General features: G+C 70.8%; 56 protein-coding genes and 2 pseudogenes. 31 read left to right on the forward strand and 27 right to left on the reverse strand.

Going from position 1 to position 55,458, the window contains the following annotated elements:
* Together ABD811_RS12575 and ABD811_RS12580 are read right to left on the reverse strand one after the other, a co-directional pair.
* Positions 1–456: SRPBCC family protein (locus ABD811_RS12575; protein ID WP_344945680.1), on the reverse strand; the 456-nt coding region annotated here is incomplete at its 3' end.
* 306 nt (positions 457–762) lie between these two features.
* Positions 763–1,506, reverse strand: a complete 744-nt coding sequence (locus ABD811_RS12580; protein ID WP_344945684.1) for a GbsR/MarR family transcriptional regulator — start codon at positions 1,504–1,506, stop codon at positions 763–765.
* A 409-nt stretch (positions 1,507–1,915) separates the two neighbouring features.
* Between ABD811_RS12580 and ABD811_RS12585 the strand changes: the two genes are divergently transcribed.
* Both ABD811_RS12585 and ABD811_RS12590 read left to right on the forward strand, forming a co-directional pair.
* Positions 1,916–2,968, forward strand: coding sequence for a serine hydrolase domain-containing protein (locus tag ABD811_RS12585; RefSeq protein WP_344945686.1), 1,053 nt, complete (start codon positions 1,916–1,918; stop codon positions 2,966–2,968).
* Positions 2,969–3,407: 439 nt separating this feature from the next.
* Entirely contained in the window at positions 3,408–3,797 is a 390-nt protein-coding gene (locus ABD811_RS12590; RefSeq protein WP_344945689.1) for a recombinase family protein, read from the forward strand.
* A 212-nt stretch (positions 3,798–4,009) separates the two neighbouring features.
* Here ABD811_RS12590 and ABD811_RS12595 read toward each other — a convergent pair whose 3' ends face one another.
* Entirely contained in the window at positions 4,010–4,567 is a 558-nt protein-coding gene (locus tag ABD811_RS12595) for an SRPBCC family protein (protein ID WP_344945692.1), read from the reverse strand.
* 173 nt (positions 4,568–4,740) lie between these two features.
* Here ABD811_RS12595 and ABD811_RS12600 point away from each other — a divergent pair, with 173 nt between their 5' ends.
* The gene (locus tag ABD811_RS12600; protein WP_344945695.1) at positions 4,741–5,862 is read left to right on the forward strand and encodes a DUF6461 domain-containing protein; all 1,122 of its coding nucleotides are present in this window, start codon (positions 4,741–4,743) and stop codon (positions 5,860–5,862) included.
* Between the two features lie 96 nt (positions 5,863–5,958).
* Here the strand turns inward: ABD811_RS12600 and ABD811_RS12605 are convergent, their stop codons facing one another.
* Both ABD811_RS12605 and ABD811_RS12610 read right to left on the reverse strand, forming a co-directional pair.
* Positions 5,959–6,921 (reverse strand): alpha/beta hydrolase, encoded by a 963-nt coding sequence (locus tag ABD811_RS12605; protein ID WP_344945698.1) that lies wholly within the window; start codon positions 6,919–6,921, stop codon positions 5,959–5,961.
* Between the two features lie 49 nt (positions 6,922–6,970).
* Positions 6,971–7,939, reverse strand: coding sequence for a threonine ammonia-lyase (locus ABD811_RS12610; RefSeq protein ID WP_344945701.1), 969 nt, complete (start codon positions 7,937–7,939; stop codon positions 6,971–6,973).
* A gap of 101 nt (positions 7,940–8,040) precedes the next feature.
* Between ABD811_RS12610 and ABD811_RS12615 the strand changes: the two genes are divergently transcribed.
* Together ABD811_RS12615 and ABD811_RS12620 are read left to right on the forward strand one after the other, a co-directional pair.
* Complete coding sequence (locus tag ABD811_RS12615; RefSeq protein WP_344945704.1) at positions 8,041–8,556, forward strand: Lrp/AsnC family transcriptional regulator; 516 nt, start codon at positions 8,041–8,043, stop codon at positions 8,554–8,556.
* Positions 8,557–8,914: 358 nt separating this feature from the next.
* Positions 8,915–10,111, forward strand: a complete 1,197-nt coding sequence (locus ABD811_RS12620) for an erythromycin esterase family protein (RefSeq protein ID WP_344945706.1) — start codon at positions 8,915–8,917, stop codon at positions 10,109–10,111.
* Here ABD811_RS12620 and ABD811_RS12625 read toward each other — a convergent pair.
* Entirely contained in the window at positions 10,089–10,643 is a 555-nt protein-coding gene (locus ABD811_RS12625; protein WP_344945708.1) for a CGNR zinc finger domain-containing protein, read from the reverse strand. The genes ABD811_RS12620 and ABD811_RS12625 overlap by 23 nt on opposite strands.
* 26 nt (positions 10,644–10,669) lie before the next feature.
* Here ABD811_RS12625 and ABD811_RS12630 point away from each other — a divergent pair, with 26 nt between their 5' ends.
* The gene (locus tag ABD811_RS12630; protein WP_344945711.1) at positions 10,670–11,155 is read left to right on the forward strand and encodes a GNAT family N-acetyltransferase; all 486 of its coding nucleotides are present in this window, start codon (positions 10,670–10,672) and stop codon (positions 11,153–11,155) included.
* Positions 11,156–11,335: 180 nt separating this feature from the next.
* Positions 11,336–12,577: an MFS transporter gene (locus tag ABD811_RS12635; RefSeq protein WP_344945713.1), complete on the forward strand. Its 1,242-nt coding sequence runs from the start codon at positions 11,336–11,338 to the stop codon at positions 12,575–12,577.
* Positions 12,578–12,821: 244 nt separating this feature from the next.
* Here the strand turns inward: ABD811_RS12635 and ABD811_RS12640 are convergent, their stop codons facing one another.
* A complete protein-coding gene (locus tag ABD811_RS12640; protein ID WP_344945715.1) occupies positions 12,822–13,853 on the reverse strand; it encodes a saccharopine dehydrogenase family protein in 1,032 nt (343 codons plus the stop codon).
* Between the two features lie 112 nt (positions 13,854–13,965).
* Between ABD811_RS12640 and ABD811_RS12645 the strand changes: the two genes are divergently transcribed.
* Complete coding sequence (locus tag ABD811_RS12645) at positions 13,966–14,946, forward strand: DJ-1/PfpI family protein (RefSeq protein ID WP_344945717.1); 981 nt, start codon at positions 13,966–13,968, stop codon at positions 14,944–14,946.
* 92 nt (positions 14,947–15,038) lie between these two features.
* On the opposite strand, the gene ABD811_RS12650 is transcribed toward ABD811_RS12645, so the two are convergent.
* Positions 15,039–15,881, reverse strand: coding sequence for a helix-turn-helix transcriptional regulator (locus ABD811_RS12650; protein ID WP_344945719.1), 843 nt, complete (start codon positions 15,879–15,881; stop codon positions 15,039–15,041).
* A 225-nt stretch (positions 15,882–16,106) separates the two neighbouring features.
* Here ABD811_RS12650 and ABD811_RS12655 point away from each other — a divergent pair, with 225 nt between their 5' ends.
* From ABD811_RS12655 to ABD811_RS12685, 7 genes and pseudogenes are all read left to right on the forward strand, one after another.
* Positions 16,107–17,138, forward strand: a complete 1,032-nt coding sequence (locus tag ABD811_RS12655) for an aldo/keto reductase (protein WP_344945721.1) — start codon at positions 16,107–16,109, stop codon at positions 17,136–17,138.
* A gap of 104 nt (positions 17,139–17,242) precedes the next feature.
* Positions 17,243–18,016: a hypothetical protein gene (locus tag ABD811_RS12660; RefSeq protein WP_344945723.1), complete on the forward strand. Its 774-nt coding sequence runs from the start codon at positions 17,243–17,245 to the stop codon at positions 18,014–18,016.
* 402 nt (positions 18,017–18,418) lie between these two features.
* A complete protein-coding gene (gene rox, locus ABD811_RS12665) occupies positions 18,419–19,846 on the forward strand; it encodes a rifampin monooxygenase (RefSeq protein WP_344945726.1) in 1,428 nt (475 codons plus the stop codon).
* Between the two features lie 301 nt (positions 19,847–20,147).
* Positions 20,148–20,393 (forward strand): hypothetical protein, encoded by a 246-nt coding sequence (locus tag ABD811_RS12670; RefSeq protein ID WP_344945728.1) that lies wholly within the window; start codon positions 20,148–20,150, stop codon positions 20,391–20,393.
* Between the two features lie 79 nt (positions 20,394–20,472).
* Positions 20,473–21,654, forward strand: coding sequence for a HEAT repeat domain-containing protein (locus ABD811_RS12675; protein ID WP_344945731.1), 1,182 nt, complete (start codon positions 20,473–20,475; stop codon positions 21,652–21,654).
* A 73-nt stretch (positions 21,655–21,727) separates the two neighbouring features.
* The gene (locus ABD811_RS12680; protein ID WP_344945734.1) at positions 21,728–22,387 is read left to right on the forward strand and encodes a class I SAM-dependent methyltransferase; all 660 of its coding nucleotides are present in this window, start codon (positions 21,728–21,730) and stop codon (positions 22,385–22,387) included.
* Positions 22,388–22,488: 101 nt separating this feature from the next.
* A pseudogene (locus ABD811_RS12685) lies at positions 22,489–22,635 on the forward strand (IS701 family transposase); the annotation flags it as partial.
* Between the two features lie 226 nt (positions 22,636–22,861).
* Here ABD811_RS12685 and ABD811_RS12690 read toward each other — a convergent pair.
* The 3 genes from ABD811_RS12690 to ABD811_RS12700 form a co-directional block, all read right to left on the reverse strand.
* Positions 22,862–23,278: a nitroreductase family deazaflavin-dependent oxidoreductase gene (locus tag ABD811_RS12690; RefSeq protein WP_344945736.1), complete on the reverse strand. Its 417-nt coding sequence runs from the start codon at positions 23,276–23,278 to the stop codon at positions 22,862–22,864.
* 213 nt (positions 23,279–23,491) lie between these two features.
* The gene (locus ABD811_RS12695; RefSeq protein WP_344945738.1) at positions 23,492–23,665 is read right to left on the reverse strand and encodes a hypothetical protein; all 174 of its coding nucleotides are present in this window, start codon (positions 23,663–23,665) and stop codon (positions 23,492–23,494) included.
* 229 nt (positions 23,666–23,894) lie between these two features.
* A complete protein-coding gene (locus tag ABD811_RS12700; RefSeq protein ID WP_344945741.1) occupies positions 23,895–24,596 on the reverse strand; it encodes an NAD(P)-dependent oxidoreductase in 702 nt (233 codons plus the stop codon).
* 81 nt (positions 24,597–24,677) lie between these two features.
* Between ABD811_RS12700 and ABD811_RS12705 the strand changes: the two genes are divergently transcribed.
* Positions 24,678–25,280 (forward strand): TetR/AcrR family transcriptional regulator, encoded by a 603-nt coding sequence (locus ABD811_RS12705; RefSeq protein WP_344945744.1) that lies wholly within the window; start codon positions 24,678–24,680, stop codon positions 25,278–25,280.
* A gap of 20 nt (positions 25,281–25,300) precedes the next feature.
* Positions 25,301–25,615, forward strand: coding sequence for a hypothetical protein (locus ABD811_RS12710; protein WP_344945747.1), 315 nt, complete (start codon positions 25,301–25,303; stop codon positions 25,613–25,615).
* Between the two features lie 3 nt (positions 25,616–25,618).
* On the opposite strand, the gene ABD811_RS43955 is transcribed toward ABD811_RS12710, so the two are convergent.
* Positions 25,619–26,026: a Tn3 family transposase gene (locus tag ABD811_RS43955; RefSeq protein WP_425549397.1), complete on the reverse strand. Its 408-nt coding sequence runs from the start codon at positions 26,024–26,026 to the stop codon at positions 25,619–25,621.
* A 117-nt stretch (positions 26,027–26,143) separates the two neighbouring features.
* Positions 26,144–26,614, reverse strand: coding sequence for a nuclear transport factor 2 family protein (locus tag ABD811_RS12715; protein WP_344945750.1), 471 nt, complete (start codon positions 26,612–26,614; stop codon positions 26,144–26,146).
* 187 nt (positions 26,615–26,801) lie between these two features.
* Here ABD811_RS12715 and ABD811_RS43960 point away from each other — a divergent pair.
* Positions 26,802–26,951 (forward strand): annotated as a pseudogene (locus ABD811_RS43960) (MMPL family transporter); the annotation flags it as partial.
* A 195-nt stretch (positions 26,952–27,146) separates the two neighbouring features.
* Here ABD811_RS43960 and ABD811_RS12725 read toward each other — a convergent pair.
* Entirely contained in the window at positions 27,147–27,893 is a 747-nt protein-coding gene (locus ABD811_RS12725) for a helix-turn-helix domain-containing protein (RefSeq protein ID WP_344945753.1), read from the reverse strand.
* A gap of 66 nt (positions 27,894–27,959) precedes the next feature.
* On the opposite strand from ABD811_RS12725, the gene ABD811_RS12730 reads away from it, so the two are divergent.
* The 3 genes from ABD811_RS12730 (at position 27,960) to ABD811_RS12740 (ending at position 30,586) form a co-directional block, all read left to right on the forward strand.
* The gene (locus ABD811_RS12730; RefSeq protein WP_344945755.1) at positions 27,960–28,331 is read left to right on the forward strand and encodes a DUF4345 family protein; all 372 of its coding nucleotides are present in this window, start codon (positions 27,960–27,962) and stop codon (positions 28,329–28,331) included.
* 702 nt (positions 28,332–29,033) lie between these two features.
* Complete coding sequence (gene rsgA / locus ABD811_RS12735; protein WP_344945758.1) at positions 29,034–30,083, forward strand: ribosome small subunit-dependent GTPase A; 1,050 nt, start codon at positions 29,034–29,036, stop codon at positions 30,081–30,083.
* The gene (locus ABD811_RS12740) at positions 30,080–30,586 is read left to right on the forward strand and encodes a GNAT family N-acetyltransferase (RefSeq protein ID WP_344945761.1); all 507 of its coding nucleotides are present in this window, start codon (positions 30,080–30,082) and stop codon (positions 30,584–30,586) included. Before rsgA ends, ABD811_RS12740 begins: the two co-directional genes overlap by 4 nt.
* A 37-nt stretch (positions 30,587–30,623) precedes the next feature.
* On the opposite strand, the gene ABD811_RS12745 is transcribed toward ABD811_RS12740, so the two are convergent.
* A complete protein-coding gene (locus ABD811_RS12745) occupies positions 30,624–31,646 on the reverse strand; it encodes a polyprenyl synthetase family protein (RefSeq protein WP_344945764.1) in 1,023 nt (340 codons plus the stop codon).
* 163 nt (positions 31,647–31,809) lie between these two features.
* Here ABD811_RS12745 and ABD811_RS12750 point away from each other — a divergent pair, with 163 nt between their 5' ends.
* Both ABD811_RS12750 and ABD811_RS12755 read left to right on the forward strand, forming a co-directional pair.
* A complete protein-coding gene (locus ABD811_RS12750) occupies positions 31,810–32,967 on the forward strand; it encodes an undecaprenyl diphosphate synthase family protein (RefSeq protein WP_344945768.1) in 1,158 nt (385 codons plus the stop codon).
* Positions 32,964–33,914, forward strand: coding sequence for a phytoene/squalene synthase family protein (locus tag ABD811_RS12755; protein WP_344945771.1), 951 nt, complete (start codon positions 32,964–32,966; stop codon positions 33,912–33,914). The genes ABD811_RS12750 and ABD811_RS12755 overlap by 4 nt, the downstream gene beginning before the upstream one ends.
* A 28-nt stretch (positions 33,915–33,942) precedes the next feature.
* Here the strand turns inward: ABD811_RS12755 and ABD811_RS12760 are convergent, their stop codons facing one another.
* The 3 genes from ABD811_RS12760 to ABD811_RS12770 all read right to left on the reverse strand — a co-directional run bounded on the left by ABD811_RS12760 (position 33,943) and on the right by ABD811_RS12770 (position 36,861).
* Positions 33,943–34,785 (reverse strand): ABC transporter permease, encoded by an 843-nt coding sequence (locus tag ABD811_RS12760; protein ID WP_344945774.1) that lies wholly within the window; start codon positions 34,783–34,785, stop codon positions 33,943–33,945.
* Positions 34,785–35,774, reverse strand: coding sequence for an ATP-binding cassette domain-containing protein (locus ABD811_RS12765; RefSeq protein ID WP_344945777.1), 990 nt, complete (start codon positions 35,772–35,774; stop codon positions 34,785–34,787). Before ABD811_RS12765 ends, ABD811_RS12760 begins: the two co-directional genes overlap by 1 nt.
* Before the next feature lie 121 nt (positions 35,775–35,895).
* The gene (locus tag ABD811_RS12770; protein ID WP_344945780.1) at positions 35,896–36,861 is read right to left on the reverse strand and encodes a helix-turn-helix transcriptional regulator; all 966 of its coding nucleotides are present in this window, start codon (positions 36,859–36,861) and stop codon (positions 35,896–35,898) included.
* Between the two features lie 153 nt (positions 36,862–37,014).
* Here ABD811_RS12770 and ABD811_RS12775 point away from each other — a divergent pair, with 153 nt between their 5' ends.
* Entirely contained in the window at positions 37,015–38,238 is a 1,224-nt protein-coding gene (locus tag ABD811_RS12775; RefSeq protein WP_344945783.1) for an amidase, read from the forward strand.
* Here the strand turns inward: ABD811_RS12775 and ABD811_RS12780 are convergent.
* A complete protein-coding gene (locus tag ABD811_RS12780) occupies positions 38,235–39,998 on the reverse strand; it encodes an ABC transporter ATP-binding protein (protein WP_344946430.1) in 1,764 nt (587 codons plus the stop codon). The two genes, ABD811_RS12775 and ABD811_RS12780, sit on opposite strands and share 4 nt — an antisense overlap.
* Before the next feature lie 128 nt (positions 39,999–40,126).
* Between ABD811_RS12780 and ABD811_RS12785 the strand changes: the two genes are divergently transcribed.
* Positions 40,127–40,720: a TetR/AcrR family transcriptional regulator gene (locus tag ABD811_RS12785; RefSeq protein WP_344945786.1), complete on the forward strand. Its 594-nt coding sequence runs from the start codon at positions 40,127–40,129 to the stop codon at positions 40,718–40,720.
* Positions 40,721–40,761: 41 nt separating this feature from the next.
* A complete protein-coding gene (locus ABD811_RS12790) occupies positions 40,762–41,991 on the forward strand; it encodes a GNAT family N-acetyltransferase (protein WP_344945789.1) in 1,230 nt (409 codons plus the stop codon).
* 30 nt (positions 41,992–42,021) lie between these two features.
* Here ABD811_RS12790 and ABD811_RS12795 read toward each other — a convergent pair whose 3' ends face one another.
* Entirely contained in the window at positions 42,022–42,852 is an 831-nt protein-coding gene (locus ABD811_RS12795; protein WP_344945792.1) for a methyltransferase domain-containing protein, read from the reverse strand.
* 29 nt (positions 42,853–42,881) lie between these two features.
* On the opposite strand from ABD811_RS12795, the gene pdxR reads away from it, so the two are divergent.
* Positions 42,882–44,360, forward strand: a complete 1,479-nt coding sequence (gene pdxR, locus ABD811_RS12800) for a MocR-like pyridoxine biosynthesis transcription factor PdxR (RefSeq protein ID WP_344945795.1) — start codon at positions 42,882–42,884, stop codon at positions 44,358–44,360.
* Here pdxR and ABD811_RS12805 read toward each other — a convergent pair.
* Positions 44,355–45,155, reverse strand: coding sequence for a tyrosine-type recombinase/integrase (locus ABD811_RS12805; RefSeq protein WP_344945798.1), 801 nt, complete (start codon positions 45,153–45,155; stop codon positions 44,355–44,357). The two genes, pdxR and ABD811_RS12805, sit on opposite strands and share 6 nt — an antisense overlap.
* Before the next feature lie 483 nt (positions 45,156–45,638).
* Between ABD811_RS12805 and ABD811_RS12810 the strand changes: the two genes are divergently transcribed.
* The gene (locus tag ABD811_RS12810) at positions 45,639–46,496 is read left to right on the forward strand and encodes an SAM-dependent methyltransferase (RefSeq protein WP_344945801.1); all 858 of its coding nucleotides are present in this window, start codon (positions 45,639–45,641) and stop codon (positions 46,494–46,496) included.
* Positions 46,497–47,045: 549 nt separating this feature from the next.
* On the opposite strand, the gene ABD811_RS12815 is transcribed toward ABD811_RS12810, so the two are convergent.
* The 3 genes from ABD811_RS12815 to ABD811_RS12830 form a co-directional block, all read right to left on the reverse strand.
* Complete coding sequence (locus tag ABD811_RS12815; RefSeq protein ID WP_344945804.1) at positions 47,046–47,828, reverse strand: DUF899 domain-containing protein; 783 nt, start codon at positions 47,826–47,828, stop codon at positions 47,046–47,048.
* A 986-nt stretch (positions 47,829–48,814) separates the two neighbouring features.
* Positions 48,815–49,165 carry a DUF1801 domain-containing protein gene (locus ABD811_RS12825; RefSeq protein ID WP_344945806.1) on the reverse strand — a complete coding sequence of 117 codons (351 nt, stop codon included), beginning with the start codon at positions 49,163–49,165 and terminating at the stop codon, positions 48,815–48,817.
* Between the two features lie 325 nt (positions 49,166–49,490).
* Positions 49,491–50,444 (reverse strand): ArsR/SmtB family transcription factor, encoded by a 954-nt coding sequence (locus ABD811_RS12830; protein ID WP_344945809.1) that lies wholly within the window; start codon positions 50,442–50,444, stop codon positions 49,491–49,493.
* On the opposite strand from ABD811_RS12830, the gene ABD811_RS12835 reads away from it, so the two are divergent.
* Entirely contained in the window at positions 50,436–50,684 is a 249-nt protein-coding gene (locus ABD811_RS12835) for a helix-turn-helix domain-containing protein (protein WP_425549398.1), read from the forward strand. The genes ABD811_RS12830 and ABD811_RS12835 overlap by 9 nt on opposite strands.
* An 87-nt stretch (positions 50,685–50,771) precedes the next feature.
* Here the strand turns inward: ABD811_RS12835 and ABD811_RS43965 are convergent, their stop codons facing one another.
* Positions 50,772–50,954 carry a hypothetical protein gene (locus tag ABD811_RS43965; RefSeq protein ID WP_425549399.1) on the reverse strand — a complete coding sequence of 61 codons (183 nt, stop codon included), beginning with the start codon at positions 50,952–50,954 and terminating at the stop codon, positions 50,772–50,774.
* Positions 50,955–51,000: 46 nt separating this feature from the next.
* Between ABD811_RS43965 and ABD811_RS43970 the strand changes: the two genes are divergently transcribed.
* Positions 51,001–51,471 (forward strand): cation efflux transmembrane domain-containing protein, encoded by a 471-nt coding sequence (locus ABD811_RS43970; protein WP_425549400.1) that lies wholly within the window; start codon positions 51,001–51,003, stop codon positions 51,469–51,471.
* Positions 51,468–52,259, forward strand: a complete 792-nt coding sequence (locus ABD811_RS12845) for a hypothetical protein (protein ID WP_344945812.1) — start codon at positions 51,468–51,470, stop codon at positions 52,257–52,259. Before ABD811_RS43970 ends, ABD811_RS12845 begins: the two co-directional genes overlap by 4 nt.
* A gap of 739 nt (positions 52,260–52,998) precedes the next feature.
* On the opposite strand, the gene ABD811_RS43975 is transcribed toward ABD811_RS12845, so the two are convergent.
* Both ABD811_RS43975 and ABD811_RS12855 read right to left on the reverse strand, forming a co-directional pair.
* Positions 52,999–53,724 carry an aldehyde dehydrogenase family protein gene (locus ABD811_RS43975; protein WP_425549405.1) on the reverse strand — a complete coding sequence of 242 codons (726 nt, stop codon included), beginning with the start codon at positions 53,722–53,724 and terminating at the stop codon, positions 52,999–53,001.
* Positions 53,725–54,311: 587 nt separating this feature from the next.
* A complete protein-coding gene (locus tag ABD811_RS12855; protein ID WP_344945818.1) occupies positions 54,312–55,214 on the reverse strand; it encodes a LysR family transcriptional regulator in 903 nt (300 codons plus the stop codon).
* Between the last annotated feature and the right edge of the window lie 244 nt (positions 55,215–55,458).

Below are 55,458 nucleotides of genomic sequence, written 5' to 3' on the forward strand. Positions count from 1 at the left end.
GTCGAGCAGGCGTTCCGCGACGTCGAGACACAGGTGCCAGCCCGCCGCCGCCTTCGGCGCCCAGTCGCGCTCCTTGACGGTGTGCTGCAGGACCAGACGGGCGCCCGACGATGTGGCGGTCAACTCCCAACGCAGCAGGTCCGTTCCCATGCTGTATTCCAAGAGCGTCGGCCGCTCCGCGTGGATGACCATGCTCGCCAGTTCCTCCGCACCCTCTTCGTCGATCATCGTCAGGACGATGCCACCGGGGCTGCCCAGGTCGCGATCCGCGGTGTACGGCGCCCATTGGCGCAGTTGCGCCGGATCGGTCAGTGCCCTCCACACCTTCTCCGGTGGATGGGACAGGTCGCGGACGAACACCAGCGTCCACCCGTCGTCGGTGGCGCGGCACTCGACCTTCGCAAGCGGGCTCGACTGAAAGGCGTCGTTCTCCATGACTTGGGGGTCGACCAGCATCGGAACGAAAAGTCGCGTTAGGCGAGCGTCTCAGCTGATGTTGGCGTGACTTTTCGTTCCGTGCAGTCCAGCCTCTTGTTCTGGCCCCGGCGCGGCCGAACAGGCGCGCTGCCGGGCGGGGTGCGGGATACACACCTACCCGTGACGTCGAAGAACCCCGTTTCGGCGTGTCGGTAAGAGCGCTGTTACCAGCCGCCACCTGTGCGACGGAACTCGTCCGACCGGCCGTCGCCGAGGTTGACTCTGAAGCCGGTCGGCTTGGTACGAGCATCTGCTCTGTCGCCTGACGGCGGTTCGTGGTCGGGCTCAAGGCCTTCTGGCGGCGGGGGCTGGGTCCGACTGGGAAACCGCCGAGCGGTCCCCGGTTGCTTGTCTGGCGATATAGGCCTGCTGCCACTGCTCGGCGGCTTGGAGCATGGCGTGGCCGACGTGCTCAAAGAAGTCGCCGATGTCCCGTAGCCGGACTCCGGCGGGCGAGGTTGTGCCGAGTATTTCAGCTCCTTTCCGGGCGAAGTCGGACAGCAGGGCGTTCTGGCGGGCGCTGGCCATCCAACCTCGGAACCAGGCATCGGCGTCGATGACATAGCGGTCGCGCCGTCGGCGGGGGTCGCGTTCGCGGCGGATCAACTCTTGCTGTTCGAGTTCGCCGATGGCCTTGGAGATGGAGGCGGGGCTGACCTGAAGGTGCTGGGCGAGCTCGGCCGCGGTGAGACTGCCGCTGTCGGTGAGGTAGAGGCCAGCGAGCACGCGAGCGGTCATGCGCGACAACCCGGTGCTGACCATGATCGCGGCGAATTCTTCCTCCAAATCGCTGACCGCCCGGGAGCCCCGTGCCGTAGGAGCCGGTCTGCTCCTGCGAGCGCGTTCCCGGGTATCTCGGTGCGCCTGGTCGGCTTGGTAGCCGTCGGGACCGCCGTTCCGGGCCACTTCTCGGGTGATGGTGGACAGCGGCCGGCCCAGGCGAGTGGCGATCTCGGTGTGGGTTAGGCCCTCGGCCAGTCCGTCGGCGATCTGCTGCCGCTCGTGACGGGTGAGCCTGCCTCCGGGCATGGGCGATGCCTTCCTGTTCGTGCGGGCGCGGATGGTGACAGTCTTGCGTTCGCCCTACCTCATTGCAAGTCTCACTTGCTTGCATTCATGCTCATACTCATTGCAAGTTAAGCAGATTCCCGGGTCAGCTTCCCGAACCTTACCTTCATGATCTTTGACAGAATCGCGAATGCAAGTTAGCTTTCGTCTGTCGCGAATGTTGGCGATCGCGTCGAGACCCACGGGTTCGGCGTGCGGAAACCCCGTTGCCGCCTCGCACCCGGCGGCCTGTTGCTCCACGACCCTGAAAGGAATCGACGTGATCGCATCAATGTCAGCCAAGGCGGGACTGCTCATCGCCGCAGCGATCGCAGCGACGGCTCTCCCCGCATCCGCGGCACCGGCTCCTGGGCATTCCGAGGTGCAGCGCGTGCTCGATCAGGCGGTGGCCACCAAGAGCGCCCCCGGCATCGTCACCGAGCTCCGCGACGGCCAGCGCGCCTGGTTCGGCTCTGCGGGCGTGTCCGACACCCGGACCGGCCGCAAGCGCCAGCAGCAGGAGCGATTCCGCATCGGCAGCGCCACCAAGGCCTTCACCGCCACCGTGGTCCTCAAGCTGGTGGCCGAGGGCAGGCTGAGCCTGGACGACACCCTGGACACGTGGCTGCCCGGCCTGTTCGACGGCACCGGCTACGACGCCAGCAAGATCACCATCAGGCAGTTGCTCAACCAGACCAGTGGCATCTACGCCTACACCAATGACGAGGAGTTCTTCGCCAAGGGAAAGGGCGAGGCGTGGTTCGAGCACCGTTACGAGACCTACACCCCCCAACAGCTGGTGAAGATCGCTCTGGCGCATCCGCCCACCGGCGAGCCCGGCGAGCACTTCCGCTACTCCAACACCAACTACATCCTCGCCGCGATGATCGTCGAGAAGGCCACCGGGAGGACCTTCGAGCAGGAACTCACCAGGACCGTCATCCGTCCCCTGGGCCTGACCGGCACTTCCCTGCCCGGCACCGACCCCAGGATCCCGGGCCCCCACCCCGTGCACTACTCCGTCCTGTTCTCCCAGGACCCCCAGCCCGAGATCTACGACGCCACGGAGATGAACCAGTCCGTCGCCTGGACCGCTGGCGGCATCATCTCCACCACGACCGACCTCAACCGGTTCTTCACCGCCCTGCTGGGCGGGCATATCCTGCCGGCCGCACAGCTGAGGGAGATGCTCACCACCGTCCCCACCGACGGATCGGGCTGGATCCCCGGCACCAGATACGGGCTGGGCGTCTTCGAGCAGAAGCTGCCGTGCGGCGTGAGCGTCTGGGGCAACGGCGGCGCCACCTACGGTTCCTGGACCTACGCCATGGGAAGCCGCGACGGCTGGCACCGTGTCGCCAGCCAGGTCAACGGCGACTGGACGCCGCTGAGCACCTTCACCGACGTGCTCTCCGCCGAGTTCTGCCCGGCCACGACCCAATAGCCATGACCATGACGCAGCACTTCGAGGGCGGACGAGGAAAGCCGCCCCCGAAGTGCGGAAGGCGGCGATGCCGGAAAAGTGGTTTCTAATATCAGGAGGCGGCCATGGCGCGGAGTGCTGATCGCCGCCCAGGCGCTTGCTCGCCAAGGGCAGCGGCTGGCCGAGGCCCGGCGCGTCCGGCAGGACGGTATCAACCGCCAGATCCTACGGTCATTCGACGCCGACGTCGCCGTCCTCACCATCCGCCGCACCCCAAGCTCGGAGTAACTGCTCCTCCAGGCGGTGTAACGCCTTCGAATGCTGCACCGGGGGCTGTTCCGTTAGGGGATCGTCTACCGGATCAGCAGACGGCCGGAGTGGAGTCGCAGGTCGAGGTGTTCCGTAAGGCTGTTCCGGTTCATGTGCCGGTGCTGGGGGGCTATCCGGAACACTGGAGGGCATGAGCGGGCCCCGTGTCGGCTACGCCCGCTGCTCCACTGACGAACATGACGTGATGATCCAGACCGAGCAACTGCTCGCGATCGGCGTCCCACAGGACCGGATCTACATCGACCGCGGGTTCTCCGGCACCACCCGCCGCAACCGGGCCGGACTCGAACGGGCGCTCGCCGCCGTCTGGGACGGCAGCGTGTTCACCGTCACCAAGTTCGACCGGTTCGCGCGCAACATGGCGGAGGCGAACCAGATTCTCACCGACCTGTCCGTCCGCGGCGTGCTGTTCGGCCTGGGCGGCAGTTGCCAGCGCACCTGGGAGCACAGCATCCCCAAGAGCGCCAAGGACTCCGGCCCTCGAATCAGCATCCAGTACCGCCCAAGAGGCGTCCGCTGACAGACCCCGAACGCGATATCTCTCACCAGTCACCGCCACCGGCCCGCCCCTCTGAACGGCTTGCACGCGACCAAAGGGAACGCCGCATCGGTCACCTTGCCCACCTGACGACCGCCGGACGGTCCACCGCCGACCCGCAGACCAGGTCATGCCAGGTCACCAGTCCGCTCGCGCGGCGGCGGGCCCACCGTAGAGCGGCGGCCTGGCGCGGACTAGGTGAGGTGATCGGGCAGTCCGGTGTTCGGGATGTCGAGCCTGTCGCAGTAGGCCGTGTTCAGTTCGTTCCAGCCATAGTTGACCGCGTCGGCGCCGCGAATGGGCGCGATGGGAGCCCCGTCGAGCAGGCGTTCCGCGACGTCGAGACACAGGTGCCAGCCCGCCGCCGCCTTCGGTGCCCAGTCGCGCTCCTTGACGGTGTGCTGGAGGACCAGACGGGTGCCCGACGGTGTGGCGGTCAGCTCCCAACGCAGCAGGTCCGTTCCCATGCTGTATTCCAACAGCGTCGGCCGGTCAGCGCGGATGACCGTGGCCGCCACTTCCCCCGCACCCCCGTCGTCGATCATCGTCAGGACGACGTCACCGGGCCTGCCCAGATCGCGGTCGGCGGCGTAGGGCGCCCATTGGCGCAGTTGCGCCGGATCGGTCAACGCCCTCCACACCTTCTCCGGCGGATGGGACAGGTCGCGGACGAACACCAGCGTCCACCCGTCGTCGGTGGCGCGGCACTCGACCTTCGCGAGCGGGCTCGACTGAAAGGCGTCGTTCTCCATGGCTCCTCCCGGATGCGACTGACGACACAGCGAGCGGCGCCGTCGAGACGAGACGAATATTCCTCTTAAGGAATATTCCAGTCAAGTTATTTAAGGCGGACTGTGACTCCCGGCGGGCGCGGCGGCGTCCACGGCCTCATTTCAGTGTCGGTGGCGAGTGATAGACGTCCAGCATGGAGGGGTGGCCTGCGACAGACGCGTTCGACTGGATCGACGAGACGTCCCTCGGCGTGGCGGCGTGCGTCACCTTCATCGAGGACGACGATGTGGAGCGCGTCGCCGCCGCGTTCGGCGGCCGCATGGACCACGCCCTGCGCGTCGAGGGAGTCCGGCCGCTCGGTGAGGCGCTGGTCGCCGCCGAACGGATGTCCGGCGGCGGGCCGCACACCGGGCTGCCGGTGGCGCTGTTCGTCCGCCGAGGCGGCTGGGTCGTCGCCCTCGAGGCCAACGGCGCCCAAGGCATCCGCGCCGAAGCCCTGACCCGGGCCTCGCGTGACTCCCGGGCGGTCAGCGTGTTCTGGAACGTCAACATGCTCACCCATTTCGCATTCGCCGAGCGCGGGCGGGTGCTGGCGGACTTCTCGGACGGCGCCCTGGGATCCGTGCACGGCGCCGACCCCGGTCGCATCGACGCGGCGCTCGCAGGGATCAGCTGGGACAACAAGGTCAGCGCCATGTTCGCGCTGGCCGCCCGGCTCACCGGGCAGGTGTGCACGCCCGAGTGGCTGAACGGAGAGTTCGTCGCCGTTCCGCTGGTGCCGTGGCCGCGCCGCGACGCCGACGGGCGGCTCCTGCTTCCCGAACTGGACGGGGCGCTGGGCGACGCGCTCCGCACAGCCGGCGAAGCGACGCTGCGACGGGCGGCTCTGGCCGCGGCCGAGCACGCCGTGACCGTCGCGGGCATCGCCGACCATCCGGTGATCGCCGAGGCTCTCTCGGCCTGGCCGCAACGGCCCGCGCTCCTGGAGCGGATGGCGCGATCGGTGGGTTCACAGCCGGCTCGCCTCAGCCCCAAGCCCATGCCGGCACGCGGTGCGGGCCACGGAACGGCGCACAGAGCGCGGCCCGTCGATGCCGAGGCGATGCGTAGCCTGCGCGGATATCCGGATGGCGTGTCCTATTCGGAACCGGGGCATGCCATGGCGGTCCAGGCGCTCGTCCAGGCGACGGAACCGGTCGCTCCCGCGATCGCGGCGTACCGGGCGATCAGGTACGCCGACGAGGCGCGGCGGGACTTGGGACAGGGCGTCACGGAGCTACGCGAAGTCGTGCTGCGGGCATTCACGGACTCCTAGCCGTACCTGCATGCGCACAGGCGGGGGTGGCGCAAGCTGCCGGGGGATGGCTGCCGCGGGTGAGGAGCCAGGCGAGGGCGACTTGGTGTTTTCGCCTCACGCGGTGAGGGAGGCCCGCAGGAACTCGAGGATCTCCGCCTGGGCGGCCCCCGCCTGCGGTTCCACTCCTGGCAGGGTGAGGAACGCGTGCCGCGCTCCCGGATACTCGGTGAGTCGCACGGACGTCCCGGCCACCCGCAGCCGCTCGGCGTAGCGGCGGCCATGGTCGGCGACCGCGTCCTGGGTCGGCACCACGACCAGCGCGGGGGCGAGCCCACTCAGGTCGTCCGCGTACAGCGGCGAGAATGCGCGGGCGTCGGTTCCCGGGGGCACGGCGAGCCGCTGCAAGAGCCGTAGCTGCGGCAGGGCGAGGGTCGGGCTGTAGGCGTGCTCGGCCATGGAGGGGTAGTCGTACATCGTCTCGGTCACGTCGACTACGGGGTTGACCATCACCTGCGCCTTGAGCGGCATGCCGGCCTCCCGGGCCCGGATGGCCGTCAGGGCGCTGATCAGCGCGCCGAAGCTCTCGCCGAACACGGCCGTGCGCGTCGGATCGATGCCCCACTGCGAGGCGTGCCGCATCACGTGCTGGAGCACGTCCCAGCCGTCGTCGGCGGCGTTCGCGAGCGGGCTGTCCGGGGCGACGAGGCGGTGCTCGACCGAGACGACGAGCGCGGGCAGCCGGGCGGCGAGGTGGCTGTTGGTCCAGTCGCACTGCACCGCCGTGCCCACGAAACCACCTCCGTGGACATGGACCACGAGTGGCAGGCCGGTCCGGACGGCGGCCTCACCGTCGCCCGTCGACACCGGCCGGTACACCCGGACCGGGAGGTCGCGGCCCGGCAGCGCGATGTCCTGCCACTCGATCGCGGCCCCGGGATCTGGATCCCCAAGGATCGCCCGCGCCGCGCCGGACGCGCGCCAGCCGTTCTCCGCAGCGCGGTAGGCGATCAGTTCCTCGGTCGTGATCGCCGAGAAGTCCGGCTCCGGGGGCCGATTCACAGCAGTGGTCTCGCTCATGTCTTCTCCTTGTTGTTCAGAAAGTCGTGCGTCCGGCGGAACTCGACGTTCACGCGGGGCACGTGAGCCGGGCCGCCAGCTCCCTGACCTGTTCGGGACGCGGGTTGGCGCCGGTCAGCACCGTCGCCAATCGGTCGCCGGCGACCGCACCCTCGGCGATCGCCGCCAGGCCCGCCGCCCCCGCCGGTTCCAGGACGATCCCGAGCGTGCGCGCCGCCACTTCCATGGCGGCGGCGATGGCCTCGTCCGGCACCAGGACGATCTCGTCCACCAGGACGCGGGCCCGCCGCACCGACGCCTCCAGCGGACCGCGCACCGCGATCCCGTCGGCGAACGTGCGAACACGGTCGAGGCGGACCACGCGGCCCGCGCGCAGGCTCTCCAGCATCGAGGGGGCGCCTTCGGCGTTGACCCCCACGATCCGGGTGCCGGGAGCGTGCTCCTTCATCCAGCGCCCCACGCCGTTGATCAGCGCACCGTCGCCGACGGGGAGCACGACGGCGTCGAAGCCCGGCTCACCTGCGTCGCGGGTCAATTCGAGTCCGATCGTTCCGGCGCCCTCGGCGATCGCCGCCTGCAGACCGTCCTGCAGGTAGACGCGGTCAGGATGGCGTTGGGCGTGGGCGGCTGCGGCCTTGCGTGCCGACGAACCGTCCGGCCCGGCCTCGACGACCCGGGCGCCGAAGGTCTCCATCCGCTCCCGCTTGGCGGGGTTGACCGTCTCGGGAACGAACACCTCGACCGGCATCCCGCGGGCCCGTCCCGCGTAGGCGACGGCCTGCCCGAAGTTGCCCGAGCTGGCGCATACCACCGGCGTGCCGGGGGCGAGTGTGCTCAGCATCAGATCGGCGCCCCGGCCCTTGAAGCTGCGCACCGGGTTGGCCGTCTCCAGCTTCACCGTCACCGTGCGGCCGCCCAGCGCCCGGCACAACTGCTCGTCGAGGTATTGCGGGGTGTTGAGGAACACCGGGTCGATCACTCGCGTGGCCTGCTCGATCCGCGCCACGTCCAGGTCCATGCCTGTCGCCTTTCCTGAGCGGCTTGCCGACCCGGCCGACGCTATTCGAACTCCCGATCGAAGCGATTGAGAAATATCGCGCCGCGACGCAATAATCTTGCATGCCCGAAGCGCCGCCACCCCGCCTGGACGAGATCGACGCCCTGCTGCTGGACCTGCTCCAGCACGACGCCGGACGCACTCTGCACGACCTCGGGGAACAGATCGGGCTGTCACCGAGCGCCGTCCAGCGGCGGATCGCTCGCTACCGCAAGGACGGGCTCGTCACCAGGCAGGTCGCCGTCCTCGACCCGCACCGCCTCGGCCCCACCGTCCTGGCCACGGTCCTGGTGACCCTCGACCAGGAGTCCTTCGAGCACCACCGCGCCTTCTCCGAACGGATGCGCGCGGACCCGCAGGTCCAGCAGTGCTACCGGGTCGCAGGACCATGGAACTACGTGGTCGTCCTGGCCGCGCGGAGCATGCGCGAATGCGGCCGCCTCGGCGACCGCCTGTTCAAGGCCGACGACAACATCAGGCGTTACGAGACCCTGGTCGCCTTCGACACCATCAAGACCGGTCTGGCGCTCCCGCTACCCGCACCACAGTCCTCTCGACCACAAGACGGCCGGCCATAGCGGGAGACCCCGCCGGCACGATCTCGCGACGAGGCCGGGGGCTGCTGCGCCCACGGCTAACGCCTCAACCGCGACTGGCGTCGCCGCACCGAGGCGCCCGGGGGGCTGGCGAGTCGGTCGCCCAGCCGTTCAACACCGGCTCCATGCTGCGCGGCGCCGCCGCCTTCGGCGTCCATCCCTCTGGCGGCCGGCCGTGGCCGCCCCCGACCACCGCGGCGTCGGCAAGACCGCCCTGGGCAGCGGCCCCCGCCCCAGGTCTACCGGTCTGAGCCCTCCATCGCTTTGAAGGTTTTGTCGAGAGTTCCATCGAATATCGCTAGGAAGTTTCACTCGAAAGTTCAACGATAGCGTTGAATGCATGGCTACCAAGGACACCGCCCATGCCGTCGATGCCGCCGCCGTGATGAAACTGCTCCCGGCCCGGCCACGGGTGCTCGCCCTGGGCGAGCCCATTCATGGCGAGGACACTCTGCTGGGCCTGCGCAATGAGCTGTTCCGGCAGCTTGTCGAGCGGGAGGGGTACCGGTGGATCGCGATCGAGAGCGACTGCCTGATGGGCCTGGTCGTGGACGACTACGTCACCTCGGGAACGGGCAGCCTCGATGAGGTCATGGAGCGTGGATTCAGCCACGGGTGGGGCGCGTTCGCGGCCAACCGGGAACTCGTGCGCTGGATGCGTTCCTACAACGACGGCCGGCCCGCGTCCGAACGGCTGCGCTTCGCCGGGTTCGACGGCCCGCTGGAGATCACCGCCGCCGCAAGCCCCCGACAGGCCCTCACGACACTCCACGGCTACCTCGCAACCTTGGTGGACGCCGACCTGCTGCCCTGCACCACGGAAACCCTCGACCGCCTGCTCGGCGCCGACGACCGGTGGACCAATCCCGCCGCGATGATGGACCCGTCCCAATCCGTGGGGCAGTCGGCCGAGGCCAAGCAACTGCGGCTGCTCGCCGACGACCTGGTGGCCCTGCTCGACGCGCAAACCCCGCACCTGATCGAGGCGACCTCCCGGGACGACTGGGACCGGGCGCGCCTGTACGGGCGCACCGCCATCGGCCTGCTGCGCTACCACTACTGGATGGCCGACCCCTCACCAAGCCGCATGACGCGGCTGGTGAGCGCGCGGGACCAGATGATGGCCGCCAACCTCCTCGCCATCGCCGAACAGGGCCCGACGCTGGCCCACGCCCACAACGGCCATCTCCAGCGGCACAGGTCCACGATGCGGATGGGCGACGTGCTGGCGGAGTGGTGGGGCGCCGGCGCGATCGTCAGCGCACACCTGGGCCCGGAGTACGCCTTCCTGGCCACAGCCCTCGGCACGATCCACCACCACGGCGTGGCCACCCCGCCGTCCCACACCGTCGAAGGGCTCCTCTACACGTTCCCGGAGGACCACTACCTTGTCGACACCCGTCGGCTGGCCGCCGCCTTCGGCGACGCGCGGCCCGCCCCCCGCGTGTCCTCCTACTACGGCTACTCCCCGCTGGACCCGGTGCACCTGGCCGGAAGCGACGGGATCGTGTTCGTCAAGGACGTTCCGCAGAGCTAGGCTCCCTCGCCGGCAGGCCGGCTCGCGCGCGGTGCCGGCGGACCGCGTCGCGGTTGGCGCACTGCTGGGTGCAGTAACGCCGCCGTCCTGTGCGGGACGTGTCGGCGAAGATCGTGGTGCATTCGGTCACGGCGCACCGCTGGAGCCGGTGCATGCCCCGTCCCACCAGATGCAGCGCGGTACCGACCGAGATCAGCGAGAACAGTACGGAGCCGAGCGGCTGCCCGTCGTCGCGGTAGTGCAGATGCCAGCCCTCGCCGGCGTGGTCGGTCAGCCTCGGATGGGAGGCGGACTCCGCCAGCATCCGGTTGAGCAGCTCGGCGCGCTCGTGCTCGTCGGTGGCGTCGACGACCCTTTCCCACGCCGCCACCACGGTGCGGGCACGGTCCAGGTCCTGCGGCGTGACCGGGCACTCCAGCACAAGCCCGGCCGCGCGGCAGCGGTCCGCGAGCTCCTCGGCGCTCGCCGGGGGCCGGTTGGCCAGGTCCGCGGCCAGGTTCACGACCGCCTCGCCGTAAGGGTTGAGGTGCACAAGCCCATTACATCAGGCTGGTCGGCATGGGCACCGATCACCACACCGATGTACGGCAGGCCGTCGACGACGACGTCGCGGAGCTGGTACGCCTGCGGGCACTGCTGTTCGAGACCCTCGGCGGCGACTTCTTCAACCCGCCCTCGGCGGGCGACGACTGGCGCGACGCCCTCGCCCGTGTCCTGAAGGAGAAACTGACCGAGGACGACACGCGGATCCTGGTCGTGGACGGCGACAACGGTCTGGCCGCCTGCGGCATCGGCACCGTCGAGCAGTGGTTTCCCGGCCCGCACTCGCACAACGGACGCGTCGGACACGTGATCGGCATGGTCACCGATCCGGCGTACCGCCGACGCGGCCACGGCCGAGCGATCATGCACGGCCTGCTCGACTGGTTCCGGCAGCGTGACGTCGCCCGCGTGGACCTGTACGCCTCCACCGACGGCGCTCCGCTCTACCGCGACCTCGGCTTCGTCGACCACCCCGACCCGTCGCTGTACTGGCGTCCGTAACAGACCGCTGGACCACTCCCAAAGCCCTGGCAGAACGCTCGCAGCTGTTTCTCCCCGACGAATGCAGCGCTGCCCGATAGGGCCCCTCCCCCCTCCCCCGGACTCGGAGCGTGACATGCCCAAGGCACCCGCATCACCCTCGGCCGGCCCGGTGACATCACAGCCGAAGCAAGGAGCCGAATGAGCGTCGGCGGCCCGCGATACCGCTGGATCATCCTCGGCATCGCCACCTTCGCCCAGGCCGCCTCCGCCTTCTTCGTTCAGGGCATCGGGGCGATGGGCATCCACCTTCAACGTGACCTGAACCTGAGCACCAGCCAGCTGGGGCTGCTGCTGTCGGCGGCCCAGCTGGTCCCGTTGATCGGGTTGCTCGTGGCCGGGGAGCTGCTGGACCGTTACAACGAGCGCTGGGTCGTCGGGGTCGGCGCCTGCGTGGTGGCCGCGGGCCTGAGCATGGGGAGCATGGCGCCGGGATATCTGTCGCTGCTGCTCGTCCTGCTGATCGTCGGCGCCGGGTACAGCACCGTTCAGCCCGGCGGAAGCAAGTCGGTGGCGTCCTGGTTCGGCGCGTCCCAGCGAGGGTTCGCGATGGGCGTCCGCCAGGCGGGCCTGCCGCTGGGCGGCGCGCTGTCAGCGGCCCTGCTGCCCTTCCTCGCCGAGACGTTCGGGTGGCGGGTGACGCTGGTGGCCGGTGGCCTGGTCGCGCTGCTGGGAGCCGGTGTCTTCATGGGCTTGTACCGTCAGCCGCCCACCCCGCCCGTCCTCCACGACAGGCCGCCGCACGCCTCGCTCACATCGCGGCTCGGCGCCCGGCTGCGGATGCTCCGCCAACCGTCCATGGTGAAGATCATGTTGTCCGGGACGACCTTGATCTCGGTGCAGAGCGGCGTGCTCGTCCTGACCGTGCTGTATCTCCACGACACGACGTCTGTCGGAGCCGGTTCCGCAGCCCTCATCCTCGTGGCCGCCCAGGTGGCGGGCGTTGCCGGTCGCATCTGCCTGGCGGCCTGGAGCGACCGCGGGGCCGACCGCCACCCCACCGTCATGGCCTGCATGGCCGCCGTGATCGCGGGGATGACGGCGCTGATGACGCCCGCCGGGCAATCACCGCTGGTGGCGTGCCTCCTGTTCACCTGGCTCGGCTTCTTCGGCTTCGGCTGGTACGGCCCATGGGTCGCCTACGTGGCCGAATCGGCTCCACCCGCCAAGACGGGATTCGCTCTCGGCCTGGCCATGGCCGTCAACCAGATCGCCGTCATCCTCGCGCCGCCCGCGCTCGGCCTGCTCACCGATCTCACCGGCAGCTTCACACCAGCCTGGGGCCTCCTGTCCGCCATGACCGCAGTGGCCCTGACAGCCACTGCCCGCGCAGAACGCCTGAGCACCGGTCGAAAACGCCGCCACGAAACCGCTTCTCTCTAACGTGCCACAACACCTCTATCAACGGACGAGCGCAGGGTTGCCGTCTACGCGCCCAGGAGCGAGGCGCCTGGAAGGCCCGGGCGAACGAGCCCAGACCCGCGACGCCCCGCCGATCCGGATCGGCGGGGCGATCACCGCGACCGCCCGCGCCGCCGGGACGGGCGCTGGAACCGCGGCTTGGTTGCGGTGACGAAGACATGCCGCAACCACAGCCGCCCGGCGCGCAACGCGGGTGGTGGAGCCGCTACGAGCGCAGTTCCACGGAGATGTGCGGGGACAGCGCGCGGAGGAAGTCGGCGGCGTCGAAGATCTCGCCAGCGGAGGCGACGCCGACGGTCCTGGTCCGTCCGGTGAGGATGCGGTCGACCGCTTCCACCACCAGCGGGGCGGTGATGGCGTAGATGTCCTGGCCGCTTGCCACCGCGCGCCGTTCAGCGCCGCCGGAGCGCACGATGACGTCGACGAGGAAGGTCTGCGCGGATCGCCCCTGCTCGTCGGCCGGGGCTGGCGTCGGTGTGTCCGGGGCCGATACGTCCCTGGCCGCCTCGACCGTCATGTAGGTGCGCACTTCGGGGACTGACAGGTGGCTGGGGACGGTGACGACATCAGCCATCGTGAACTCGCCGATGACGGCCCGCGGCCCCATCGGGTCCGGGAAGGACCACTCCAGGGTGGGCGAGTCGTCATCGCGGTACTCCAGCCCCCCGTTCGTGTAGCGAACGCGTCGGCCGCCCCGCCGCTCCCGGGAGACCACGCCCGAGGCGCGCGTCCCGGCGGTGGGGTGCCAACCGCTCAGCCCGTACGCGATGTGCACCTCGTCGGCCGAAGTCCAGTCGCCCATCGCGGCGGTGGCCAGCAGGTCGCCGAGACCGCCGTAGAAGGCCATCGCGGGGACGATCACCGCTCCGGCGGCGCGGGCGCGGTCGGTGAAGTGCGCGAAGGTGTCGACGTTGGCCTCGATCTCGGCCGCCACGTCCACATAAGGGACCCCGGCGCGCAGTGCCGCCTCGATCACGGGGGCGGCCGTCGCGGCGAAGGGTCCGGCGCAGTTGATCACGGCCGCCGCACCGGCCAGTGCGCGGTCGAGCGAGTCCGGGTCGTCGACCGACGCCGGGCGCGCCTCCAGTCCGGATTCGGACTCCGCCAGCAGCTTCAGCTTGTCGGCGTCGCGGCCGGACAGGATCGGGACGAACCCGCGATCCCGCAGCTGCGCCACCACGAACCGGCCGGTGTGCCCGTATGCGCCGAACACCACCACCGTGGGCCCTGATCCCATGGGTTTCTCCCCCGTGCTCATATGACCTGCTGCGATCTGTCGTGAACATCCTGGCGAGGGCGGGCATCCCGCTGCGAGTGTCTGGAACGCCATGATCCATACAATTTCGGACGTGGACACTGTCGCACTGGCCGTCACCGACGGAATGCTGCACTTCGAGCTGTCGTTGGCGTACGAGGTCTTCGCCGCCGCCCCGGCCGACGTAACGGTCCCCTGGTACGACGTCACCGTCTGCGGGCCGGTCGCCGTACGGGTCGGCCGGTTCCGGCTGGAACCCGATCACGGCCTCGATGAACTCTCGCGCGCCGACACCGTGATCGTTCCGGGCTGGGCCGACGTCGATGTGGATCCACCCGCCGACCTGGTGGAGGCCGTGCGTGCGGCTCACGAGGCAGGTGCCCGCATAGCCTCCCTCTGCACGGGCGCGTTCGTGCTGGCCGCCGCCGGGCTGCTGGACGGGCGGCGCGCGACCACGCACTGGGCGCACACCCGGGACCTGGCCGCCCGCTACCCCCGGGTGGAAGTGGACCCGGACGTCCTGTACGTGGACAACGGCAGCGTGCTCACCTCCGCCGGCAAAGCCGCGGCCATGGACCTGTGCCTGCACCTCGTCCGTCTCGACCACGGCTCGTCGATCGCCAACACGGTCGCCCGCCGCCTGGTCGTGCCGCCGCACCGGGACGGCGGCCAGGCCCAGTTCGTCACCGCCCCGGTGCCCGCGCCGGACAACCACCCGCTCGCCGAACTGCTCCCCTGGGTGATCGAACGGCTGGACCAGCCGCTGACCGTGGAGGACCTGGCCCGCCAGGCGCGGATGAGCTCGCGCAACCTGGGCCGCCACTTCAGGTCGGTGACCGGTACCACCCCGCTGCAATGGCTGCTGACTCAGCGGATCCGCCACGCCCAGGAACTGCTGGAGACCACCGACGACAGCATCGACACCATCGCGGCGGCCACAGGCATGGGCACCGCCACGACCCTGCGCCGCCACTTCAACCGCACGGTCGGCGTGCCTCCGGACACCTACCGCCGCACCTTCCGCTCCCGGACCCGCCCCGGCCCGCACGACAGCAGGCAACGCCCCACAGTGTGATGGCCTTGACCCACTACGAACCGGCCGGGTGACCGCCCGTCAAGCCGGAGCCGTATCGCCGCTGCGGGCGCCGGCGGACCGGGCGTAGCGGCTCAGCCTCGGGTCAGGTCCTGGAGGCCGACCACGCGCAGCAACGACAGCCGCTCATAGGACGAGCTGCCCGGGCGGGCGGTGTAGACGATCAGCCGCTGGTCGTGCTCTGGGCTCAGCAGTACCTCGCAGTCCAACTCCAGCAGGCCGACGACCGGATGCAGGAAGCGCTTGACGTCGGCGCGGCGCACGGCGACGTCGTGGGTGTCCCACAGCGCCGAGAACTCCTGGCTGCGGGCGCGGAGCCGGCGTACGAGCCCCGCCAGCCGCGCGTCGTCCGGACGGCGGGCGAGTGTGGCGCGCAGATCCGCCACCGCCGCGCGGGCGGCGCGGTCACGCTCCTCGGCCGGGAAGAGCTCCCGCGCGGACGGGTCCGTGAAGTAGTGCCAGACGACGTTGCGTTCCGCCTCGGGGCGGGCGGACACGTCACCGTGAAGTGCCTTGGCCATCGCATTCTGCGCGAGGACGTCGCCGCCGTCGCTCACCACCTGGGCGGGGGTGTCGGTCAGCCGGTCCAGGACGAGCAGCAGGCCGGGGCGGACATGCTGCGTGGCCTGCCGGTCCCGCGGCGGCTCCTCACCGGCCAGATGGAAGAGGTGGTCCCGTTCGTCGCCGGTCAGCCGCAGCGCGCGGGCGACGGCGGCGAGCATCTGACGGGACGGGCGCGAGCCCCTGGCCTGCTCCAGCCGCGTGTAGTGGTCGGTGGACATGCCCGCCAACTGCGCCACCTCCTCCCGGCGCAGTCCCGGGGTGCGCCGCCGCGCGCCCTGCGACAGCCCCACGTCGGCAGGGGTGAGCCGGGCACGACAGTGGCGCAGGAAGTCGGCCAGTTCGGTTCTGTCCACACCACCACCATGGCCCGGGACGCCGGACGCAGCCAGGGACTGCCCGTCCCCGGATAAGGGCGTCTCTCCCGCCGGCGCCGGCACCGCAGCACGCTGGGAGCCGGATCGGCGGACCGACGGCGCCCTCGCAGGGGCAACGAGACGAGCCACTGCAGCACAGCTCGACGCGCGTCACCTGGGTCTGCCGACGCTACGGATTCCCCGGATCTCTTGACGAAGGAAGGCATGATTCGCATGCAGTACCGCACGCTCGGCCGGACCGGTATCAAGGTCAGCCCCTACGCACTCGGCGCACTGATGTTCGCCACGTCCATCGGCAACCCCGATCCCGACGACTCGGCCCGCATCATCCACAAAGCGCTGGACGCGGGAATCAACCTCATCGACACCGCCGATGCCTACGGCGACTCCGAAAAGGTCGTCGGCAGGGCGCTCAAGGGGCGACGGGACAATGTCGTCCTCGCGACCAAGGTGAGCCGCCCGATGGGTGACGATCCCAATCAGCAGGGCGCATCCCGGCGCTGGATCATGACCGCGGTCGAGAACTCGCTGCGCCGCCTGCAGACCGACCACATCGACCTCTACCAGATCCAGCGGCCGGACCCCACCACGGACATCGAGGAGACACTCTCCGCGCTGTCCGACCTGATTCACAGCGGGAAGGTCCGTGCCATCGGAACGTCCACGATGCCGGCGTCCGACATCGTCGAAGCCCAGTGGGCCGCCGAGCGGCGCGGCCTGGAACGGTTCCACACCGAGCAGCCGCCGTACTCGCTGCTCAACCGCGCCATCGAACGCGAGGTGCTGCCGGTCGCGCAGCGCTACGGGGTGGGCACCTTGGTGTGGGGACCGCTCGGGCAGGGACTGCTCACCGGGCGCGTCCGCAAGGGCCGGGAGAACGAACTGCGCCGCGCCGGCTTCTTCAAGCACCTCAACGACGAGCGCCGTCTCGACGCCGTCGAGCAGTTCGTCGCGCTCGCCGAGGAGGCGGGCCTGCCGCTGACCCACCTCGCCATGGCGTTCGCGATCACCCATCCCGGCGTGACCAGCGCGATCGTCGGGCCGCGCACGATGAGCCACCTCGACGACCTGCTCGCCGGCATGGACGTCGCGCTCACCGACGACATCCTCGACCGGATCGACGAGATCGTCCCGCCCGGCACCGACGTCGGCACGCTCGACCAGGCCTACGTGCCGCCGGCTCTCCAGCAGACCAGTCTGCGCCGCCGCCCCGCCGGCGAACGCACCGCCGCCTGACACCCCGCCCCCGCCGGCCGGGCCGCCGACGCCTTCTACGGCCGCTGCCTCGCCGTACCGAACAACGGCCGGACCAGCCGGCCGCTCCCGAGAAAGGCAGAATCATGCGCGAACTCGAACTCTCGTGCTCGATCGACGGTCGGCACTATTGGCCTGAGCACCTCGCACGGGTGCAGCACGACCGCCATCTGCACGTCCTTCACGAGATGAAGCGCCTCGGCGCGGCAATCGGATATGCGGGAAAGCTCCTCTCGCACGACGACATCAACCGCCTGAGCGCCGAAGACGCACGCGAGGCGTGCATTGCGGCGCGACAGTCGTACGACGTGGACGGCATCAAGACCCTCTACAAGGAGCAACTGCGGACCTCCGACCAGATGTGGAAGGACGCCAACGACGCACCTGACGGAGCTCCGATGCGGGCCGCCTTCGCCGATCTCACCGTGACTGGAATCACCATCGACGAATTCCGCGAAAACGCGACGGACGGCGACGCCTTCCACTCGAATTACGCACGGATCAACCCTGACCACTATTTCCTGTACGGGCACGAGGCAGGCATGCGCGCCATGGAGACCTTCGGCATGTACGGCGGCCCGTCGGAGGTGGACGTCATCACCGATCCGGATATCAAGGTGCCCGTCGAGCGGGAAACCGGCTATCGGCTGCTCACCGCCGGGTACACGACGCTGGCCGGCGACGGCACCGACATCAACGTCCTCGCGTACCACCAGTTCAAACCATTGACCAGCGGCCTGGCCGTCAAACTCGGCGCGTTCTTCCCGCCGAAGACGCCGAAGGATCTGGTCGACGGACACGCGGTGCACATGGCCATCGAGTTCTGGGAGACGTCGAAACTGCTCGCCGCGGCAGACTGATCTCGCCGCGGCCGGACGGAGAGCGCGTCGGGCGGCGACCGGCAAGCCGCACCCCGAGACGAGCCGACGTCGAGCTTCACTCTGAGCTGTCCGAGATAGCCGCGGAACGAAACGGTCGCGGACGTGGAGCTGGAAGCGCGCGGCACGGCGTCCCCAGCCCCGCGTCCGCACACGCCGACACGTCCACAGCGCACGAAAAAAGGCAAGGAACCTACTCCTTGCCACTCTCAATGTATAGCGCACTGGGGGGCTTGCGGCAAGACCCGGGTCATGCCGCAAAATCTCCGGCGAAGCCAGACCTGCGGAAATCGGGGATTCGCGAAGTACGTGTGCTCGCGGGTGTGCGCCGCCGAACCGTGCGGAGCAGCTGGCCGAAACGCACCCTCAGTGATTGGGCGATTCATGTTCGACGTGATCATTGCCGGCGGCGGACCGACCGGCTTGATGCTGGCCGGCGAGTTGCGGCTGCACGGTGTGCACGTGCTCGTGCTGGAGAAGGACGCGGAGCCGACCAGACATGTCCGCGCCCTCGGCCTGCACGTGCGCAGCATCGAGGTGATGGACCAGCGCGGTCTGCTGGAGCGGTTCCTCGCGCACGGCCGGCAGTACACGCTCGGCGGTTTCTTCGCCGGCATCGACAAGCCCTCGCCCGACCGGCTGGACACCGCGCATGCCTACGTCCTCGGTATCCCGCAGCCCATCACCGAACGCCTGCTGGCCGAGCGCGCCACCGAACTCGGCGCCGAGATCCGGCGCGGCTGCGAGCTGGTCGGGCTGGACCAGGACGACCACGGGGTGACCGCCGAGCTGGCCGACGGCACGCGGCTGCGCTCGCGCTACCTCGTCGGTTGCGACGGCGGCCGCAGCACGGTGCGCAAGCTGCTCGGCGTCGGTTTCCCTGGCGAGCCCACCAAGGTCGAGACGCTACTCGGCGAGATGGAGGTGACCGAGGATCCGGCGACGGTCGCCGCCGTCGTCGCGGAAGTCCGCAAGACCCAACTGCGGTTCGGTGCCATGCCTCTCGGGGACGGGGTGTACCGCGTGGGCGTGCCCGCCGAGGGAGTGGCCGAAGACCGCACGGTCCCGCCGACTCTCGAGGAGTTCAAGCAGCAGTTGCGGGTGTTCGCCGGCACGGACTTCGGCGTGCGCTCACCACGCTGGCTGTCCCGGTTCGGCGACGCCACCCGGCAGGCCGAGCGCTACCGGGTCGGCCGGGTGCTGCTGGCCGGCGACGCGGCGCACGTCCACCCGCCGACCGGCGGGCAGGGGCTCAACCTTGGCATCCAGGACGCGTTCAACCTCGGCTGGAAACTGGCCGCCGAGGTCAACGGCTGGGCACCGGACGGCCTGCTGGACAGCTACCACACCGAACGGCACCCGGTGGCCGCCGACGTGCTGAACAACACCCGCGCGCAGATGGAACTGATCTCCACCGAGCCGGGGCCCCGGTCGGTGCGCCGGTTGCTGTCGGAACTGATGGACTTCGAGGACGTGAACCGGTACCTGATCGAGAAGATCACGGCGATCGGGGTCCGCTACGACTTCGGCGGGGGCCACGAACTGCTCGGTCGGCGGATGCGGGACGTGGCGCTCAAGCGAGGGCGCCTCTACGCGCTGATGCACGGCGGCCGCGGGCTGCTCCTCGACCAGACCGGCCGGCTCTCGGTCGCGGGATGGGCAGACCGGGTCGACCACGTCGTCGACGTCAGCGAGGAACTGGACGTACCCGCGGCGCTGCTGCGACCGGACGGCCACGTGGCCTGGGTCGGCGAAGATCAGAACGACCTGCTCGGCTGGTTGCCCAAGTGGTTCGGCGCCGCCGTCGACTGAACGCGCAGTCGTGGTGCGAAAGGGGTCTGTCACCAGCCGAGTCCGACGCCGTCGCCGCGTGTCCGAGCCAACCGACCGTCGCAGACGTCGACGTCGTCATCGACTGGCCCGCCCAGCAGCCCATGCCCGTGCTGCTGACCACCCGCACCGACCAGGCCAAGCCCCTGACATGGATTCAGATCCGCTTCATCGCCGGCCCGGATCATCCCCCTGCCTCGTTCCTGCGGCGCGCGGCGAACCGCGACATCAGATCTGCGCCTCCACTGGCCCCGGTGCAGGGAATTTCCACAGCAAGGAGGAGTTGCTGCTGTTCGCGGCGCGGCACCTGCGCGTGATCCGATCAGGGCGCGTGCGGCCCCCGCGCTGCGCGCCGCCCCGAAGGCACGGTCTCGTCTCGGCCCTGGTGTCGACTGAATCGCCGAAGCCGCGGACAAGCCACGGCCACACTTACCTGGGCGGCCTCGGCTTCTACGTCCGCCTCGGCGAGGAGACCGACGCCCGCATCACGGCGGAACACGACCCGGCGCCACGCCACCGTCGCCGCTGACCGGGCCTGTGACTCGGGCTTGGCTTGGCCGCCCTCCCCATAGGCCACGACCTCGTAGATCGCTTCTATGATCACTGAGATGGATCTCGACCGACTGATCAGGGACTTGTCGGCGCCGGATGAGGAGACCTGGAGACCCGCCTGGAACGCCTTCAAGGAACTCGGTGGCGCCGGGGTGGACGCGTTGGTGGCGGAACTGGTCGATGAGAAGTCGCCTCTGGACTGGGCCCGAGCGGGCACGCTGCTGAGACAGCTGGGCGATCCGGCGTTCTGCGCGGTCCGTGACGCCGTCGCCGCCGACCTGCCGGAAGAGCCGGCCCGCCGGGCACGCTGGACGTTCGGTGGTTTCTTCGGCGAGCACTGGGACCGCCTCATGGAGTCGCTCGAGCATCCCTCGCCCGACGTCCGGGCGGGTGCGGCCCTCTGCCTGCAGAGGATGGGCGAGGAGGCACTGCCCGCCTCCGACGCCCTGATCCGGCTGCTCGGTGACCCCGACGCGAACGTGCGACAGCGCGCCGCGTGGGCGTTGCAGGAGATCGGGCCCGGAGTGCTGGACGCGCTGCGGAAGGTGCGCCGCTCAGGTCCGGCCGCGTATCGCCCCGCCGCCTTCCGCACGATGGTGAACATCGGCGGACCTGACGTCCTCTCCCCCGAGGACCAGGAACTGTGGCGGCGTTACCTCGGGGCCAAGGCCGCCGCCGACCGCCCGCAGTCGATCTGGGAGAACAGCTGCTTCGCCGTTCCCGGTGGTGAGCAGGAGGACATCCTGAAGACCCTGGAGTTCTCCGATCCCGGCCCGATGTACTTCGATCTGGGACTGGCCGTCGCCAGTGGATCGTGGTGGACGGCGCCACCGGTCGAGCATCCGGATCGGGCGGAGGCGTTCATCACTCCCGAACTCGACGGCTGGACGCTCATCGTCAGCGGCTGGTGCTATCCCGCATGGGACGAGAAGTGGTACGCCCGCACACGCGACGCACTGCGACGGCTGAGCACCCGGTTCGGCGTCGCCTGGGGATTCGCCGGCCGCGGCTATGGCGGAACGGCGGCGTGGGCCTGCGCCAAGAACGGTGACATCATCTGGGAACGCGAGGTCACCGATGACGACGAATGGGGCGAGGACGACCCCACCGAGGGCATCGACACGGACGAACCACTCGGCATCGATCCCACCGAACTGACCGAGGACACTCCCATGCACGGCACGGGCCTGCGCGCGCTGACCCCCTACGGGCGCGACGCTCCACGCAGTGATGAATAACCCAGAGTTCCCTGACCGTTCTCAGGCAGAAAACCACTCGGCTGACAGCCCGGACGGCGCCTAGCCTGCCGCCATGGACACCGGCAGTGGAAGTGACCTGGTCCGAGCTGGCTACAACGCCCTGTCCCACCACTACCGCGGCGACGACGACGATCCAACGGAGCAGTACGACGCCTGGCTGGCCGACCTGCGAACTCGTCTCCCCGGACACGCAGAAGTCCTCGACGTCGGATGCGGATGCGGCATCCCAGTCGCCCGATGCCTCAGCACAGCCGGGCACCGTGTGACCGGCGTGGACGTCAGCGATGTTCAAATTGAGCGCGCCCGTCGCCTCGTCCCGGACGCCACTTTCATCCGAGCGGACGCCACACAGATACGTTTCCCGAACGGCTCTTTCGACGCGGTGGTCTGTCTCTACGCCCTCATCCACATGCCGCTCGACCAACAACCCGGCCTTCTCCGGCGCATCGCCCAATGGCTACGCCCGGGCGGATGGCTTCTGACGACCGTCGGCCAAGACGCCTGGACCGGCGCCGAGGACAACTGGCTCGGCGGCCCCGCCACCATGTGGTGGAGCCAGGCCGACGCGGCCACCTACCGGTCATGGATCCAGCAGGCCGGCCTACAGGTCACCGTCCAGGACTTCATCGCCGAAGGTGACAGCGGCCACGCGCTCTTCTGGGCGCGCCGACCCTCCGATTCCACCGACCCCAAGGGCCAGAACCGCCCATAGAGCCTGAGAGTCCATGGGTTCATCGTGAGAACCCTTCAGTTCACTCGAACTCCGGGCCGAAGATCAACGAAACGACCCACGAAGGTTCCAGCGGGCCGACGAACGAAGCCGATCTGGACCACTACCAGGTCCGCAGCCGGCGGGCCTGGTACGCCCACATCACCTTGTCGATGCTCGCGCACGCCTGGCTCGCGGTCTCCCGTTCCCTGGTCATAAAGGGAGAACCGGCTCCGGCGAACCCAGCATGATCGCTTACAGCTACCGGAAATCCGCCGCTTGTTGATCGAGCTGGTCATCCACGGCGTTCACACCGCCGGACACGTCTGGTCGTGGCCGACCTGGCGTCGCAAACGCCAGCACCAAGCGCGCCTCAGCCACTACCGGTGACGCGGCTACCCACTCACATAAATGCCGTTGCAGTTGTAGCTGATGACCGCGTCACCTGTCTGACATCCACTGAGGAGCTGACCCGGCTCAGGCGCGGGTCAGTTCCACCACCGGGATGGTGCGAATGCCGGCGGTCTTCTTCTCGTAGTCGCGGAAGACGGGGTAGCGCTGCACCACGGTGGCCCAGACTCGGTCGCGTTCCTCGCCTTTCAGCTCGCGCACCGTCACCGGATAGGTTTCGGTGCCGCTTTCGATCTCGGCCTTACCAGCGGTGGTGATGTTGTAGTACCACCCGGCGTTCTCGGGTGCACCCCAATTCGAGGCCATCACGAATACGACGTTCTCGTCGTCCGATGGCAGGTACACCATCGGGGTGACCCGCTCGATGCCGCTCTTGCGTCCTCGGTGGTGTAGCAGTAGCACCGGCATACCGGCCAGTTGGCCGCCGACCCGCCCCGCGTTCGCCCGGAACTCCTCGACGATCTGGTCGTCTATGTCGCTCATCGCCCCGCCTCTGGCCGCACTCCGAGGTCAGCCTTTTACTATTCGTACGGTAGGGCCTCGGAGCAGCCTCCGAATGTAGCCTCGAATATCCACTTTGATCTTACATGATGGCCCCTTGCCAGGCGGCCGCGGCCAGTGCGCGCGGCAGCGTGCCGCGGGTGATCTCACGGTCCACGCCGGAGCCTTCGCCGTAGCCGCCCCCGGGCGTCAGGATCACGACCGCGGTGCCGGGCGACCAGGGCGCGGATGGTCGAGCGGAGCAGCGGGGTCGGCCAGCGCCGTGTCGATGGCCTCGATGACCTCATCGACGGCGGCGTGCTCGGCTTCCATCGCCTCCAGCAGCGCCGGATCGTCGGGCCGGCCAGCGTCTGGCGCAGTGCGGGCCACAGCGCGTCGTCCTCGGCGGTGTGGTGGACGTGCAGGAGCTTGGTGAACAGCTCCCAGCCCACGGCGGTGCACAGCACGGCTCGGGGGTCGTCGTCGAGGCGGGCGGCGCCCTTGGCCAAGGGCTCCAGTTCGCTGCTGGTGCCGACGGATTCCTGACGGCGTTGAGGCGAGTGAACTGGTTGACCACCGAGACCGGGCACCGGTCCTGACGTCATCGTGTCCGCGATGCTTACTTGCCGAGGCGCAGCGCCTCCTTGAGGAACACGCGGGCGTAGCTGGGGGTGCCCTGAGTGGTGATCACTTCAATGCAGGTGCGCACGTGCAGGTCGTCCACGGCCTCGCGGACCAGGACGTCGGCGAGGTCGGTGCGGGAGGTGAACATCCCGGGCAGCCGCTGCGGCTCGACGGCGATCCGGTAGTCGCTGACGGTGTCGGTGTCGAACAGCCCCGACGGGCGGACGATGGTCCAGTCGAGATCGGTGGCCCGCACGATGTCCTCCATGCGGCGTGCGTCCTCGTACAGCGGGCGGCCCATCGACAGCAGCAGCGGTCCGACCACCTTGCGGAAGATCAGCTTCTCCTCAGGCGCGAGTTCGGGATGGACGCCGATCGAGGTCACGCACACCAGCCGCCGCAGGCCATGGCGGTCCATCGCAGCGGCGATGTTGCGGGCGCCCTGGGAGAAGATGGTGACCGGTTCCCTGGTGTAGGGGACGCCGAGTGTGGAGATCACGCGGTCGTGCCCGGCCACGACCTCGTCGACCTGCGCCGCCTCCAGGGCGTCGGCGGCGGCCACGCGTAGCCGCGGGTCGCGGATCGGGAAGGCGTCGGGGTTGCGGGTCACGGCGGTGACGGCATGGCCTTCATCGAGCGCCTGCCGGGTGACCAGCCGTCCGGTGGGGCCGTTGGCTCCGAACACGACGAGCTTCATCCGTACTCCTCCAGTCGCCAAGTTAGACTTGGAACGTTGATTTGATACTTGGAACGTTGTTCCAATCAACCAGGAGGGTACATGACCGACCTGCCTGGGATCGTCCGGCTGCGGGACCGGCGCGAGGCGCTGACCCTGCACACGATCCTCAGCGCGGCCCGCCGGCTGTTCGCCGCCAACGGCTACGCCCGCACACCGATCAGGACGATCGCCAAGGAGGCCGGCGTCTCGCCGCAGACCATTTACGCCCACTTCGGCTCCAAGGCCGGCGTGCTGGCCGGGCTGGTCGATCTGATGGATGAGGAGGCCGGCTTCCCGGATCTGATGGCCGAGGCGGCCGAGCTGACCGATCCGGTCGAGCTGCTCGGACTGCTGGCCAGAGCGAGCCGCCAGGTGCGAGAACGCTGCGGCGACATCGTCGCGATGCTGGCCTCGGGCGCCGCGGTCGATCCTCAGATCGCCGCCACCCAAGCCGAAGGAGCCCGCCGGAACCGGCTCGGCGTCCAGATGGTCATCGACCGGGTCCACAGGGCGGGCCATCCCGTCGACCCGCGGGCCACCGACATCGCCGTCGCGCTGATGAGCGCCGGAGTCCACGACAGCCTCGTCACCGACTCCGGCTGGTCCTACGACGACTACCAGGCATGGCTCACCCGCACCCTGGTCGCCACGCTCCTGCGCTAGGCCCGTCGGCAGAGGAAGCCGTGGAAGCGGTCGCACAAGCCATCGAGATTGGGTTGACCAGCTGTGCGAACGGTGGGACACAGAATCTGCATTACCTGTCACGCTGGCCCGCGTTGGCTCGTATCCGCTCACACGGCGAGGGGTGGACACTGCACCAACTGCGCCACTCGACGCTGCAGCACCTGGCCGCCGCCGGCCGCACCGCCGCCGAACTCCAAGCCAAGAGCCGCCACGCCCACCTGGCCGGCCTGGGTGCCTACGTCCACCTCGGCGAACACACTTCTGCCCGCATCACCGCCGACGCCGACTCAGCCGCCCGCCGACGCACACGCTGACGGTTACGTTGGCTCTACTGCCAACGGTCCGATCCTCCTTGAAGGCCGACCTTCGCCAGCGGTGCCACCAGCCACCGCCGCGCCGCCGCGGACGTCACTCCGGAAAACTTCGACGCCGCTCCCCCGGGGCGGTGACCGACCTGCCGCGGGTAGGAAACCGCCACCCGCCCGGACGGCGGCCGAGCTGCCGCGGGTGAGGAAACCGCTGCCCGTCCGAGGAGACGGTGTCCGAGCGGAACACCGCCGCGCCACCGGCAGCTCGTGGTGGCGGCCGATCAGCGCCGGGTTCGCCGGCCGCAGCGTCTCCTTGCGCAAGTACACCTTGGCGGTCCAGGCCAGCACTTCATAGGAGACGCCGCGGGCATCGGCCATCCGGGTCAGCCCAAGGTTCGTGGAGTAGGCGATCAGCACCGGCGATCTGGTGCCGGTTCACCTTTGGGGCGCGGTGTGGTTGGCGCGCTTCACTTGCCAGGCCAGAGGGTCCCTCCGAGTTGCGGGAGCTCCGCTAACGACGGTCTCCGTTGCGGTTCACTCCGAGAGCCCCGGTGCGGTGGTGCCCGTGGCGGCTTGGGCGGCGTCCGGGTGGAAGGGGGTGATCTCGGGCAAGGGGGCCTCCCACAGGGGTACGCCTTCCACTCGGGAGATCCGCCATCCTCGCGGGGTGCGGGCGGCGGTCAGGTGGTAGCGCTCGCCGAAGAATCGCCCTCCTCCTTCTGGCTGGCCGACGAAGACGGCGAGCAGATTGGCGGTGATCGTGGCTGTGTCACCGTCCACGTCGATGAGGGGGTTGGTGATGAAGCTCTGGGTGAACACGCCGGCGGGGCGGACCCTGCGAGCCTTCTCCACGAGGGCATCGATTCCCTGTACTGCACCGCTCGCAGTGCTGACCGACGCGTCGTCGGTGAAGACGGTCCGCACTTCCCGGAAGCGCTTCTCGTCCAAGCAGCGCCCGAGGCGGGCCACGAGGTCGGTGAGCTCATGACGGTCGACGTGATCCATGACTCCCCCATATTGTTGGCAATTCCAACGTTGGCATCGCCAATCATAAGCATTTGTGGGTCACACCAACAACTTGGGGGCTGGCGTCCATGAGGATGGGCGCCCAGGCACTGCCCATGCGTCTCGTACGCACTGAGCCGGCTGGTCAACCGGGTCGGCGAGCTCCACCACCCCCACGCTCGCGCTGATGCTCGGCCTGGCCGTGGCTATCGACTACGCCCTGTTCATCGTGTCCCGCTCCCGGCACGAGCTGCGGGAGGGACGGGACGGCGAGGAGGCCGCGGGCCGCGCCGTGGGCACCGCGGGCTCGGCGGTGGTGTTCGCCGGGCTGACGGTCATCATCGCGCTCGTCGGGCCGGCCGTCGTGAACATCCCGATCCTCACTGAGAAGGGGGTCGGCGCGCACAGCCAACGAATGGCCGGTGACAGAACGGTTCGCCGCTGCCCACGCCTGCGGCGGACGTCGGCAGCGAGTGACGACGGGGGGCGCCTGAGAGCAACTGGAGTCTGGTGGGCTCGGGCGGGCTCGGTGTCAGATGGTCGTGCCGTCCACGATGGTGAGGCCGGTGGCCAGCAGTCGGCTGGGCTGGAGTCCGAACATGCGGTGGAAAGCGTCGCTGAAGTGCGCGGAACTCGCGAACCCCGCGTCGGTTGCGGCCCTGGTGAGGTCGCCGCCTGCGCCGATCGCCCGGCCGGCGGCCAGCATCCGCGCCCACAGCCGGTAACGCCGGAAACTCGTCCCAGTGTGCGCCTTGAACAGGTGCAGGAACCGTGACGCGGACAGCCCGCAGGCGGCGGCGCCCTCCTCGGCGGTGACGGTGCGGTGGGTCTGCGCGAGCAGCAGTGCGGTGACAGCGCGAATACGCGGATCCGGGTAGTGCGGCCCGGCCAGGTCGTCAGGAGCCGCCAGGTCCAGCCAGCCGCGCGCCGGGCCGCCCGGGCGCAGGTCCGCGGCCAGGGCCAGCAGGGCACTTTCGTCCCGGTGGCCGGTCCGGACGGGTGCGCCGCCGCCGGTCATGCGCCGCTCGCAGGCGACCGACCGGGGAGAGCCCGGGTCGAGATAGCAGAACAGCATCCGGTCGCCCTCCGCGGTCAGCCGGTGCCGCACGCGGGGCGCGATCAGCGCGCTGCGGGCCCGCACTGAGGCCGTCTCGTCCGCCGCCCGCACCTGAAACGGGGCGTCGAGCCCTACGGCCAGGCAGGCGACCGAGCCCGCATGCGTGCCGAGCCCGAGCGCCGGCCCGGCGTAGATCGCCTGACCGGGCCACAGCCACAGCACCGGGCCGTCATCGTCGCGGCACGTTCGTGAAAGCGGGGACGGGCGCACGGGCACCATCCTGACGGCATGACGACATCGATCGCGATCTGTGCGGCAGTGTTCTTCTTCGGGATGGGCCTGTATGGCCTGGTGGCGCCGGCCGCGTTGGCCAGACCGTTCGGCATCACGCTCGGCTCGGCCGATGCCCGGACCGAGGTCCGCGCTGTGTACGGCGGGTTCGGCGTCGCCGTCGGTGGCCTGCTGATCTGGGCGGCGACCGCGTCCGGCGCGGCCCGCCAAGGGGTTCTGGCGGCCGTCGGCGTCGCCCTGCTGGGCATGGCCGCAGGACGGCTGACCGCACGGGCCGTCGAACGGCCGGCGGCGTTCTACCCCTCGTGGCTGTACTTCTGGGTCGAGGCCGCCGGTGGCGGTCTCCTGCTGGCGGCGGCGGCCGGATGATCCCCCGCGCGGCACAGTCCCACCGTCCAGACGATCAATGGCGACAGGACTCGACGAACGCGTTCACCACGGTCGCGATCGCCGCGGCGAGCTTTCGACATGGCGGCGGTCAACGGGCCGGACGAGCGTCACCGCGCGAGTGGGGGCCGGTGAAGAACATGACAACGCGGCGATTGCTGGACGACGACTACACCGTGGTGAAGGGGACGGTGCGCAGGTAGTCGCGCCATTCCTTCACCACCGGCTCCCTGGCGCGCGCGTCGAGGTGCCGGTCGAAACGCACGCGCCGCCTTTCGGCTCCTGGCGGAAGCGGTGGGCGGCGCGGCGGCTGAACCGGCTCGTCCGGGTGATGCGCGCCCACGGCCGGAGGCGATACGTCACCACGGCGAGCGCGTCTGTCGTGGGGCGGTGAGACGGTGACGGTGGCCCGGGGCGGCCGGGATGGATGGTGGTAGGAGTCGTCCACCGGTTCGTGCCCTGGTGTCGGACGGGCCGCCGAAGAGGTCGCGGTGTTTGCCGAAATGGGAGGCGCGGTGCGGGCAAGAGGGCTACAGTAGGGCGTTGGAACCGAAGGGAGGTGTGGTTTATGGCCGTCGCTGTGGTTGTCGCTGCGCGCGACTTCGAGGCCGACCACATTTCCCGGGTCGCCGGCTGACGCTCTACCGCGCGCCGGGCGGCCCCTTCACACAAGGGTTCCATCCATTGTTCGACTCTTCTGACGTCCTTGCCGTCTACGGCTGGGACGAGTACTTCGATGACGCCTTCGCGGCGTACCGTGCCGAAGGGCTGGTACCCGCCCGTGTCGTCCGCGTCGATCGCGGGCGTTGTGACGTCGTCACCGAGCACGGGCCCGCGCGCGCCGACACCTTGCGGGTGGACGGGCCGTGCACGGGTGACTGGGCTGTGCTGCGGCCCGGTGACCAGCCGGTGGTCACGCACCTGCTGCCGCGTCGTACGGCGATCGTGCGGTCGTCGGCGTCCGGCCGCTCGCAGGGCCAGGTGCTGGCCGCCAACGTCGACACGGTCGCGGTGACCGTGTCGCTGGCCGTCCCGGTGGACCTGGGACGCATGGAGCGGATGCTCGCGCTGGCCTGGGAGAGCGGCGCCCGTCCCGTCGTCGTGCTCACCAAGGCCGACCAGGTCGACGACACGTCCGAGATCGAGGCGGAGGTCGCGGCGGCCGCGCCCGGCGTGGACGTGGTGGCCGTCAGCGCCGCCACCGGGTTCGGCGTGGAGGCGGCCGCCGCGCTGCTCACCGGCACGGTGGTGCTGATCGGGCCGTCCGGCGCGGGCAAGTCCACGCTCGGCAACGCCCTGCTCGGCGAGGAGCGGCTCGCCACCGGTGCCGTGCGCGCATCGGACGGCAAGGGACGGCACACCACCGTGCACCGCGAGCTGCTGCCGCTGCCCACAGGCGGCGTGCTCATCGACACGCCGGGGCTGCGCGGCGTCGGCCTGTGGGACGCGGCGGACGGGCTGGAGCAGACGTTCGCCGACATCGAGGAACTGGCCGCGGACTGCCGTTTCGCCGACTGCGAGCATCGCGCCGAGCCGGGATGCGCCGTGCTGGCGGCCATCGAGGACGGTGTGCTGACGCGTCGCCGTCTCGACAGCTACCACAAGCTGGTCCGCGAGAACGAGTGGATCGCCTCGCGCAGCGACGCGCGTCTGCGCGCCGAACGCGAGAACCGGTACAAGGCGATCAGCAAGTCGCTGCGGCAGAAGTACAAGCACGACGGGAGGAAGCGATGAACGGCTGGAAGACGCGGACCGAGACCTCCCAGGACGCCGCCGGGGTGCGGCGGGTGCTGCAGGCCGCCTTCCCCACCGCCGAGGAGGCCGATCTGGTCGAGGCGTTGCGGCGGGACGCGGCGTGGCTGCCCGGCCTGGCGTGGGTGGCCGAAGGCCCGGGCGGCGAGGTGGCCGGGTACGCGCTGCTGACGCGGTGCCACGTGGGTGACGTGCCCGCGCTGGCGTTGGGGCCGGTCGCCGTGCTGCCCGCGTTCCAGAGAAAGGGCGTGGGCGAGGCGGTCACGACCGCCGCGTTGCGCGCCGCCAAGCAGCAGGGCGAACGACTGGTGATCGTGCTTGGGCATCCGGAGTACTACCCGAGGTTCGGGTTCACGCGGGCGTCCGGGTTCGGCATCGGGGTGTCGTTCGAGGTGCCGGACGAGGCGCTGATGGCGCTCGTCCTCGATGAGGGAGCCGACGTGCCGCGAGGCGTCGTCCGGTATCCGGCGCCGTTCGGGGTGTGAGTGAGACGGCCCGGCCGGCACCGGCCGGGCCGTCGCCCTACGGGGCGGGCAGGGGCATGGCGGCCAGTTCGGTGCGCGCGCGGCTTTGCGGCAGGCGGTTCAGGGCCTGGCGGGCTCGGCCCCAGTACTGGTCGGCCATGTGGTGGGCGCGGGCCAGGGCGCCCGTCTCGTGCAGGATCTGATGCACCTGTTGCAGGGACGGGGCGCGGCGGGTGAGCGCGCGTCGTAGTGTGCGGCGCTGCTGGCCGGTGCCGCGCTGGTAGGCCAGCAGGAGCGGGAGGGTGGGGCGCCGGTTGCGCAGGTCGCTGTCGGCGGGCTTGCCGTTCTTGGAGGTGGCGTCGCCGGTGCGGTAGGCGAGCATGTCGTCGCGGATCTGGAAGGCCATGCCGTACTGCTCGCCGTAGGCGGCCAGGGCGTCGACCTGCTCGGGGCCGGCGCCGCCGAGCACGGCCCCGGACTGGCACGCCGCGCGGGTGAACACGGCGGTCTTGCCGTGCGCCATAGCCAGGTACGTGTCGACCGGGCAGTCGAGCCGGCCGGCCAGCGCGAGTTCGTCATAGGCGCCGCGGCAGGCGGCGGCGCCGGCGTCGGCGGCGATCCGCATCGCCTCCAGCACGGCCTGGAGCGGCACGCCTCGGTCGGCGACGCGGACGAGCGAGCCGAGTATCTCGATGAGCAGCGAGTTGCCCGCGATGATGGCCGGTTCGACGCCGAAGGCGATGTGGACCGCGGGACGGGAGCGGCGGATGTCGTCGCCGTCGATGATGTCGTCGTGCATCAGGCTGGCGGTGTGCGCGGCCTCGCTGCCCACCGCCACGGGCAGCACGTGGTCCAGGCGGCCGCCGACCGCCAGGGCCGACCAGACCGTCAGCAGCGGACGCACCAGCTTTCCGGGCGGGATCAGCGCATAGCGCTGGACGCGGCCGAGGCCGTGGAGCGTGGCGGGCCAGCGTTCGGCGAACTCGGCCCGCAGCGCCGCGTAGACCTCCTCTGGAGTCCACTCGTGAGGCTGCTCTTCGCGGCCCGCTGACCTGGCCGATCGCACGACATGGTTGATCACGATGGTCTCCAAGGAAGACGGGGGGTACAGCGGGCGGTGAGCTGTCGGGGGGGGGCATCGTGGCTGGCGATACCCGCCCGGTTCACTCGTCAGCCCTTCCGTTCGCTGAGTCGTGTCACTGTCGGCGCGTCGACGCCGATACCGCCGTGGGGATACATGGCGGGTGCCGCAGCGGCCCCTAAGCTGCGTTACGCAATCAGATCACTACGGTTCGCGGCACTCTGGAGAGCGCATGACGGAGCCGCCCGCGGGGCATGTCGCCTGCATCATGGACGGCGGTCCCCCTTGGCCCCGGGACCTTGAAATCGACCGCCTCCACGTCCAGCCCGCTGTGGAAACGGGATTCGCCGCGGCGGTGGACGCCGCGATCGAGGCGGGAGTGCGATGGCTGACGTTGCTTCCCGCCCCCGGTTCGGGTGGTACGGAGGAAACGGCGCAGAAGGTGCTGGAACCGGTACTGGACGCGAACGCCGAGCATTTGCACGGCCACGGTGTACGAGTCGGGTTGCTGGGTGGCGAGGAATCCTCGCTCCCGGACGATGTGGCGCATCGGCTCCGCCGCGTCCGGGAACTCACCGCCGGTAACACCGGCCTGCGTCTGACCTTGGCCCTGACCCACGACGGCGGCGAGGCGCTCCCGGCCGCCGTCCGTGCCCTGATCGCCGGTAACGGGTCAGGTTCCCAGAGGGCCGGCGATGCCGCGACCGGCGGGATCAGCGTCGGCGCCCTGGCCGAGCGGCTACGGCAGGACACCGGGCTGCCCCAGGTGGACATGCTGATTCGCACCGGTGGCCGCCATCGCCTGTCGGGCGCGCTGCCCTGGCACTGCGCCGACGCCGAGCTGGTCTTCCTGGACGTGCCGTGGGCCGATTTCACCGCCGAGCACTTCCGCCAGGCGCTGGAGCTCTACCGGCTGCGCCGCGCTCTGGACGAGCCACAGCCCTCGGACGAGGCGATCACCCCTACGGTCGACTCCGCTCCGGCCCGTTCGTCGGCGGCCTCTCTGCTGGGGGCGGCGGTCAAGGCCACCGGCCTGTTGAGGTCGGCCGTCGCGGTCCCGGCGCGCGTGCCCGGGCTGGGCAGGCTGCCCGCCGGTGCCGGGGACCTGGTGACACTGCCCGCTGAGGTCGCCGGGCGCCTGATGGGCGACCTGTGTGACACCGCCCGCTTCGCCACGTCCCGCCTCACCGGGATTCTTCTCGACCACGTGGCCGACACGGCCGCCGAGCGGGCCGCCGTCCTCGCCGACGCATCCGAATCCGAGAGGTGGAACGAAACGGCGAACGTGCCCGGGTCGGCCTTCGACCGAGGTGAATCGTGAGCCTCGCGCCTGGCTGGGAACACTCGCTGACCGCCGCGCGCATCGTCGGTGACCGGTTGCGCGCCGACTACACCAGCGCGGCCGACATGGTGCGGCGCAGGTATCCCGATATCTTCCTGCTGATGCGTCTGGGGGTTCCGGCGGAGATCCAGCCGCATCTGGTGGCGTTCGCTTCCTTCTGCGTCCAGGGTGACGCACTGGTGGACCTGCCCGTCGGCGAACGCGACCCCGCGCGTTTCCACGCCTGGGCCGACCAGGTCCGGTCGGCGCTGGCGACGGGAACGGCCGAGGAACCGTATCTGCGGGCGTTCCTGCACACGTTCGCCGTATGCCGTGTTTCCCACGGCGACGTGCTGGCTCACCTGAGGGGGCAGGCCGTCCACCTTTACGTCACTGGCTACGCCACCGAACAGGAGTACTACGACGATCTCGCGCGGGTGGTCATGACCACCGCCCGGTTCATCGCGGCCATCTGGGGCACGGAGGTCTCCGCCGCGGAGGAACGCCTGACGTGGCTGGTCATCGATGCCGCCCAACGCGTCGACGACCTGGTCGACCTCGCGGAGGATCTCCGCGACGGCCGTCTGACCATTCCCCAGACCGAGCTGCTGCGTTTCGGTGTCACCCGCGCCGACCTGGAGGCCGCCCGCGACACTCCTGCGGTCAGGGCCCTGATCGCCCACCGGGCCGCCAAGGCCCGCGTCCTGCTGCGGGAGATCAGGACCCGGCTCCACCACGCCCGTCAGCCGATGAAGCTGTGCTACCAGTGCATGGTCCTGTACTACGACCAGCATCTGGACGCCGCCGAACGTCGCGGAGCCGCGATCGACCGCGGTCTGCTGCGGTATCTGCGTCCCCGCCCTGCCGCCCTGGGCAAGGGCGTGACGGACATACTGCTCAGCCGCCTCATCGTCGGAGCGACGGCCGCCGCGAGAAACCGCGCATGAGCGTCCCCCGGCGGGAACGGCGCGTCGGTCAGCGGCCGCGGCGCTGGTAGGTGCGGACCGACAGCGGCACGAACACCGCCAGCAGCACGGCCGACCACAGCAGGACCGCCGCGACCGGGTGGGCCAGCGGCCACGGCAGGTCGTCTCCGGTGGGGGCGCCGGGGTTGCCGAACAGGTCGCGGCAGGCCGCGGTCATCGCGCTGACCGGGTTGCACTCGGCCACCACACGCAGCCAGGCGGGCATCCCGTCGGTCGGGACGAACGAGTTCGACAGCATCGAGAACGGCAGCGACAGCGGGACGAACTGGTCGGCGGTCCGCTCGTCGCGCACCACCAGGCCCAGGTAGCAGCCCACCCAGCTCAGCGCGTACCGCAGCAGGAGCAGCAGCGCGAACGCCTGGGCGGTGGCGACCGGCCCGTTGTGCGGGCGCCAGCCGACCAGCAGCCCGGCACCGACCATGATCACCAGGGCGAGCAGCCCGCCCACCAGCGTGTCCGCGCCGACCTGCCCGAACGGCACCGCGGAACGCGCCATCGGCATGGAGCGGAACCGGTCCATGACGCCGAGGGAGGCGTCGGTGGCCATCTTCATCATCACGGCCATCACCGAGGTGAACGTGATCATGGAGAACAGCCCGGGCATCAGGTACTCGCGGTAGTCGCCGCCGCCGGGCACCTGGATGGCGCTGCCGAACACGTAGCCGAACATCACCACGAGGATCCCCGGGAAGATCAGCGCGGCGACGAGCTGGCCGGGTTCCTGGCGGATCCTGCCCAGCTCCCGGCCGACCAGCACGGAGCCGTCGGCGAAGGTCCAGCGCAGCCGCCCGGCCAGGGACGTGGGCGGGGCGGGCATCGTCGGAGTGGTCATCACACGGCCTCCTTCACGGACGCGGGCTCGTCGGCCCCGTCGGCCTGTTCGGTGGCGGGGCGGCCGGTGAGGCTGAGGAACACCTCGTCCAGCGTCGGGCGGCGCAGGCTGACGTCGGCGGCGGCGACCCCGGCGCGGTCGAGTTCGCGCACCACGTCGGCCAGGCGCACGGTGTCGCCCGTCAGGGCGACGCCGAGGCGTGCGTGTTCGGCGTCGACGGCGGGTTCGGCGCCGGCGAGCCCGGCCAGCACGGACGCGCCGCGCTCCAGCAGCGCGGGGTCGCGCAGGACGACGTCGAGCCGGTCGCCGAGCCGGGCCTTGAGCGCGTCGGGCGTGCCGGTGGCGATGACGCGGCCGTGGTCGACGACGGCGATGTCGTCGGCGAGCCGGTCGGCCTCGTCCAGGTACTGCGTGGTCAGCAGGACGGTGGTGCCGTCGGCGACCAGCTCGCGGATGCTGTCCCAGATCTCGCCGCGGCTGCGCGGGTCCAGGCCGGTGGTCGGCTCGTCCAGGAACAGCACCGCCGGGCGCAGGATCAGGCAGGTGATCAGGTCCAGCCGGCGCCGCATGCCGCCGGAGTAGCCGCCGACCTGCCGGTCGGCGGCCTCGGCCAGGCCGAACCGTTCCAGCAGCTCGTCGGCCCGCCGGTGCGCCTCGCGGCGCGGCAGGTGGTACAGGCGGCCGAACATGCGCAGGTTGCCGCGGCCGGTCAGCTTCTCGTCGACGGCGGCGTACTGCCCGGCCAGCCCGATGCGCGCCCGCACCCGGTCGGCCTCGCGCACGACGTCGTGCCCGGCGATGCGGGCCCGGCCCCCGTCCGGGTCCGCCAGCGTCGCCAGGATCCTGATCAGCGTCGTCTTGCCCGCCCCGTTGGGGCCCAGCACCCCGCACACCGTGCCCGCCGGGACGGCCAGGTCCAGGCCGCGCAGTGCCTGCGTCGTGCCGAAGCGTTTGCGCAGCCCCTCGGCCACGACGATCGGCTCCTCCATCACCCCTCCAACTGGGTACGCCGTACGCGGTCAATGCCCACGAGCGTAGATAACCGGGTACGGCGTACGCAACTCGGTTGAAGGGGCCCACCGGCGGGCGGCATCCGCGGCGGGATCGTCCTCACATCGGACTGACGGCGCGGGCGGTGCGGGCGCTCAGCTCCCGCAGGTACGCGATGAGCTCCGGCGGTTCGTGCACCTCGAACTCGCAGCCCAGCATGATCAGCCGGGCGGCGAGCCATTCCAGGGTGTCGGTGTCGCTGCGCACCCGGCACCGGTTGTCGTCGAGCGGCTCGACCGCGTCGGGACCGTCGCCGACGCGGCCGCGGGCCCGCTCGGCGGGCATGTGCAGCGTGACCACGGCGGTGTAGGACGGGAGCAGCGAGTTGATCTTGCGGGTCAGGAACGCGGCCGCGTCCTCCCGGCCGGGCAGCTCGCGCGCAGCGCAGCGCTGGCCGGTGCGGTGCGGCCGCCGGACCCGGTCGACGCGGAAGATCCGCCAGTCGTCGCGGTCGTTGTCGAAGGCCACCAGATACCAGCGGCGTCCCGTGGCGACCAGGCGATGCGGCTCCACCAGGCGCCTGCTCTCGGTGCCGTCGCCCGCGCGGTAGCCGAACCGCAGGCGTTCGCGGGCGGCGGCCGCCGAGGCCAGCACGGCCAGGTCCTCGGGGTTCACGCTGGGGCCGTCGCCGGCGGGCAGGGGGACGGTCGCGGAGGTGAACGCGCCCACGCGGTGCCGCAGCCGCGACGGCAGCACCTGCTCCAGCTTGGCCAGCGCCCGCACCGACGCCTCCCCGATCCCCTCCACCGGGTTGCCCGCCGCCGTGCGCAGCCCGACCGCGATGGCCACGGCCTCCTCGTCGTCCAGCAGCAGCGGCGGCATGGCGGTGCCCGCGACCAGCCGGTACCCGCCGTCCGGGCCCATCGTCGCCTCCACCGGATAGCCCAGCTCGCGCAGCCGGTCGATGTCGCGGCGGATCGTGCGCGTGCTGACGCCCAGCCGCGCGGCCAGCTCGGCGCCCGGCCATTCGCGGGGAGTCTGCAAGAGGGACAGCAGGTTCAACAGCCGTGCCGACGCATCCGCCATGCGTCCATCGTCCCCGAGGTCCAGGACGGGATCCGACCTACACTCATGGGTTCGGCATCGTCACCGTCGGCGGGCGCGCGTAGTCTGTCGGACTCATCGAACTCGACAGCGATCGCGTCCTGGGGGCGGGGCCGCAAGTGAAGGCAGGGGCGCATGGACGACGGCCTGGCGGCTATGGACGATGGCCTGGCGGCAATGGACGCGACCGCGGTGGCGGGGATGGTGACGCGGCGCGAGGCGTCGGCGGTCGACATGGTGACCGCCGCGCTGGCACGGCTGGACGACGTCGACCCGCGGCTGCGCGCGTTCCGCGACACCTGGCCCGACCAGGCCCTGGCCACCGCGCGGGCGGTCGACCGGGCGGTGGCCCGCGGAGAGCGGCCGCGGCTCGCGGGCGTGCCGATCGCCGTCAAGGCCTGGCAGCGGATCCAGGCGCCGCAGACCGAACGGCTGCGCCGCGAAGGATGCGTGGTGATGGGGCTGACGTCGGTGCCCCGGCCGAGCACCGACTGGCAGACCTGGGGGCACACCGACCGCGGCCCCACCCTCAACCCGTGGCGCGCCGACCGCACGCCCGGCGGCTCGTCGGCCGGTTCCGCCGCGGCGGTGGCCGCGGGGATCGTGCCGCTGGCCACCGGGAGCGACGGCGCCGGCTCGCTGCGCATCCCCGCCGCCTGGTGCGGGGTGCTCGCGCTCAAGCCGACCAACGGGCGCGTGCCCACCCGCGACCCGTCGGGGCTGGCGGCGCTCGGCGCGGTGGTCCGCACGGCACGCGACGCCGCCCTGCACCTGTCGGTGCTGCTGGACGAGCCGTTCACCGTCGACGAGGACGTCCCGGCCGGGCTGCGCGCCGCCTGGTCGACGTCCCTGGGGTTCGCCGCCGTCGACCCGGAGCAGGCCGCCGTCGCCCGCGCCGCCGCCGACCGGCTGAGCGAGGCGGGCGTGATCACCTGGCGGCCCGGGCCCGTCCGGCTGCTGGACCCCGAACCGGCGTGGCGGGAGATGCGGGAACGGCCGTCCCCGTCGGCCGCCGCGCAGCTTCGGTCGGTCAACGACGCCCGCCTGCGCGAGGTGTTCGACCGGGCCGACGTGCTGCTGACCCCGGCGACACCGATTCCCGCGCACGGGCACGCCGGGCCCGGCACGGCCCTGAGCGTCAGCCTCACCTGGGGGTTCAACGTCAGCGGCCACCCCGCCATCAGCATCCCCGCCGGGTTGGGCCGTGACGGCACGCCCGTCGGGCTGCAGGTCGTCGCGCCGCACGGCCACGAGGCCACCCTGCTGCGCGTCGCCGCCGCCGTGGAGCGGCACGCGCCCTGGCCCGTCCTGGCCTCCAACTCGCCCTCCGCTCCGGCCGGGTCCCCGGCCCGCCGTTAGGCGGCGCCCGAGCCGTGGGGTGCGGCGGCGCGTTCGGCGATGCGAAGCGCCTCGACGAGTTCCCGGTACAGCGCGTCGGTGGCCAGCAGTTCCTCGTGGCCGCCGCGGGCGCGGACGCGGCCGGCCTCCAGCACCACGATGGTGTCCGCGTCGATCACGGTCGACAGCCGGTGCGCGATCGTCACCACGGCCCCGGAGTCGGCGCGCGAACGGATGCAGTCGTGGACGGCGGCCTCGGTGAGCCCGTCGAGCTGCGCGGTCGCCTCGTCCAGCAGCAGCACGTCCGGCGTGCGCAGCAGCGCGCGGGCGAGCGCGATGCGCTGGCGCTCCCCGCCCGAGACGGTCGTGCCCGACAGCGGCGTGTCCAGGCCGTCGGGCAGGCCCTGCATCTTGGCGTCGAGCCGGACGGCCGCCAGCACCCGCCTGACCTCCTCCTCGGACGCCTCGGGATGGGAGAACAGCAGGTTGTCGCGGATGGTGCCCGGCACGATCGGGGTGTCCTGCTCCACGTAGGCCAGATGGGACCGGATCTCGTCATGGGCGAGGTCACGGTACGGGCGGCCGTCGAGCAGCAGTTCGCCGTCCTGTGGTTCCAGGAACCGCAGGATGAGGGAGAACAGCGTCGTCTTGCCCGCCCCCGACGGGCCGACGATCGCGACGTGCCCGCGGCGGGGAATCGCCAGGTCGACGCCGCGCACGGCCGGGGCGGCGTCCGGTCCGTAGGCGGCGGTGACGTTCCGCAGCTCCAGGACGGGCCCCTCGGCGTCGCGGCCACGGGCGGTCGTCGGCCGCGGCTCGCGGACGGGCCGGTCCCGGGCGGCGGGCTCGATCTCCAGGTCGTCGATCTGGCGGATGCGTTCGGCGGCGGCGATCCCCGACTGCAGCGCGGTGAGGTTCTGACTCAGCTCCGTGATCGGTTCCATGAGCCCGAACGCGTACAGCAGGAACGCGATCAGGCTCGACACCGGCAGCTGGCCCTCGGCCGTCCGCCACGCCCCCACGGCCAGGATCAGGATGATCGCCATCTGGATGCCCGACCACGAGATCGTCCAGGCCAAAGCCTCGCGGCGCACCGCCCGCACCCCGTACTCGGCCGACGAACGGGCGTCGGCCACGATCCGCTCGGCGGTGCGGTGCTCGGCGCGGCTCACCTTCACGGTGCGGACGGCGCGCAGCGTGCCCTCCAGCACCCCGCCGAGCCGTCCGATGTGCTCCTGGGCACGCTGCTGCGACTTGGCGATGCCCGGCATCAGCACCCCGAACAGGACGCCGACCAGCACGACCGCCGCCACGGTGGTGGCCAGCAGCACCAGGTCGAGCACCGCCATCAGCGCCAGCGTGCCGACCAGCATCACCGCCCCGTTGATCAGGCCGACCAGCGCGCCCGTGGCGGCCTCGCGCAGCAGCACGGTGTCGGAGGTGACCCGGGTGACCAGCTCGCCCGTGGGGTGGCGGGTGACGGCGGGCACGGTGGCGCGCAGGAAGCGCCGCACCATGGACTCGCGAGCCTCCAGCACCACGCGTTCCCCCAGCGTTCCCAGCAGGGTCCACTGCAAGAACGCGACCAGGCCGCCGACCGCGAACAGCACCAGCAGCGTCACGACGGGACCGGTCAGCGACGCCGACTCGCCGAGCGCGTCCAGCACCCACTTGGTGACCATCGGCGTGGCCAGCCCGAGCCCCGAGCCCAGCAGCGCCAGCAGCAGTCCCAGCACCAGCGTGCCGGTGTGGGGGCGCGCGAACGACCACAGGACGCGCATGCGCGTCATGGACGCCCGGTGATCCTCGGCCTGACGACCGCTTGGAACAGTCATGGTGTCGATTGGAACATACTTGTTCCATATAGGGCAAAAGAGTTTCGAACTTGAATACGCGCTACCGTATGCGCATGGACGACACACGGACGGAAGCGGACAGGAGGTCGGCGCAGCCCGAAGGCGGAACGCGGGCGCGGACGCGACGGGCCATCCTCGACGCCGCCGTCACCGTGCTGTCCACCGACCCGGGCGCCTCGCTCAGCGACGTCGCGGCCGCCGCCGGGGTCGGCCGCACCACCGTCCACCGCTACTTCCCCGAGCGGTCCGACCTGCTGGCCGCGATGGGCATGGACGTCCTCGACCGGATCGCCGAGGCCACCGACCGCGCCCGCCTGGACGACGGCCCGGCGCCCAAGGCCCTGGAACGGCTCTGCCAGGAGTTCTTCGAGCTCGGCGACCGCCTCATGCTCGCGTTCGAGATGCCGCAGCTGATGGACTGGTCCGGCTGGGACGAGTGCACCCCGGCCGACCTCGCGCTGAGGGGCCTCATCGAACGCGGCCACGCCGAGGGGACCATCGACCCGGAGATGGACGTCGAGTGGATCCCGAACCTGCTGTGGGGGCTGCTCTACACGGCCTGGCAGCACGCCCGCGAGCACAGGATGCCCCGCCACGCCGCACTGACCCTGTGCCTGCGCACCCTGCGCAAGTCCATCACCCCGTAAATCGCTGGAGGCGGCGGCCGGTGGACACCTAGCGTTGACGGGTGACCGACCTGCGCATCCGACCCGTACCCGAAAGCGACCTGGACAAGGTCCTCGACCTGGCCGACACCGTCTTCCACCACCGCACCGACGCCGACGCACGCGAACGCCTGACCTGGTTGCCGCGCCGCGCCGAGCGTGTCGGCGCCTACGAGGGCGACGAGCTGGTCGGCTTCCTGGCCGCCGTGCCGCTGCGCCTGTCGGTGCCCGGCGGCGAACTGGACTGCGCGGGCGTCACCCTGGTCGGCGTGCTGCCCACCCACCGTCGGCGCGGCGTGCTGACCGCCATGATCGACCGGCTGTGGGAGACGGCCGCCGAGCGCGGACAGCCGCTGGCCGCCCTGTACGCCGCCGAGGCCGCCATCTACGGACGCTTCGGCTTCGGCGTGGCCACCCGCGCCCTGTCGGTCGAGGTCGACTCCTCCCGGCCGCTCGGCCTGCGCGTCGAACCCGACCCGCGGCCGCTGCGGATGGTGCCCTACGAGCGCGCCGCCGAGGTGCTGGGCCCGCTGTACGAACGCGCCGTCGCCCGTCGCCCCGGCCAACTGCGCCGCGCCCCGGAGTGGTGGTCGCACATGACCGTGCCCCGGCTCTCGCAGGACGACGAGGAACGCACCATCCCGCGCGTCGTCGTCCTGGACGGCGACCCCGGCGGCTACGCGATATACCGCACCCGTCACGGGGACGAGGACGCCGGCACGCCCGCCGTCGTCCACCTGGAGGAACTGGAGGCCGACGACGCCCGGGTGCACGCGGCGCTGTGGCGCTATCTCGTCTCGATCGACCTGACCGAGCAGGTCAAGGGCTGGTCGCTGCCGGTGGACGAGCCACTGCCGCTCATGGCAGCCGACCCCGACCAGGTCACCGTGATCCGCGACCGCGGCATGCTGTGGCTGCGGCTCGTCGACGTCCCGGCGGCCCTCGCCGCTCGGGGCTGGGCCACCACCGACGAGCTGGTGCTGCGCGTCCACGACGACCGCCTGCCCGCCAACCAAGGGACGTGGCGGCTGCGCACCCGTCCCGGCCGGGCCCAAGCGGCATGCGAACGCGTCGACGCCGCCCCCGACCTCACACTCGACGTGCGTGACCTGGGCTCGATCTACCTGGGCGGCTTCCAGGCCACGCAACTGGTGCGCACCGGGATCGTCACCGAGCACACGCCGGACGCCGCCGCTCGCCTCGACGCCGCCCTCGCCGTTCCGCTGGCCCCCTTCTGCGCCGACGACTTCTGACCGGCACAGATCCTCACGGCACGGGACGCCCTACCGCGGGTTGACGGCGACGGCCTTGAAGAACGTGTAGTGGAAGGTGCCGTTGGGGTCGGCGGTACGGCGCAGGTCGGCGATGCCGCGGTCCCATTCAGGCGACGTGATCAGCCCGGCGGCCAGCGCGTCGTCCCGAACCGACTCGACCATCGCGATGAAGGTGTTGCGGGTGAAGCCCTCCACCAGCGCGGGACGGGTCCGGTCGGCGTAGACGGTGCGCGGGCCGACCGCGACGTCGGTGTACCCGGCCTCGAACAGCAGCGGCTGCAACCGCCGTCCCACCAGGGCGTCCCCGCCCGCGGCGGCCTGCAGGCGGACCTGGCACTCGATCGTCGCCTGCGCGTAGCGGCTGTCGGGGTGGAAGATCGCCGAGCCGTGGTCCCCTTCGATCACCGTGATCGTGCCGCCCGGTGCCAGCACGCGCCGCAGCCCGGCCAGCGCCCGCGCCGGGTCCCGCAGATGCTCCAGCACGAAGCACACGAACAGGTGGTCGAACGCCGCGTCGGGGAACGGCAGGTCGAACAGGTCGGCGCGATGCCATTCGACGCGGGCGCCGGGCCTTTCGGCGGCGACGCGCGCGCGGGCCCGCTCCAGCGAGTCCTCGGACACGTCGACCGCCACGATGTGCGCGCCCGGGCTGCCCGCCACCAGGTGCACGGTCTGCGCGCCGACGCCGCAGCCCACCTCCAGCACCCTGCTGCCGTCCGGGTAGGCGGTGCCGGAGTGCAACAACGTCGCCAGCGTGTCGGCCTGGTCGCCCAGCCTGCGCGTCTCGTGCTCCGAGTAACCGTGGACGTAGCGTCTGCCGGGGAGGATGTCAGTGTTCATGCCTGCCACCCTGCTGGCATTATGGCCCGATGCCCAGGTCCAATCACGACCAGGACGACCGGTCCATAACGGCCGGCGCCGACTTCCTCCAACTGGACGTGCGGGACGCGCCACCCGGCGGGCTGTCGGACTGGCTGGCGCGGCGCCTGCGGCTCGCCATCGCCGACGGACGGCTTCCGGTCGGCAGCAGGCTTCCCGCCACCCGCGTGCTCGCCGCACAGCTGGGCGTGTCACGCGGCGTCGTCACCGAGGCCTACCGGCGGCTCGGCGAGGACGGTCACGTCGCCGGCCGCGGACGCGCGGGCACGGTCGTCGTCGCGGCCCCGGTGTCGACTTCGGGGACGGCGGCGCCGGAGCCGACCGTCGTCCCACGGAAGACCGCCGTGTTCGACTCCACCCCCGGCGCCGACATCTTCGACGCGCTGCGCACGTCCCCCGCCCGGATCGACCTGTCCCCCGGCCTGCCCGACCTGGCCGCGTTCCCCCGGTCGGCGTGGCTGCGCGCCGAACGCGCCGTCATCGGCGAACTCCCGGCGGCCGACTTCGGCTACGGCGACCCGCGCGGAACGCCCGCGCTGCGCCGCGCCGTCGCCGCCTGGCTGGCCCCCAACCGCGGAATCAGGGTCGACCCGGAGGAGGTCATCATCGTCGCGGGCACCAGCCAGGCGATGGGGCTCATCGCCCAGGTGCTGCGCGACGACGGGATCACCACCATGGCCGTGGAGGACCCGGGGTCGCTCGGCGCGCGCATGCACCTGCGGTACTGGGGCCTGGACACCCCGCCCGTCCCCGTCGACTCCGAGGGCCTGCGGGTGGACGCGCTGGGGGACGCGCCGTCCGTCCTGCTCACCCCGGCGCACCAGTTCCCGATGGGCGTGGTGCTGGGCGGGGAACGACGACGCGCGCTGATGCGGTGGGCCGCCGCCGGAGGCCTGATCGTCGAGGACGACTACGACGCCGAACACCGCTACGACCGTCCACCGGTGGCCGCCGTGCGCGCCATGCTGCCCGAGCGGGTCTTCTACGCCGGGACCGTGTCCAAGCTGCTGGCGCCGGCGCTGCGCATCGGCTGGCTGCTCGCGCCGCCCCGATACCGGGACGCGGTCGTGGACGCCAAACGCTTCAACGACCTGGGCAACGCCGCGTTGCCGCAACTGGTCCTGGCGCGGCTCATGCAGTCCGGCGACATGGAACGCCAACTGCGCTACCTGCGCCGACGCCACCGCCGGCGCCGCGACGCCATGATCCGGGCGATCGGCGCGCACCTGCCGGACGCGTCCGTGCACGGTGCCGCCGCGGGCCTGCACCTGACGATGACCTTCGACGGCGCGTTCTCCGACGTGGCCCTGGCCGCGGCGGCGCTGGCCCGCGGCGTCAAGACCCAGCCGCTGTCCTGGCACGCCCAGCGGCCGCACCGTCCCGGGCTCGTCCTCGGCCACGCCGCCAGCACCCCGACCGACATCACCGAGGGCGTCGCCGTCATCGGCGAGGAACTGCGCCGGCTATGACACCTCGGTCGGGAACGTCAGCCTGTCGACCGCATTGCGCCGCTGCCGTTCGGGCCTGCGGTCGTACCGCGCCGTCGTCGCCGGAGAGGCGTGCCCGACCAGCTGCTGCACGGTCGCCAGATCGACGCCCTGGTCCAGCAGGTCGCCGATGAACGTGCGCCGGAAGTCGTGCGGCGTCATCGGCGGCAACCGCGCCTCCCGCCGCCGCTTGACGACCGCGTTGCGCACGGCCGCGTCCGTCATCGGCCGCTGCTGGATCGCCCCCGACTTGTGCACGGGCGTGAACATCGGCCCCTTCGGCCGTTCACTGAGCGCCAGCCACGCGCCGAGCAACACCGCCGCGCCCTCGTGCACGTACTCCATCCGCTCCTTGTCGCCCTTGCCGACGATGCGCAGCGAACGCTCGCCAGGGTCGTAGTGCTCGCGGCGCATCGCCGCCACCTCGGCCCGCCGCGCACCCGTGGTGTAGAGGACGGCCAGCAACGCCGCGTCCCGCCGCCCCGCCGGAGACGGATCGTCGGCGCAGACCTTCAGCAGGGCGGTGAACTCGGCGGCGTGCACGCTGCGCCCGGCGGGCAGCCGCGACCCCCTGAAGTTCTTGACGGCCTTGGCCCGCTGGTAGTCGTCGGTCGACATCTCCCCCAGCCGCCACGCCGTCTGCAGAACGCCGCGCAACGCCGACAGGTGCTGGTTGCGGTAGGCCGGCGACCACGGACGCTCCTCACCGTCCGGCCCGGGCGTGGTCTGCGCCGCGATCAGCGACCGCAACGCCGCGGTGTGCTCGGCCCGCAACATCGCCCACGGAAACGTCTCAGCGGGCGAGGGCCCGGGATCCCGCCCCGAAGCGGTGTGGAACAACGCCGCCAGCCTGTGCAGACACGCACTCATCGCCCGCCGCGACCGCGGACTCTCCAGAGACGCCACGTACACCAGGAACGGATTGCGTCCCGCGTCCACCAGAGCGGGCTCCCGCGCCCCCGCAACGGTGATCGCAACCTCCTCCACGGACGCCCACCCTAACGACTCCCCCGCCCCTCACGCCCCAACGCCGTACCCGCGGCCTGCACGTGGGACAGGCGTGCCCGGCGATCGTCGCCGTCGGCGAGGCCCGGCAGGGGCGGCGGTGGGGCACTTCACCACCGCTCGGTATCGATTCCCGAGCCCGGAAGAGTGGCCCACTGCACACCGGAATCGCTCCACAAGATCACGAACTTCGGCCGGACGGAGTACCGTTCTGGAAGACATTCGAGTCCCACGATGCTCAATACGGAGTGCGCAGTGGCTGAAGAGCAGATTCTGCCCGGCATCTCGAGCGACGTGCCGACCTCGGCGCGGGCGTACGGGTGGCTGCTGGGCGGCAAGGACAACTACGAAGTCGACCGGGAGTTCATCAAGGCGCAACTCCAGCATTTCCCGGCGGGCTTGGACATCACCCGGCAGAACCGGCTCTTCCTGTACCGCGCCGTCCGGTACCTGACCCGTGAGGCCGGGATCCGGCAGTTCATCGACATGGGCTGCGGACTTCCCACCGACAACAACGTCCACCAGGTCGCGCAGGGCATCGCACCCGAATCCCGCGTCGTGTACGTGGACATCGACCCGATCGTGCTGGTGCACGGCCGCGCACTGCTGGCCGACAACGACGCCACCACCGTGATCACCGCCGACATGCGCGACCAGGACGAGATCCTGAACCACCCGGACGTCCAGCGGCTCATCGACTTCGACGAGCCCGTCGGGGTGCTGTTCTTGTCCGTCGGCCACCACCTGCCCGACGAGTTCGACCCGCGCCGCATCCTGACCACGATCCTCGACCGGGCCGCCGCCGGGAGTCACCTCACGTTCTCCCAGGTGGTGTGCGAAGACCCGGCGGAGGGTGCGCTGATGACCGAACGCGTCACCGCCGCGGGCATCCCCTGGCAGACCCGCACCCCCGACGAAGTGGACCAGCTGCTGTCCGACCTGGAGCCGGTGGAGCCGGGCCTGGTGAACCTGGCGGAGTGGCGCCCCATGGACCTGCAGCCTCCCCTGCCTCCCGTGCCCGCCGAGATCGCCCAGTACGAAGGCGCGTCGAAGCTCAACCCGAAGGTGTACGAATACGGAGGCGTCCTGCGCAAGCGGACCCCGACCCAGTGACTTCGGAGCGCCGGCTACACACCGCACGCTCGCGGCCATGGCGATCGCGACCGGCTGCTCGAATGGTTTCCGTGTCTTGGCAGCCCAGACGCCGCACCCACGCTCGACGGGTTCCGCCTGACTCACCCAAATCCCAACGCACTTGAGGAACGCCCATCCATCCTGGCCTCTTGTTCACAAATCATTGCGGCGAAGTCGCCTTCACCGTCGTCCTGCATATTTGAGGTGCCGGATCAACGGCCAGAATCTCCGGAGTAGCCACCTTCTCCCCCCACGCCCTTCACAGAGAAACTCCGCACAGCCGTGGTCACCTGTGAGTGACATTGCGATTGCGCGGGGTTCGCATGGATTTCAGTGACGCGGCCTTCAAAGGTCGGTGACGGCGCACGGTATTCAGACGCGCACCGACAGCGTTGCCGAGACAAAAAACGTCGCCATGAAGGAAGGCCGCCCTCGCCGTTACCCGCGCCTTCGCCGCTGGCTGCGCGCGGGGGCGTTCGCGTCGTCCGGGGGTTCCGCCCGGCACACGACACTTTTTGAGACGGCGGGTCAGTGGTGGTGGCCGTGCCGGCCGAGGGTCTCCACGGGGGTCGCCCCGGGGCGGGTCCACTGCGGCACGGGGCGGCTGGTCGGGCCCCAGGTGGCGTTCCCGTCCGCATCCGAGCGCCAGAACCAGCACGAGCTGTGCCCCTCGGGCCAGCCCTCGGGATTGTCCTCCCACGCCTCGCCGCGCCCGAAGGGCGTCATGTCGAGCAGGCCGAGGGACCCGTTGACCGGCTCGTTGCCACGACCCGTCGTGGAGTAGGTGAGGAACACGCGGTCACCGTCGCGCAGGAAGCAGGTGATGTAACCCATGCTGCCGCCGACCGGCGCGTCCACGTCGCGCACCGAGTACCAGGGCTGGGTGTAGCCCATGAACTCGACGTAGGAGGCCACCTCGTCCCACCGGCCCGTGGTCACGATGGCGAACGAGACGCCGCGGGCGTTGAGGTAGACCGCGTCCTTCAGGTGCCAGGCCGTGGTGGTGCAGCCCTCGCACTGCGCCTGATGCGGCGCGCCGTCGTACCACATGTGCTTGTAGACCGCGAGCTCGTTGCGGCCCTGGAACAGGTCCAGGAAGGGGACCGGGCCGTCGGGTCCGATGACCTCCACCGTCCCGTCGAATTCCACCATCGGCAGTCGGCGGCGGGCCGCGGCGATGGCATCGCCCTCGCGGGTGTGGGCCTTCTCGCGGACCAGAAGCTCGTCACGCGCCGCCTGCCAGGTGGCCAGGTCAACGACGGGCGGGCGGCCGGGCTGCGCGGTGGCCGGGTCATTCGGCGTGGTCGTCATGGTGTCCTCCGGGGTGTCTCCAGCCGGGCAGCGTCGTAGGACGCCCACGACGCTCACCAGAACAGACTCGCGACACGGCCGGAACTCACCGCGGCAGGAGCGCCCTCGGCCGAGCCTGCACGGTCGGGCTGACGACTTCACAAACGATGCCCGCCGCCTCGTCTGTCCCCTCCGCGCTGTTCGGGCGTGTGCACAATGCCGGCTGGCCCGGCCGCCTTCCGCACAAAGGTCCAGGTTCGTTCCGCCGGATCCGCCCCCGCCGACGCCATGAACCCGGCCGTGGCGGAGGCCATGAGAGTTCGGTGTCGACGTCTCTGCGGAGACGGTCCTCACAGCCGAGGCGGTGCGGTCCTCCGACGTGGTGATCATCATGGGAGCGGAGACGCCTGCCCGTACTTCCCCGGCAAGCGGTACCTGTGGCCGCCGCCCCCGACGTCGCCGCAACGGTGACCGTGGACGACGACGCGGTCGCCCTCACCTCCGGCGAGGAATGGCGGGTGGAGTTCCTGGCCGGGGGACGGCGGCTGACCGGCAGCGGCTCCAAGGCCACGGCGGTCAGCGGCACCGACGACGGCCCCCACTACGTGCGCGGGCTGGAAGCGGGACACCCCCGCCGGGCAGGGCGTCGACGCGGTCCACCTCACCCGCGACGAGATCGACCGCCGGGGACGCCGACTGCGCGCCGAACTCGGCATCCAAGCTCAGGAGTGACCAGCCCCGACGCCGGCGCAGGACCGTGGCCCAGAGCTCCGCCCCGGTGCGCGTCCATGGCCAAGCCCTCCCCCCGCGCGCAAGCCTGCGGCCTGCCGCCGTGCCGACTACACGGCTTCGCACGGCGGCAGGCCGAGGGAATCAGCAGCGTGAAGTGCACGGACGACTTCACCGCCCCACGCGCCCTCAGCGAGGAGAATGCGTGGTCTGCGCGGACGGATGCTTCATCCATCAGGTCGAGTGCGCCGACGTCTTGCCCGCGAGCGACGGCGACGTTACTGCTGGTCCAGCGCGACGGCCTGGTTGATGTAGTCGCGCAGGGCATCGGGCCGGATGTCCTCGGGCTTCTTGATCTTGACGTGCCGGGTCTTCTTGCCGACGCCTTCCAGCAGGCCGTGGGCGTCGGTGAACTCGGCGCCCCGGTCGAAGGCCAGGGTGATGTGGGTCTTGCTGGCGCTGATGATCGCCAGGTTCTTCTTCCCCCGCCAGGCCGGGGATCCGTACGCGATGACCTCACGGGCGTTGGGGGCGTGCTGCTTCATCAGTTCGCGAAGGGCGGCGACGGTGGGCAGGTGGACGGGCGCGACCCGATCCTTGACGTACTCGTCGACGGCCTGGTCACTCACGGTCTCTCCATTCATTGGTAACGGCGGGGGGCGTTTCATCCGTCAGCAAGTCGGTGGCTCTCCACACAGAGCCGTGGGACGCGGTGGGCATAGCGCCGGCGAGACGCCGGGCAGCCCGACTCAAAGGCGCAAGCGCCGCCCTGGGGGCCGAAGCCGTAAAGCGCGCCATGCCGGCCGGCCTGCAGCGGGCCGCCACCGGAGAGTGCCAGGTGGGTATCCACTGGATCACCCCGGAGGATGCCCATCCCGATCAAGCTCGGCCCTCCATGCCGATGAACCAGGAGGTTGCCCTGGTGCGCTCCGGTCGCGGGCGACGTGGTGCAGGTCAGTTGTAGAGGGACTGACCGGTCTCCAGCAGGGTCTTCAGGTCGCTGAGCACCTGGTTCCATCCGCCGCCCGCCTGGGGAATCTGACCGGCTCCCTGCGCCGCGGTCTGAGGCGCGCCCGTGACATCGTGGGTGACGGTGAGCGTGCAGACCCCGCTGCCGTCTTCTTCGATCTCGTACGTGAGCCGGGTGAACCCTTCTCCCATGAACAGCGCCCGCCAGGTCTGCACGAGCCGTCGGGGCGGGTCCGCCTCGATGACCTCACCGTCGAGCACGACGTCCGGGGCGCCGTGCTGCTTCATGGCGTCGCTGGCCATGGCGCGGAACGTGCCGCCGGGACGAAGGTCGTACTCCACCGGTGACCGGAAACCGAACTTCTCGGTCCATTCCGGCTTGGTGATGGCGTCCCAGATCGCCTCCGGTGTCGCCCTGATGTACACCCGGTAGACCTGCACGACGGCGTCGCCCTCGACTGTGCCGCTACCCGTGTCGGTGGTCGTGGCCATGGCCTGCTGCTCCAGTTCTCTCTTGAGGTCGGCGAGCGCCGCCGCGGATTGCTCGGTGTACTTGTCGATCCACCGGTCGTGGATCAACCGGATCGGCACCGGGTTGAGGAAGTGCAGCTTCTCCCGGCCCGAACGACGGGTGACCACCAGGCCAGCGTCCTCGAGCACCCGCAGATGCTTGGCGACGCCGAACCGGGTCATCGCCACCTGCGATTCGAGTTCGCCCAGCGTGCGCCCGTCCCGGGCGAACAGCAGGTCGAGCAGGAAGCGGCGAGTCGGATCGGCGAGCGCCTTGAACGCAAGGTCGTCATCGGTCACGTCCCCAAGATAGGTGACCAAAAAGTCACATGTCAAGGATAGCCGGCCACCGAGCTGGACGCCCTGACCCGGTTCGGCCGGGCGCTGGCCGACCCGATCCGGCGCCGCATCCTGCTGGCGTTGCGCCAATGCCCCGCGTATCCGGCCGACCTGGCCGAGGCGCTGGCCATCTCCCGGACGCGACTGTCGAACCATCTGACATGCCTGCGTGACTGCGGCCTGGTGGTCGCCGTCCCCGAGGGCCGCCGGGTCCGCTACGAGCTGGCCGACGCCCGGCTGGGCCACGCCCTGGAGGACGTGCGCACCGCCGTGGTGGCGGTGGCCGCCGAGGCCACCTGCCCGGATGCCGAGCGGGAAGGCTGCTGCTGATGGCCGTCGAGCTGTCGCTGGGCTGGGGCCACCCCGGCGGGCGGTGCCGGCCCGCCGGGTGCGGTGGCTGGTGGCGGCCACCATCACCTACAACGTGATCGAGGGAATCGTCGCGATCAGCGCCGGGACGCCGGCCTCCTCCGGCGCGCTGGTGGCCTTCGGGCGGACTCGAGGATCGAGGTCGCCTCGGCCGCCGCAGTCGCCTGGCAATTCGTCGCGCGCGATCCGCAGGTGATCGAGCGGCGGGAGAAGAACCGCGCTGCGGATCATCGCGATCTCGTTCTTCGCGCTGGCCGCCTACGTGACCGCCGACTCGGTGCGTACTCTGCTCGGCTCCGGTGAGGCCGAGCATTCGGCGTCCGGGCTGGTGCTGGCCGCCCTGTCCCTGGCGATCATGCCCGGGTTGTCCTACGCCCAGCGCCGCGCCGGCCGTGAGCTGGGTTCGGCGACCGCGGTGGCCGACTCCAAGCAGACGCTGTTGTGCACCTACCTGTCGGCGGTGCTGCTGGTGGGTCTGGCGCTCAACAGCCTGCTCGGCTGCTCCTGGGCCGACCCGATCGCCGCGCTGGTCATCGCCGCCGTCGCGGTCAAGGAAAGCCGCGACGCCTGGCGTGGGGACGCCTGCTGCCCTCGCCACTCCTCCCCCACCAACGAGGGCGCCGCCACGGCGAATGACGGTGGCTGCGCCGACGGCTGCTGCCAGAGCGACGCCCCCGCCGTCGTGAGCATCGACACAACGACCAGGACAAACGCCGCCAGCCGCGCGGAAGGAGAACACAAGCGGTGAAGGTCTCGACAGTGCGGCTGCTGGCCGACGCCCGCCGCGCCAAGGCGGGCGGCGAACAGGCCATGGCCTCCCGGCACCAAGCTCGCCTGGCCGAACTCGTGGCCTGGGCGCGCACCCGCTCGCCCTACTATCGGCACCTGTACCAGGACCTGCCTACCGACCTGGCTCACGGGGCGGCAGACCTGGCCGACCTGCCCGTCACCCGCAAGAGCGAGCTGATGGCCGCCTTCGACGACTGGGTCACCGACCCCGCGGTCACCCTCGCCCAGGCCAGGGCGTTCGCCGACGACCCCGCGCGCATCGGGGAGCCGTTCGCCGGCCGCTACACGCTGACCACCACCTCCGGCACCACCGGCACGCACGGCATCTTCCTGCAAGACGACCGCGCGGCCGCGGTGACCGGCGCGATGATGGCGCGCATGCTGCTCACCTGGCTGAACGCCGGGGACGTGGCGCGCATCGTGCGCGGCGGCGAGCGGATGGCGCTGGTGGCGCCGGTCGGCGGGCACTTCGCCTCCACTGTGGCCGCCGACCGGCTGCGCGGCCAGTCCCGCATCGCCTCCTTCAGCGTGCAGCAGCCGATGGATGAGCTGGTCGCCCAGCTCAACGCCTTCCGCCCGGCGGTGCTGGCCCCCTACGCCAGCATCGGCGCGCTGCTGGCCGGCGAGGCCGAGGCGGGACGGTTGCGCATCGACCCCGCCCTGGTGATCCTCAGCGCCGAAGGCCTGCCGCTGCCGGAGTACGCCCGCATCGCGGCCGCCTTGAGCACCAAGGTGCGCACCAGCTAACGCCGCCAACGAGTGCCCGTTCCTGTCCTACGGCTGCGAACAGGGCTGGATGCACCTCAACGCCGACTGGGCCATCCTCGAACCCGTCGACGAGCAGTATCGGCCGGTACCACCCGGCCGCCCCTCCCACGCGGTGCTGCTGACCAACCTGGCCAACCGCCTCCAGCCGATCCTGCGCTACGACCTCGGCGACGCCGTCCAGGCCCGCCCCGGCCCGTGCCCGTGCGGCAACCCCGGCCCGGCCATCCGCGTCCAAGGCCGCGCCGCCGACCTGCTCACCTTCCCCCGGCCCGACGGCCAGCCGGTCACCCTCGCCCCACTGCCGCTGGCCACCCTCCTGGAGGCCGTACCCGGGCTGGAGCTGTTCCAGATCGTCCAAACCACACCCACCATGCTGCGCATCCGCCTGCACCCCGCGCCCCCCCGCCGAGCCAGACACCCTCTGGCATCAGATCCAGACCCGCCTGAGCGAACTGCTGGCCCGCCACGACCTCGACCACATCCACATCGAACGCGCCAGCGAACCGCCCCAGCAGAACGCCGGCGGCAAGTACCGCGCCGTCATCCCCGTCACCGCAGCCGCACCCCCGTCTGCGGGCTCGCCGTCCAGCAGCGTGACCGCCGCGCAGCGTCCGGCCACGTGATCCGCATCGCCCGGCGCGGAGACACCTGCTGTAGGCCCTTCGCTCGGGTCCGTGCGACCAGCCCCAAAGTAACTCTGTGTAGTTGCAGTTGGTGATCATGAGGCGGCGGTCTGGGGTTCGCCATGGAGCGCCTCGCCGTCGGCCCGGGTGGGTTTCCTCAAGTCGGTGGGCGTTACGGGTGAGCCGGGCCCCGTCGCGTCGGCACCCCTGGCGCGACGGGACCTAAACGATCGCCAACCAGACCGCCATCGGCTCGGACGGGTCGATCGGCAGGCGCACGTACGCCTCAGGTCCAGCCACCTCGGTGTCCTGGTCGGTGTCGGCCGGGGTGGTCGGCGGCTGCTCGTCGCGGACAGCGGGGATGTCGGTCGGGGCGGGACCGCAGGCTGGGGCGCGGCGACGGGCCGCAGCACCACGGTGTCGCCGACCGCCAGCGCCACCATGACCGCGCGGGCGCACAGGACGAGCGGTGCGTTCCACGGGACGATCGCGGCCACCACCCCGGCGGGCGAACGCACCGCCATGGACCACTGCCCGGGCCGGTCGGTCGCGGCCAGTTCCCCGGCCGGTGCCGTGGCGGTGGTCGCGGCGTGCCGCATCTGGTCGGCGGCCACCATGACGTTGACCCGCGCCCAGGAACGCGTGCCGCCCGTCTCTCGCACCATCACCTGCGTGAACTCGGCCAGCCGCGACTCCAGCAGGTCGGCGGCCCTGATCAGCAGCGCGCGGCGCGCGGCCGGTGGTGTCGCCGCCCAGCCGGGAAAGGCTTCCTGCGCGGCGTCGACCGCCGCCCGAACGTCCTCGGGGCCGCCCGCCGCGATGCGTGCGTAGAGCTCGCCGGTGTAGGGGCGATGTCGTCGGCCGTACGACCGGACTGGGCCGGGACGTCCTTGCCGTCGATGAGCAACAGTCGCTCGATGGTCATGTCAGCTCCTAGAGAAGGGGTTCAGTGCCGGGCGAGAGCGGGAGCTCCGCCGGGGCAGGGCGGGAGGTCGTGGTGCGGGCTGAGCGGCTCGACGGCACGGCGGCCGGCGCGGCGGCTTGCCCGCAGCGAGGCGAGAGCGGCCAGGGTGACCACGGCCTCGGGGAGCAATGGAACAGTGGTTGGCGTTAAGCATTGACCGACGTCATGGACGCCGTTGACGGCGGGCGTTCCCGCCGGTTACCCGTGCTTGTCCGGCGTCGGCGAAGGCGCGGTATCCGCCGAGATCTCGGGCTGGGCGAGGACGTCGCCGCGGTGTACGACTCGGACCGGACCCGGGGCCATCATCGGATGCTGATCCGCCGGCGTGGCGAGGTCGTGTCGGACATTCAGCAAGACCGCCTTCGTCATCACCGCGAAGTCCGCCGGGCGCAAGGTCTTCGGCCTCGCCACCGCAGGCGTCCGTCTCGCTTGACCTCTTGCGCGTCAGTCCGGCAGCCAGTGCAGCTCGTGCGCCAGGGTTTTGGCGACGGCACGGATGCGGCGGTGTAGCGGCGACTGCTCGCGTGGGAGGACCAGGTGGATCGTCAGGCTGGGCGCGCCCCGCAGCGGTCGCCAGGTGAGACCGGCCGGTTGTGCCGTGACCGCGGCTTCTCCGGCCGGGGCGAGGGTGACCCCGTCGCGCAGGTCGCGCTGAGACATGTCGAAAGAGACTGCGGGCGTGTGGAACCGGGGGTGCGGTCGGGTGTCTCGGAACAGTGCGGACAGCTGATCGTGGATCACGGGGTTGGCCGCACGGTCCGGGAGTCGCAGCGGATACGCGGCCGCGTCGGCGATCTCGATCTCCGGGTGTTCGGCCAGCGGATGGTGCTGCGCCAACTGGACCCCGACGCGCTCACGCCGCAGCAGGAACCGGCGCACGCCACGGCCCGGCTGTTCACCGCGGGTGATCCCGGCATCGATGCGGCCGTCGGCGACCGCTGGGGAGATCTCCGGTGTCGCCATTGGGACCGCGCCGACCTCGAGTCCGCTGTTGCCGCGAATCAGCCTGTCCACCAGGGCCGGTGCCGTCTCGGCCCCGGCGCTGAGGCTGTATCCGATGCGCAGCGTGCCCAGTTCACCGGCCGCCGCGCTCCGGGCGGTGTCCCATGCCCGGTCCAGCGCCGCCAGCGCGGGCGGCGCGGACTCCGCCAAAGCCGCACCGGCCGTGGTCAATACGACGCTACGCGTGTTGCGGACCAGCAGGGCCGTACCGAGTTCCGCCTCCAATCGGCGCATCCGGGCGCTGAGTGCGGGCTGTGCGATACCGATCCGTGCGGCCGCGCGGGTGAAGTTCAACTCCTGCGCCAGCACCAGGAAGTACCGCAGGCTCACCGTATCCGGCGCCACGTGCCCTCCCTGCCGATTGATAACGATCCGCTCTGAGTCTATCCCGTACCGGTCTTTCCCTCGACCGCACATCAAGCCCTAACCTGCGCATATGACGATTCAACCGGCCGCAGTACCCGTCGCCGGGATCGATCGATCTGAGTGTCAATTCGAAGTCGGACGTGTCCGGCCGAACACAGGAGGTTTCCATGGCTAAGGGCTACTGGGTCAGTGTCTACCCCGCCATTTCCGACCCTGAGAGGCT

The sequence above is a fragment of the Actinomadura miaoliensis genome (assembly GCF_039536785.1).
GTDB lineage: Bacteria > Actinomycetota > Actinomycetes > Streptosporangiales > Streptosporangiaceae > Spirillospora > Spirillospora miaoliensis.

Bases quoted from the DNA above. Each gene is read 5' to 3' on its own strand.
- ABD811_RS12600 (WP_344945695.1), top strand. From the start codon at position 4,741: ATGGAGGGGTGGCCTGCGACAGACGCGTTCGACTGGATCGACGAGACG.
- ABD811_RS12610 (WP_344945701.1), bottom strand. From the start codon at position 7,939: ATGGACCTGGACGTGGCGCGGATCGAGCAGGCCACGCGAGTGATCGAC.
- ABD811_RS12805 (WP_344945798.1), bottom strand. From the start codon at position 45,155: ATGTTGCGGGCCGAGCACACCGCGGCGTTGCGGTCGCTGATCGCGGCG.
- ABD811_RS12595 (WP_344945692.1), bottom strand. From the start codon at position 4,567: ATGGAGAACGACGCCTTTCAGTCGAGCCCGCTCGCGAAGGTCGAGTGC.
- ABD811_RS12630 (WP_344945711.1), top strand. From the start codon at position 10,670: ATGGGCACCGATCACCACACCGATGTACGGCAGGCCGTCGACGACGAC.
- ABD811_RS12590 (WP_344945689.1), top strand. From the start codon at position 3,408: ATGAGCGGGCCCCGTGTCGGCTACGCCCGCTGCTCCACTGACGAACAT.
- ABD811_RS12620 (WP_344945706.1), top strand. From the start codon at position 8,915: ATGGCTACCAAGGACACCGCCCATGCCGTCGATGCCGCCGCCGTGATG.
- ABD811_RS12740 (WP_344945761.1), top strand. From the start codon at position 30,080: ATGAACGGCTGGAAGACGCGGACCGAGACCTCCCAGGACGCCGCCGGG.
- pdxR (WP_344945795.1), top strand. From the start codon at position 42,882: ATGCCCAGGTCCAATCACGACCAGGACGACCGGTCCATAACGGCCGGC.
- ABD811_RS43965 (WP_425549399.1), bottom strand. From the start codon at position 50,954: ATGATCCGCAGCGCGGTTCTTCTCCCGCCGCTCGATCACCTGCGGATC.
- ABD811_RS12635 (WP_344945713.1), top strand. From the start codon at position 11,336: ATGAGCGTCGGCGGCCCGCGATACCGCTGGATCATCCTCGGCATCGCC.
- rox (WP_344945726.1), top strand. From the start codon at position 18,419: ATGTTCGACGTGATCATTGCCGGCGGCGGACCGACCGGCTTGATGCTG.
- ABD811_RS12655 (WP_344945721.1), top strand. From the start codon at position 16,107: ATGATTCGCATGCAGTACCGCACGCTCGGCCGGACCGGTATCAAGGTC.
- ABD811_RS12795 (WP_344945792.1), bottom strand. From the start codon at position 42,852: ATGAACACTGACATCCTCCCCGGCAGACGCTACGTCCACGGTTACTCG.
- ABD811_RS12640 (WP_344945715.1), bottom strand. From the start codon at position 13,853: ATGGGATCAGGGCCCACGGTGGTGGTGTTCGGCGCATACGGGCACACC.
- ABD811_RS12605 (WP_344945698.1), bottom strand. From the start codon at position 6,921: ATGAGCGAGACCACTGCTGTGAATCGGCCCCCGGAGCCGGACTTCTCG.
- ABD811_RS12580 (WP_344945684.1), bottom strand. From the start codon at position 1,506: ATGCCCGGAGGCAGGCTCACCCGTCACGAGCGGCAGCAGATCGCCGAC.
- ABD811_RS12675 (WP_344945731.1), top strand. From the start codon at position 20,473: ATGGATCTCGACCGACTGATCAGGGACTTGTCGGCGCCGGATGAGGAG.
- ABD811_RS12765 (WP_344945777.1), bottom strand. From the start codon at position 35,774: ATGGAGGAGCCGATCGTCGTGGCCGAGGGGCTGCGCAAACGCTTCGGC.
- ABD811_RS12615 (WP_344945704.1), top strand. From the start codon at position 8,041: ATGCCCGAAGCGCCGCCACCCCGCCTGGACGAGATCGACGCCCTGCTG.
- ABD811_RS12715 (WP_344945750.1), bottom strand. From the start codon at position 26,614: ATGGATCACGTCGACCGTCATGAGCTCACCGACCTCGTGGCCCGCCTC.
- ABD811_RS12785 (WP_344945786.1), top strand. From the start codon at position 40,127: ATGGACGACACACGGACGGAAGCGGACAGGAGGTCGGCGCAGCCCGAA.
- ABD811_RS12680 (WP_344945734.1), top strand. From the start codon at position 21,728: ATGGACACCGGCAGTGGAAGTGACCTGGTCCGAGCTGGCTACAACGCC.
- ABD811_RS12775 (WP_344945783.1), top strand. From the start codon at position 37,015: ATGGACGACGGCCTGGCGGCTATGGACGATGGCCTGGCGGCAATGGAC.
- ABD811_RS12730 (WP_344945755.1), top strand. From the start codon at position 27,960: ATGACGACATCGATCGCGATCTGTGCGGCAGTGTTCTTCTTCGGGATG.
- ABD811_RS12700 (WP_344945741.1), bottom strand. From the start codon at position 24,596: ATGAAGCTCGTCGTGTTCGGAGCCAACGGCCCCACCGGACGGCTGGTC.
- ABD811_RS12660 (WP_344945723.1), top strand. From the start codon at position 17,243: ATGCGCGAACTCGAACTCTCGTGCTCGATCGACGGTCGGCACTATTGG.
- ABD811_RS12815 (WP_344945804.1), bottom strand. From the start codon at position 47,828: ATGACGACCACGCCGAATGACCCGGCCACCGCGCAGCCCGGCCGCCCG.
- ABD811_RS12780 (WP_344946430.1), bottom strand. From the start codon at position 39,998: ATGCGCGTCCTGTGGTCGTTCGCGCGCCCCCACACCGGCACGCTGGTG.
- ABD811_RS12770 (WP_344945780.1), bottom strand. From the start codon at position 36,861: ATGGCGGATGCGTCGGCACGGCTGTTGAACCTGCTGTCCCTCTTGCAG.
- ABD811_RS12760 (WP_344945774.1), bottom strand. From the start codon at position 34,785: ATGACCACTCCGACGATGCCCGCCCCGCCCACGTCCCTGGCCGGGCGG.
- ABD811_RS12705 (WP_344945744.1), top strand. From the start codon at position 24,678: ATGACCGACCTGCCTGGGATCGTCCGGCTGCGGGACCGGCGCGAGGCG.
- ABD811_RS12690 (WP_344945736.1), bottom strand. From the start codon at position 23,278: ATGAGCGACATAGACGACCAGATCGTCGAGGAGTTCCGGGCGAACGCG.